The sequence below is a fragment of the Rhizobium sp. 01N48 genome (assembly GCF_056399145.1).
This window is the reverse complement of sequence record NZ_JBFTQT010000003.1, coordinates 1-55,806: the sequence shown is the minus strand read 5'-3', so window position 1 is coordinate 55,806 and position 55,806 is coordinate 1. Positions and strand designations below refer to the sequence as shown.

Annotated in this window: 53 protein-coding genes and 1 pseudogene (1 of these 54 only partly in view); 31 read left to right on the top strand and 23 right to left on the bottom strand. The window is 62.6% G+C overall.

Translation table 11 applies throughout. The features are described 5' to 3' along the window. On the bottom strand, window positions 1-5 hold the beginning of the coding sequence (locus AC1DOG_RS06610; protein ID WP_018898627.1) for a polyprenyl synthetase family protein. It extends 1,012 nt beyond the left edge of the window; 5 of the gene's 1,017 nt are visible here — the first part of the coding sequence; it begins with the start codon at window positions 3-5; its stop codon lies off the left edge, out of view. 109 nt (window positions 6-114) lie between these two features. Between AC1DOG_RS06610 and AC1DOG_RS06605 the strand changes: the two genes are divergently transcribed. Further along, the gene (locus tag AC1DOG_RS06605; protein ID WP_047508065.1) at window positions 115-342 is read left to right on the top strand and encodes a putative signal transducing protein; all 228 of its coding nucleotides are present in this window, start codon (window positions 115-117) and stop codon (window positions 340-342) included. Further along, the gene (locus tag AC1DOG_RS06600) at window positions 339-1,145 is read left to right on the top strand and encodes a tRNA1(Val) (adenine(37)-N6)-methyltransferase (RefSeq protein ID WP_477927125.1); all 807 of its coding nucleotides are present in this window, start codon (window positions 339-341) and stop codon (window positions 1,143-1,145) included. The genes AC1DOG_RS06605 and AC1DOG_RS06600 overlap by 4 nt, the downstream gene beginning before the upstream one ends. Here AC1DOG_RS06600 and AC1DOG_RS06595 read toward each other — a convergent pair. Further along, window positions 1,142-2,482 carry an Nramp family divalent metal transporter gene (locus AC1DOG_RS06595; protein ID WP_477927124.1) on the bottom strand — a complete coding sequence of 447 codons (1,341 nt, stop codon included), beginning with the start codon at window positions 2,480-2,482 and terminating at the stop codon, window positions 1,142-1,144. The genes AC1DOG_RS06600 and AC1DOG_RS06595 overlap by 4 nt on opposite strands. 173 nt (window positions 2,483-2,655) lie before the next feature. Between AC1DOG_RS06595 and AC1DOG_RS06590 the strand changes: the two genes are divergently transcribed. Both AC1DOG_RS06590 and AC1DOG_RS06585 read left to right on the top strand, forming a co-directional pair. After that, on the top strand, window positions 2,656-3,513 hold the full coding sequence (locus tag AC1DOG_RS06590; RefSeq protein WP_477927123.1) for a S49 family peptidase: 858 nt from the start codon (window positions 2,656-2,658) through the stop codon (window positions 3,511-3,513). Between the two features lie 40 nt (window positions 3,514-3,553). Beyond that, entirely contained in the window at window positions 3,554-3,745 is a 192-nt protein-coding gene (locus AC1DOG_RS06585; protein WP_477927122.1) for an NfeD family protein, read from the top strand. Between the two features lie 15 nt (window positions 3,746-3,760). Here AC1DOG_RS06585 and AC1DOG_RS06580 read toward each other — a convergent pair whose 3' ends face one another. Both AC1DOG_RS06580 and AC1DOG_RS06575 read right to left on the bottom strand, forming a co-directional pair. After that, entirely contained in the window at window positions 3,761-4,075 is a 315-nt protein-coding gene (locus AC1DOG_RS06580) for a type II toxin-antitoxin system RelE/ParE family toxin (RefSeq protein ID WP_477927121.1), read from the bottom strand. Further along, the gene (locus tag AC1DOG_RS06575; RefSeq protein WP_477927120.1) at window positions 4,017-4,358 is read right to left on the bottom strand and encodes a ribbon-helix-helix domain-containing protein; all 342 of its coding nucleotides are present in this window, start codon (window positions 4,356-4,358) and stop codon (window positions 4,017-4,019) included. Before AC1DOG_RS06575 ends, AC1DOG_RS06580 begins: the two co-directional genes overlap by 59 nt. 160 nt (window positions 4,359-4,518) lie before the next feature. On the opposite strand from AC1DOG_RS06575, the gene AC1DOG_RS06570 reads away from it, so the two are divergent. The 7 genes from AC1DOG_RS06570 (at window position 4,519) to AC1DOG_RS06540 (ending at window position 13,802) form a co-directional block, all read left to right on the top strand. Further along, the gene (locus tag AC1DOG_RS06570) at window positions 4,519-5,481 is read left to right on the top strand and encodes a glycine--tRNA ligase subunit alpha (RefSeq protein WP_477927119.1); all 963 of its coding nucleotides are present in this window, start codon (window positions 4,519-4,521) and stop codon (window positions 5,479-5,481) included. Window positions 5,482-5,793: 312 nt separating this feature from the next. After that, on the top strand, window positions 5,794-6,345 hold the full coding sequence (locus AC1DOG_RS06565) for a LemA family protein (protein WP_111561839.1): 552 nt from the start codon (window positions 5,794-5,796) through the stop codon (window positions 6,343-6,345). 112 nt (window positions 6,346-6,457) lie between these two features. Next, window positions 6,458-7,714, top strand: a complete 1,257-nt coding sequence (locus AC1DOG_RS06560; protein ID WP_477927118.1) for a 3-phosphoshikimate 1-carboxyvinyltransferase — start codon at window positions 6,458-6,460, stop codon at window positions 7,712-7,714. Between the two features lie 68 nt (window positions 7,715-7,782). Beyond that, on the top strand, window positions 7,783-9,738 hold the full coding sequence (locus AC1DOG_RS06555; protein WP_477927117.1) for a DUF2207 domain-containing protein: 1,956 nt from the start codon (window positions 7,783-7,785) through the stop codon (window positions 9,736-9,738). A 65-nt stretch (window positions 9,739-9,803) separates the two neighbouring features. Then, window positions 9,804-11,075 carry a phosphoribosylamine--glycine ligase gene (gene purD / locus AC1DOG_RS06550; protein WP_477927116.1) on the top strand — a complete coding sequence of 424 codons (1,272 nt, stop codon included), beginning with the start codon at window positions 9,804-9,806 and terminating at the stop codon, window positions 11,073-11,075. A gap of 106 nt (window positions 11,076-11,181) precedes the next feature. Beyond that, the gene (locus AC1DOG_RS06545; RefSeq protein WP_477927115.1) at window positions 11,182-11,655 is read left to right on the top strand and encodes a plant virulence effector HPE1-like domain-containing protein; all 474 of its coding nucleotides are present in this window, start codon (window positions 11,182-11,184) and stop codon (window positions 11,653-11,655) included. A 326-nt stretch (window positions 11,656-11,981) separates the two neighbouring features. Further along, window positions 11,982-13,802: a methyl-accepting chemotaxis protein gene (locus AC1DOG_RS06540; protein WP_477927114.1), complete on the top strand. Its 1,821-nt coding sequence runs from the start codon at window positions 11,982-11,984 to the stop codon at window positions 13,800-13,802. A 64-nt stretch (window positions 13,803-13,866) separates the two neighbouring features. On the opposite strand, the gene AC1DOG_RS06535 is transcribed toward AC1DOG_RS06540, so the two are convergent. Next, the gene (locus AC1DOG_RS06535; RefSeq protein WP_477927113.1) at window positions 13,867-14,130 is read right to left on the bottom strand and encodes a hypothetical protein; all 264 of its coding nucleotides are present in this window, start codon (window positions 14,128-14,130) and stop codon (window positions 13,867-13,869) included. Further along, a complete protein-coding gene (locus AC1DOG_RS06530; protein WP_477927112.1) occupies window positions 14,127-14,576 on the bottom strand; it encodes a putative toxin-antitoxin system toxin component, PIN family in 450 nt (149 codons plus the stop codon). Before AC1DOG_RS06530 ends, AC1DOG_RS06535 begins: the two co-directional genes overlap by 4 nt. Window positions 14,577-14,719: 143 nt before the next feature. On the opposite strand from AC1DOG_RS06530, the gene AC1DOG_RS06525 reads away from it, so the two are divergent. Continuing rightward, window positions 14,720-15,160: a YqaA family protein gene (locus tag AC1DOG_RS06525; RefSeq protein WP_477927111.1), complete on the top strand. Its 441-nt coding sequence runs from the start codon at window positions 14,720-14,722 to the stop codon at window positions 15,158-15,160. Here AC1DOG_RS06525 and glyS read toward each other — a convergent pair whose 3' ends face one another. After that, on the bottom strand, window positions 15,161-17,338 hold the full coding sequence (gene glyS / locus AC1DOG_RS06520; RefSeq protein WP_477927110.1) for a glycine--tRNA ligase subunit beta: 2,178 nt from the start codon (window positions 17,336-17,338) through the stop codon (window positions 15,161-15,163). It abuts the gene before it with no gap. Window positions 17,339-17,698: 360 nt separating this feature from the next. On the opposite strand from glyS, the gene AC1DOG_RS06515 reads away from it, so the two are divergent. The 5 genes from AC1DOG_RS06515 to ubiA all read left to right on the top strand — a co-directional run bounded on the left by AC1DOG_RS06515 (window position 17,699) and on the right by ubiA (window position 24,017). Beyond that, window positions 17,699-18,238 carry a hypothetical protein gene (locus tag AC1DOG_RS06515; protein WP_112982242.1) on the top strand — a complete coding sequence of 180 codons (540 nt, stop codon included), beginning with the start codon at window positions 17,699-17,701 and terminating at the stop codon, window positions 18,236-18,238. Between the two features lie 179 nt (window positions 18,239-18,417). Continuing rightward, complete coding sequence (locus tag AC1DOG_RS06510) at window positions 18,418-20,727, top strand: Tex family protein (protein ID WP_477927109.1); 2,310 nt, start codon at window positions 18,418-18,420, stop codon at window positions 20,725-20,727. A 135-nt stretch (window positions 20,728-20,862) separates the two neighbouring features. Next, entirely contained in the window at window positions 20,863-22,122 is a 1,260-nt protein-coding gene (locus tag AC1DOG_RS06505; protein WP_477927108.1) for a class I SAM-dependent methyltransferase, read from the top strand. A 70-nt stretch (window positions 22,123-22,192) separates the two neighbouring features. After that, a complete protein-coding gene (locus AC1DOG_RS06500) occupies window positions 22,193-22,771 on the top strand; it encodes a histidine phosphatase family protein (protein WP_477927107.1) in 579 nt (192 codons plus the stop codon). 286 nt (window positions 22,772-23,057) lie between these two features. Next, window positions 23,058-24,017 carry a 4-hydroxybenzoate octaprenyltransferase gene (gene ubiA / locus AC1DOG_RS06495; protein ID WP_477927106.1) on the top strand — a complete coding sequence of 320 codons (960 nt, stop codon included), beginning with the start codon at window positions 23,058-23,060 and terminating at the stop codon, window positions 24,015-24,017. Between the two features lie 9 nt (window positions 24,018-24,026). Here the strand turns inward: ubiA and AC1DOG_RS06490 are convergent, their stop codons facing one another. Next, the gene (locus AC1DOG_RS06490; RefSeq protein ID WP_477927105.1) at window positions 24,027-24,896 is read right to left on the bottom strand and encodes an amino acid ABC transporter substrate-binding protein; all 870 of its coding nucleotides are present in this window, start codon (window positions 24,894-24,896) and stop codon (window positions 24,027-24,029) included. A 163-nt stretch (window positions 24,897-25,059) separates the two neighbouring features. Then, a complete protein-coding gene (locus AC1DOG_RS06485) occupies window positions 25,060-25,626 on the bottom strand; it encodes a DUF6101 family protein (protein WP_112944656.1) in 567 nt (188 codons plus the stop codon). 299 nt (window positions 25,627-25,925) lie between these two features. On the opposite strand from AC1DOG_RS06485, the gene AC1DOG_RS06480 reads away from it, so the two are divergent. Next, window positions 25,926-28,673 (top strand): DUF1217 domain-containing protein, encoded by a 2,748-nt coding sequence (locus AC1DOG_RS06480; RefSeq protein WP_477927104.1) that lies wholly within the window; start codon window positions 25,926-25,928, stop codon window positions 28,671-28,673. Between the two features lie 50 nt (window positions 28,674-28,723). Here the strand turns inward: AC1DOG_RS06480 and AC1DOG_RS06475 are convergent, their stop codons facing one another. The 4 genes from AC1DOG_RS06475 to AC1DOG_RS06460 all read right to left on the bottom strand — a co-directional run bounded on the left by AC1DOG_RS06475 (window position 28,724) and on the right by AC1DOG_RS06460 (window position 32,071). Then, window positions 28,724-30,151 carry an FAD-binding oxidoreductase gene (locus tag AC1DOG_RS06475; protein ID WP_477927103.1) on the bottom strand — a complete coding sequence of 476 codons (1,428 nt, stop codon included), beginning with the start codon at window positions 30,149-30,151 and terminating at the stop codon, window positions 28,724-28,726. A 16-nt stretch (window positions 30,152-30,167) separates the two neighbouring features. After that, a complete protein-coding gene (locus tag AC1DOG_RS06470) occupies window positions 30,168-31,142 on the bottom strand; it encodes an L-threonylcarbamoyladenylate synthase (RefSeq protein ID WP_477927102.1) in 975 nt (324 codons plus the stop codon). Window positions 31,143-31,200: 58 nt separating this feature from the next. Further along, window positions 31,201-31,806, bottom strand: coding sequence for a DUF6656 family protein (locus AC1DOG_RS06465; RefSeq protein ID WP_477927101.1), 606 nt, complete (start codon window positions 31,804-31,806; stop codon window positions 31,201-31,203). Window positions 31,807-31,897: 91 nt separating this feature from the next. Further along, entirely contained in the window at window positions 31,898-32,071 is a 174-nt protein-coding gene (locus AC1DOG_RS06460; RefSeq protein WP_477927100.1) for a hypothetical protein, read from the bottom strand. A gap of 153 nt (window positions 32,072-32,224) precedes the next feature. On the opposite strand from AC1DOG_RS06460, the gene AC1DOG_RS06455 reads away from it, so the two are divergent. Continuing rightward, window positions 32,225-33,469 (top strand): aromatic ring-hydroxylating oxygenase subunit alpha, encoded by a 1,245-nt coding sequence (locus tag AC1DOG_RS06455; protein ID WP_018902086.1) that lies wholly within the window; start codon window positions 32,225-32,227, stop codon window positions 33,467-33,469. 328 nt (window positions 33,470-33,797) lie between these two features. Here AC1DOG_RS06455 and AC1DOG_RS06450 read toward each other — a convergent pair whose 3' ends face one another. Next, window positions 33,798-34,865 (bottom strand): glycoside hydrolase family 25 protein, encoded by a 1,068-nt coding sequence (locus tag AC1DOG_RS06450; RefSeq protein WP_477927099.1) that lies wholly within the window; start codon window positions 34,863-34,865, stop codon window positions 33,798-33,800. A gap of 157 nt (window positions 34,866-35,022) precedes the next feature. On the opposite strand from AC1DOG_RS06450, the gene AC1DOG_RS06445 reads away from it, so the two are divergent. Next, the gene (locus tag AC1DOG_RS06445; protein ID WP_477927098.1) at window positions 35,023-35,529 is read left to right on the top strand and encodes a BA14K family protein; all 507 of its coding nucleotides are present in this window, start codon (window positions 35,023-35,025) and stop codon (window positions 35,527-35,529) included. A 197-nt stretch (window positions 35,530-35,726) separates the two neighbouring features. On the opposite strand, the gene AC1DOG_RS06440 is transcribed toward AC1DOG_RS06445, so the two are convergent. After that, window positions 35,727-36,722 (bottom strand): transporter, encoded by a 996-nt coding sequence (locus AC1DOG_RS06440; protein ID WP_477927097.1) that lies wholly within the window; start codon window positions 36,720-36,722, stop codon window positions 35,727-35,729. 319 nt (window positions 36,723-37,041) lie between these two features. Here AC1DOG_RS06440 and AC1DOG_RS06435 point away from each other — a divergent pair, with 319 nt between their 5' ends. From AC1DOG_RS06435 to AC1DOG_RS06415, 5 genes and pseudogenes are all read left to right on the top strand, one after another. Then, window positions 37,042-38,832, top strand: coding sequence for an acyl-CoA dehydrogenase (locus AC1DOG_RS06435; RefSeq protein ID WP_477927096.1), 1,791 nt, complete (start codon window positions 37,042-37,044; stop codon window positions 38,830-38,832). Window positions 38,833-38,842: 10 nt separating this feature from the next. Next, entirely contained in the window at window positions 38,843-39,595 is a 753-nt protein-coding gene (locus tag AC1DOG_RS06430; protein ID WP_477927095.1) for a crotonase/enoyl-CoA hydratase family protein, read from the top strand. A gap of 182 nt (window positions 39,596-39,777) precedes the next feature. Further along, window positions 39,778-40,089 (top strand): annotated as a pseudogene (locus AC1DOG_RS06425) (PAS domain-containing protein); the annotation flags it as partial. A gap of 24 nt (window positions 40,090-40,113) precedes the next feature. Then, window positions 40,114-41,106, top strand: a complete 993-nt coding sequence (locus AC1DOG_RS06420) for a methyl-accepting chemotaxis protein (RefSeq protein WP_477927444.1) — start codon at window positions 40,114-40,116, stop codon at window positions 41,104-41,106. Between the two features lie 275 nt (window positions 41,107-41,381). Further along, entirely contained in the window at window positions 41,382-43,202 is a 1,821-nt protein-coding gene (locus tag AC1DOG_RS06415) for a methyl-accepting chemotaxis protein (protein ID WP_477927094.1), read from the top strand. Window positions 43,203-43,283: 81 nt separating this feature from the next. Here the strand turns inward: AC1DOG_RS06415 and AC1DOG_RS06410 are convergent, their stop codons facing one another. Next, window positions 43,284-43,499, bottom strand: a complete 216-nt coding sequence (locus tag AC1DOG_RS06410; protein WP_018902078.1) for a hypothetical protein — start codon at window positions 43,497-43,499, stop codon at window positions 43,284-43,286. A 158-nt stretch (window positions 43,500-43,657) separates the two neighbouring features. Next, window positions 43,658-44,056, bottom strand: coding sequence for a RidA family protein (locus AC1DOG_RS06405; protein WP_477927093.1), 399 nt, complete (start codon window positions 44,054-44,056; stop codon window positions 43,658-43,660). A gap of 195 nt (window positions 44,057-44,251) precedes the next feature. Between AC1DOG_RS06405 and AC1DOG_RS06400 the strand changes: the two genes are divergently transcribed. Further along, the gene (locus AC1DOG_RS06400) at window positions 44,252-44,854 is read left to right on the top strand and encodes a TetR/AcrR family transcriptional regulator (protein ID WP_477927442.1); all 603 of its coding nucleotides are present in this window, start codon (window positions 44,252-44,254) and stop codon (window positions 44,852-44,854) included. A gap of 28 nt (window positions 44,855-44,882) precedes the next feature. On the opposite strand, the gene AC1DOG_RS06395 is transcribed toward AC1DOG_RS06400, so the two are convergent. Together AC1DOG_RS06395 and AC1DOG_RS06390 are read right to left on the bottom strand one after the other, a co-directional pair. After that, window positions 44,883-46,133: a class I SAM-dependent RNA methyltransferase gene (locus AC1DOG_RS06395; protein WP_477927092.1), complete on the bottom strand. Its 1,251-nt coding sequence runs from the start codon at window positions 46,131-46,133 to the stop codon at window positions 44,883-44,885. After that, complete coding sequence (locus AC1DOG_RS06390) at window positions 46,130-46,876, bottom strand: TlyA family RNA methyltransferase (protein ID WP_477927091.1); 747 nt, start codon at window positions 46,874-46,876, stop codon at window positions 46,130-46,132. Before AC1DOG_RS06390 ends, AC1DOG_RS06395 begins: the two co-directional genes overlap by 4 nt. A 445-nt stretch (window positions 46,877-47,321) precedes the next feature. Between AC1DOG_RS06390 and AC1DOG_RS06385 the strand changes: the two genes are divergently transcribed. Then, the gene (locus AC1DOG_RS06385; RefSeq protein ID WP_477927090.1) at window positions 47,322-49,256 is read left to right on the top strand and encodes a methyl-accepting chemotaxis protein; all 1,935 of its coding nucleotides are present in this window, start codon (window positions 47,322-47,324) and stop codon (window positions 49,254-49,256) included. An 86-nt stretch (window positions 49,257-49,342) separates the two neighbouring features. On the opposite strand, the gene AC1DOG_RS06380 is transcribed toward AC1DOG_RS06385, so the two are convergent. Next, window positions 49,343-50,233 carry a LysR family transcriptional regulator gene (locus AC1DOG_RS06380; protein WP_477927089.1) on the bottom strand — a complete coding sequence of 297 codons (891 nt, stop codon included), beginning with the start codon at window positions 50,231-50,233 and terminating at the stop codon, window positions 49,343-49,345. 174 nt (window positions 50,234-50,407) lie between these two features. Here AC1DOG_RS06380 and AC1DOG_RS06375 point away from each other — a divergent pair, with 174 nt between their 5' ends. Beyond that, window positions 50,408-51,304 carry a DMT family transporter gene (locus AC1DOG_RS06375; RefSeq protein ID WP_477927088.1) on the top strand — a complete coding sequence of 299 codons (897 nt, stop codon included), beginning with the start codon at window positions 50,408-50,410 and terminating at the stop codon, window positions 51,302-51,304. Window positions 51,305-51,308: 4 nt separating this feature from the next. On the opposite strand, the gene AC1DOG_RS06370 is transcribed toward AC1DOG_RS06375, so the two are convergent. Both AC1DOG_RS06370 and AC1DOG_RS06365 read right to left on the bottom strand, forming a co-directional pair. Continuing rightward, a complete protein-coding gene (locus AC1DOG_RS06370; RefSeq protein WP_477927087.1) occupies window positions 51,309-51,734 on the bottom strand; it encodes a potassium channel family protein in 426 nt (141 codons plus the stop codon). A gap of 90 nt (window positions 51,735-51,824) precedes the next feature. Continuing rightward, window positions 51,825-52,061 carry a hypothetical protein gene (locus AC1DOG_RS06365; RefSeq protein WP_477927086.1) on the bottom strand — a complete coding sequence of 79 codons (237 nt, stop codon included), beginning with the start codon at window positions 52,059-52,061 and terminating at the stop codon, window positions 51,825-51,827. Between the two features lie 255 nt (window positions 52,062-52,316). On the opposite strand from AC1DOG_RS06365, the gene cax reads away from it, so the two are divergent. Next, window positions 52,317-53,393: a calcium/proton exchanger gene (gene cax / locus AC1DOG_RS06360; RefSeq protein ID WP_477927441.1), complete on the top strand. Its 1,077-nt coding sequence runs from the start codon at window positions 52,317-52,319 to the stop codon at window positions 53,391-53,393. On the opposite strand, the gene AC1DOG_RS06355 is transcribed toward cax, so the two are convergent. Continuing rightward, window positions 53,390-54,277, bottom strand: a complete 888-nt coding sequence (locus AC1DOG_RS06355; RefSeq protein ID WP_477927085.1) for an AraC family transcriptional regulator N-terminal domain-containing protein — start codon at window positions 54,275-54,277, stop codon at window positions 53,390-53,392. The genes cax and AC1DOG_RS06355 overlap by 4 nt on opposite strands. A gap of 150 nt (window positions 54,278-54,427) precedes the next feature. Between AC1DOG_RS06355 and AC1DOG_RS06350 the strand changes: the two genes are divergently transcribed. Further along, the gene (locus AC1DOG_RS06350) at window positions 54,428-55,165 is read left to right on the top strand and encodes an SDR family oxidoreductase (RefSeq protein WP_477927084.1); all 738 of its coding nucleotides are present in this window, start codon (window positions 54,428-54,430) and stop codon (window positions 55,163-55,165) included. Between the two features lie 2 nt (window positions 55,166-55,167). Continuing rightward, window positions 55,168-55,509, top strand: coding sequence for an Atu4866 domain-containing protein (locus AC1DOG_RS06345; RefSeq protein ID WP_477927083.1), 342 nt, complete (start codon window positions 55,168-55,170; stop codon window positions 55,507-55,509). Window positions 55,510-55,806: the final 297 nt, after the last annotated feature.

The following is a 55,806-nucleotide window of genomic DNA, read 5'->3' as shown; positions in this document are numbered from 1 at the left end:
CCCAACGACCCGGACTCCTGTTCACTCATTGGATTTGACAATAGAAAGGGGCGGCTTGAGCGGCAAGAGGCGAAATTGCCACGTCGCGGAAAATTGAAAGGGATTTCACGGTAAATGCATGAACTTATCCGCGCCAACGATCCCGTGCTGCTCTCCTTCGCGCAAAGCCTGATGAAGGATGCCGGCATCCATTGCTTTATCGCCGATCAGGGCATGAGCATATTGGAAGGCTCGCTCGGCATGCTGCCGCGCCGTCTGCTGGTCGAGGACGACCAGGCCGACCGCGCCCGTCGCATCCTCATCGACGCCGGTCTCGGCGACGAATTGCGCGAGCAGAAGTGAGCGACGCCGTGACCAGCGAGCCCACGCCCGATCAGCCCGTAACCGAGACCATAGACGCCTTCCATCGCGGCGCCTTTCATATTCTCCAGCCGAAGGGCAGGGGGCATCGCTCCGGCATGGACGCCATGCTGCTTGCCGCATTGGTGGATGATGAGAAAGCGGTGAGGGTCGCCGATCTCGGCGCCGGTGCCGGCGCGGCCGGTCTCGCTGTCGCCTCGCGGCTGCCAAAGGCCGAGGTCGTGCTCTTCGAGCGCTCCGCCGAGATGGCCGATTACGCCCGCCGCAGCCTGGATCTTGCGGAAAACGCCCACATGCTGGGCCGCGTCACCATCATCGAGGCGGATGTGACGCTGAAGGCCAAGGCGCGCAATGACGCCGGCCTCGTCGACGAGAGCTTCCACCACGTCATCCTCAATCCGCCCTTCAACGATCCCGGCGACCGCAAGACGCCGGATGCGCTGAAGGCGGAGGCGCATGCGATGACGGAGGACCTGTTCGAAAGCTGGCTGCGCACGGCCGGCGCCATCATGATCCCCGGCGGCCAGCTGTCGTTGATCGCCCGCCCGGAATCGATCGCCGAAATCATCGACGCCTGCGGCCGTCGCTTCGGCGGCATCGAGATCACGGCCATCCATCCGCGTGAAGGCGAAAACGCCGTGCGCATCCTGGTGACCGCGATCAAGGGCTCGCGCGCCCGGTTGTCGCTACGCGCGCCGCTGATCATGCACGAAGAGGGGAGCCACAAGTTCTCCCCCTTCGTCGACGACCTCAACAACGGCCGCGCGGCTTACTCCAGGCGTTAGCCGATCACGAAATCGAACAGCAGCTTGATGTTCAGCCCGGCGATGATGATGGCGATCGTGTAGGCGATGGCGGACAGCCAGCGCGGTGCCACGAGGTCGCCCATCTTTGCCTTGTTGGCGGTGAACATCACCAGCGGGAAGACCGCGAAGGAAAGCTGCAGGCTGAGCACGACCTGTGTCAGGATCAGTAGTTCTGCGGTACCCGCGTCGCCATACCAGATGGTCACGAAACCTGCTGGTACGATGGCGATGGCGCGGGTGATCAGCCGGCGGATCCAGGGCTGCAGCCTGATCTTCAGGAACCCTTCCATGATGATCTGCCCGGCCATGGTCGCCGTCACCGTCGAGTTCAGGCCGCAGCACAACAGCGCGATACCAAATAGCGTCGGCGCAAGCGCTAACCCGAGCAGCGGTGCGAGCAGCGAGGAGGCTTCGCCGAGTTCCGCGACATCGGTGCGCCCATTGGCATGGAAGGCTGCGGCGGCGAGGATCAGGATCGAGGCATTGATCAGAAGCGCGAAGCAGAGCGCCACGGTGGAATCGATCGTCGCATAGGTCAGCGCCTCGCGCTTTTCCGGCACGCTGTGGCCGTAGTCGCGGGTCTGGACTATGCCGGAATGCAGGTAGAGATTATGCGGCATGACGGTCGCGCCGAGAATGCCGAGCGCCAGATAGAGCATCTCAGGATTGGAGACGATCTCCGTGGTCGGGAAGAAGCCGCGGATCACATCGCCCCACTGCGGATCGGCCATGAAGATCTGCACGCCGAAGCAGACGGTGATGATCCCGAGCAGCGCGATCACGAAGGCCTCGACCCAGCGGAAACCGATCTTCTGCAGATAGAGAATGAGGAAGACGTCGAGCGCGGTGATGAGGACGCCGAGTTCGAGCGGAATGCCGAACAAGAGGTTGAGACCGATCGCCGTGCCGATCACCTCGGCGATATCGGTGGCGATGATGGCGATCTCGGCAAACAGCCAGAGCGGGATCGATACCCAGCGCGGAAAGGCATCGCGACAGGCCTGCGCCAGATCGCGGCCGGAGCCGATGGCAAGGCGCGCGCAGAGCGATTGCAGCACGATCGCCATCAGGTTGGACAAGAGCGCTACCGTCAGCAGCGTATAGCCGAACTTCGAGCCGCCGGCGAGCGAGGTCGACCAGTTGCCGGGGTCCATGTAGCCGACGGCCACCAGATATCCGGGGCCGACGAAAGCGATGGCGCGGCGCCAGCGCGAGGCGTGCTTCTGCGTTCCGATCGAACGGTGGACATCGGCCATCGACGCCTCCTCGCGCTCGTGGCGCCAGCCCGTCTTGGCCTTGGGTGTCATAATGTCCATGCAGCATCCGCCTGTTCTATCAATAAGAGCAATATGGCCGATTAGAATGATAATGCAAGTCATTCGCAACAGGAAACTTTGCGCGCAGTTGTTTTGCGTCTCGCCCATTGCGTTTGCCGTTGTGACGCATACATGGAGGTGACGTTTCACCGAGCATGCACGAAGGAATGGGAATGGCCGGATTTTTGAGAAAGCTGATGCCGAAGCGCTTCCGCAAGGAGGGCATCGTGATCCCGGTCGTCAGGCTCCAGGGGGCGATCATGACCGGCGGCAGCCAGTTCCGCCCGGCGCTGAACCTCGCCTCGACCGCGCAAGTGCTTGAAAAGGCCTTCAGCATCAAGGACGCGCCCGCCGTCGCCATCTCCATCAATTCCCCCGGCGGCTCGCCGGTCCAGTCGCGGCTGATCTTCACCCGTATCCGCGAGCTGGCGCGCGAGAAGCAGAAGAAGGTCATCGTCTTCGTTGAGGACGTAGCGGCTTCCGGCGGCTATATGATCGCGCTCGCCGGCGACGAGATCATCGCCGACCCGACCTCGATTGTCGGCTCGATCGGCGTCGTCTCCGGCGGCTTCGGCTTCCCTGAGCTTCTGAAGAAGATCGGCGTCGAGCGCCGCGTCTACACCGCGGGCGAAAACAAGGTGATCCTCGACCCCTTCCAGCCGGAGAAGGAAAAGGACATCGAATATCTGAAGACGCTGCAGCTGGAGATCCACCAGGTCTTCATCGCGATGGTGCGCGAACGCCGCGCCGGCAAGTTGAGGGATGACGAGACGGTCTTCTCCGGCCTTTTCTGGACCGGCACGCGCGGCCTGGAGCTCGGCCTTATCGACGGTCTCGGCGATATGCGCCAGGAACTGAAGAAGCGCTACGGCTCGAAAACCAAGCTGGAACTCGTGACCGCTGCAAGGGGGCTTTTCGGACGCCGCATTCCCGGCATATCATCATCACTCGAAGGAGCCGCCTCCGGCTTCGCGGCCGGTCTTGTCGAGACGGCCGAAGAAAAGGCATTGTGGAGCCGATACGGGCTCTGACGCAATTGCATTAAAATAACGAGGGGTGAAGACAGACGACATGCCGCAGCTTTTGATTATGGGTGTGCTCGTCCTGGGCGCCTGGCTCCTCTACCGCCGCTTCGTGGCCGAAGCCAAGCGCCTGCAGGAAAAATCCCTCCGCGCCCAGAGGGAGCAGCAGACCGGAGCGATCGGCACGCTGGTGAAGGATCCGGTGACGGGGGAGTATCATTTGAAGAAGGATGATGAGTGAGGGGGAGGGCTTTGATCAGCCTCGTTCCCGCACCCTTGCTTGCCAATCCGCTCGGCCATAGCTGATGCAGAGAACGAAGACAGATTGGGCTTCGTCGTCCACGGTGAAGCAGACGACTGCTTTTTCTGAGGCCGGAATGGCGCGCAGCCCGGGATAAAGGTCGCTTCGGATGGAGCCGATATGAGGGAAATCGGTTAAGCGGTCGATGAACGCTGTTATTTCGTCTATTTTGCTTTGGCCGATCCGCAGCCCGGCGAAGTTCGAAATGACTTCAGCGATCTGAAACAGATCGGCTTCGACGAGCGGATGCTGCGTGATCGTGTACGGCATCCGGCGCCTCTTCCTTGAATTTTCGAGCCAGCCTTTCGTTCAGTCTTTCTGCCATGGCCTTGCCGTCCCAAGGCAGCCTCTGATCCTTGGGTAATTCCGCGCGCCGCCGAATCTCGTCTGCCATTCCGGCCAAAGGGTCGTCTAAAGCTCGCTCAAGCATCCGGACCCGCGTCAGCGCTGCGCTGACCACATCCGGCACGCTCGCATAGCGTCCTTCTTCGACCAGTTCTTCGGCGAAGCGAAGGTCTTGATCCGACAATGTCACGGTGATCTCGACGCTCATAATCGTCTCCAAGCCAAAACCTGCTCTCACTATAAGGCAACCGACACCGCTTGTCCTCCCTGCAAACTGTGGGGAAGAGATCGGGATGCGAAACCCTTGACCCCCATCGCCGCTCGTGGCACCTGTCGCCCACCGATCCAATTGAATGGCGACTAACCTCATGTCTGCACCCAGCATCCCCGACCACATGAACCCGAAGCGCTCGTTTCAGGCGCTGATCCTGACGCTGCACAGCTACTGGGCGGACAAGGGTTGCGCGGTGCTGCAGCCTTACGACATGGAAGTCGGCGCCGGTACGTTCCATCCGGCGACCACGCTGCGCGCGCTTGGTCCCAAGCCCTGGAAGGCCGCCTACGTGCAGCCCTCGCGCCGCCCGTCCGACGGTCGCTATGGCGAAAACCCGAACCGGCTGCAGCATTACTATCAGTACCAGGTGATCCTGAAGCCGAACCCGCCGAACTTGCAGGAACTCTATCTCGGCTCGCTCGCCGCGATCGGCCTTGACCCGCTGCTGCACGATGTCCGCTTTGTCGAGGATGACTGGGAAAGCCCGACGCTCGGCGCCTGGGGTCTCGGCTGGGAGTGCTGGTGCGATGGCATGGAAGTCTCGCAGTTCACCTATTTCCAGCAGGTCTGCGGCCTCGAATGCTCGCCGGTCGCCGGCGAACTGACCTACGGCCTCGAGCGCCTCGCCATGTATGTGCAGGGCGTCGACAACGTCTACGACCTGAACGTCAACGGCCGCGAGGGCGACGAGAAGATCAGCTATGGCGACGTCTTCCTGCAGGCAGAACAGGAATATTCGCGCCACAACTTCGAATTCGCCAACACCGAGATGCTGCATCGCCACTTCATCGATGCTGAGAAGGAATGCCAGGCGCTGCTCGCCGCCGGCGCCCCCGGTGACAGCGATAACCAGAAGCTGCACAAGTGCGTCTTCCCGGCCTACGACCAGTGCATCAAGGCCAGCCACGTGTTCAATCTTTTGGACGCGCGCGGCGTGATCTCGGTCACCGAGCGCCAGAGCTATATCCTGCGCGTGCGCACGCTCGCCAAGGCCTGCGGCGAAGCCTTCCTGTTGACCGACGCCGGTGGCGTCAATCTCGCCAGCAAGGCTGCCTGATCGATCAGCGACGCCTGTTGGCCTTGACCTCGACAGTGCGCGCGGCCGGACGCGGCGCGCCCTTGAGCATGAAGAACGAAGCGATGGCAAGCATGTTGAGCAGGAAGATGGCTGCGCTCATGGCTGATTGATCCTCGTGACGTGGTTTGGATCCCGCCGCCGTCGGCCGATCCATCATCAAGATAGGCCTTCTCCGGCCGCCGTGGTATCGCGAGATCTTGGGATGCGCCAGATTGCAAAGGCGGGAGATGACAAGCGGCGCCAAGCCGCATAGTCTCCCGGCCGACCTTGCGTCATAACGGGGGATTCGCGATGTATATTATTCTTGGCCTCATCGTCCTGATCGCGCTCTATGCGGTCTTTGTCTATAACGGCCTCGTGCGCGCCCGGCAGATGGCCGAGGAGGCCTGGTCCGGCATCGACGTGCAGCTGAAGCGCCGCGCCGATCTGATCCCCAACCTGATCGAAACGGTGAAGGGCTACGCCACCCACGAAAAGACGACCCTCGAAGAGGTCGTCAAGCTTCGCAACCAGGCGCAGACGGTCCCGGCAGGCGATGTCGCTGGCCGTGCGCAGGCGGAAGGTTTGCTGGGTGCAGCACTTGGCCGCGTCATGGCGCTCGCCGAAGCCTATCCCGATCTGAAGGCCAACGAGAACTTCCGTGAGCTGCAGACCTCGCTCGAAACCATGGAAAGCGAGATCCAGATGGCGCGCCGCTACTACAACGGCTCCGCCCGCGATCTCAACGTCAAGGTCGAAAGCTTCCCCTCGAACCTCGTCGCCAACCAGTTCGGTTTCACCAAGCGCGAGTATTTCGAGATCACCAACGAGGCCGATCGCGCCGTCCCGAGTGTAAAGTTCTGATCCCAAAGTTCTGACAACAGCCATTTGCCTTTGCTGAAAAGCTGCTATGAGCAGGGCAAGATCGCGGCCGGATAGGGCCAGCGGATAAGACGTAATGAGTGAAGACAAGCCCATGAGTAAAGACAAGCTCACCATCATCCCGTCGGCCAGGCCGCTGTCCGGTCGCGCTGTGCCTCCTGGCTCGAAGTCGATCACCAACCGCGCGCTGCTTCTGGCCGGTCTCGCCAAGGGCACCAGCCGGCTCACCGGCGCGCTGAAGAGCGACGACACGCGCTATATGGCCGAAGCCCTGCGCGCCATGGGCGTGACGGTGGACGAGCCCGACGCGACCACCTTCGTCGTCACCAGCTCCGGCGAGCTCAAGGCGCCCGCAGCACCGCTTTTCCTCGGCAATGCCGGCACCGCCACCCGCTTCCTCACGGCAGCGTTGGCGCTTGGCCATGGCCGCTACGTGGTCGATGGCGACGAGCATATGCGCAAGCGCCCGATCAAGCCGCTCGTCGATGCGTTGAAGTCGCTCGGCGTGGCGATCGAAGCGCCGACCGGCTGCCCGCCGGTGACGATCGACGCCAACGGCCGTTTTGCGAACAACAAGGTCGTCATCGATGCCGGCCTCTCCAGCCAGTATGTCTCCGCTTTGCAGATGGCGGCCGCTTGCGGCTCCGAGCCGTTCACCATCGAGCTTGCCGGCGCAGATATCGGTGCGCGCGGCTATATCGACCTGACGCTATCAGTTATGCGCGCCTTCGGCGCCAAGGTCAGCCAGCCGACGCCGTCCTCCTGGGTGATCGAGCCGACCGGCTACACCGCAACCGATTTCGTCATAGAGCCGGACGCTTCCGCCGCCACCTATCTCTGGGCCGCCGAAGTGCTGACCAAGGGCGCGATCGACCTCGGCGTCGCCAATGAGGATTTCACCCAGCCGGACGCGAAGGCTTACGACGTCATCAGGCAGTTCCCGCATCTTCCCGCCGAAATCGACGGCTCTCAGATGCAGGATGCGGTGCCGACCATCGCCGTGCTGGCGGCCTTCAACGAAACGCCGGTGCGCTTCGTTGGCATCGCCAATCTGCGCGTCAAGGAATGCGATCGCATCCACGCGGTCTCGACCGGCCTCAACAACATCCGCGCAGGTCTTGCGACCGAGGACGGCGATGACCTGATCGTCTCCTCCGACCCGGCGCTGGCTGGCCAGCACCTGCCGGCCGATATCGACACCTTCGCCGATCACCGCATCGCCATGAGCTTCGCGCTGGCAGGCCTGAAGATCGACGGCATCACCATTCTGGACCCGGATTGCGTCGGCAAGACTTTCCCTGACTATTGGAAGGTGCTGGCCTCGCTCGGCGTCGCGATAAAGGACGAGTAACCGGCAGCCGATCTCGCCGGGCAATCCGAAAAAGACAATTCTGAAAAGACAAGGGGGAGAATGTCTTGATGCGTTGGTTGTCCGGTCTCGTTGCCGCTCTGATGTTTCTGCTGGCGGCATCTCTTGCCGCCGCAAACGAGCGCATCACCTCCTATCATTCGGAAGTGGAGGTCGCCAAGGACGGCGACCTCACCGTGACGGAGACGATCTCGATCGTCGCCGAGGGGTTCAAGGTCAAGCGCGGCATCTTCCGCGACTTCCCGCTCACCATGCTGGATGGCGAGGGACGCACCATCCGCGTCGGCTTCGATCTCCTCTCCGTCACCCGCGATGGCCAGCCCGAGGCCTACAAGACCGAAAGCATCGATGGCGGCATCCGCATCTATGCCGGCTCCAGCGACACCATCGTGCCTGAGGGCGAGCACACCTATGTCTTGACCTACAAGGCCGACCGCATGATCCGCTACTTCCCTGACCACGACGAGGTCTACTGGAATGTCACCGGCACCGGCTGGCAGTTCGCCATCGAGCAGGCCTCGGCGCGCATCACCATGCCATCGGGCGAGGTGACGAGGCTTGCCGCCTACACCGGTCCGTTCGGCTCGCGAGCCACGAATGCCACGTCGCGCATCGAGGGCAATCAGGCAGTCTTCGCTACGACCCGCATGCTCGGGCAGAACGAAGGGCTGACCGTCGTCGCCGGCGTTCCCAAGGGCGTCATCGACCAGCCATCGACAGCTCAGCTTCGCGCCTGGTGGCTGCGTGATCACATGGCCGATGTCATCGCCGTTGCCGGCCTTCTCCTCGTCGCGCTTTATTACGTGTTCTTCTGGGTGAGGGTCGGGCGTGATCCGGCCCGCGGTGTCGTCGTGCCGCGCTGGGATCCGCCCGAGGGTCTGTCGCCGGCGCTGGTCAACTATATCGACAACAAGGGCTTCAACGGCGCCGGCTGGCCGGCCTTCTCGGCCAACGCGCTCGACCTCGCCGTCAAGGGATACGTCACCTTCGACGATATCGGCTCCAGCATCACTGTCACCCGCACCGACAAACCGCTGCCAAAAGCCCTTCCGGCCGGCCAGGCCGCCTTCCTCTCCCTCGTCGGTCGCTCCGGCCAGAGCTTTGCAATCAGCAAGTCGAATGGCGAAAAGGTGCGCGACGCCGGCCAGAAGTTCCGACAGGCGATCGAAGGCGAGCATCGCGGCAAGTATTATCACTCGAACGCGCTCTACACGGTCGGCGGCATCGTCCTCAGCGTCATCTTCATCATCGCCGTTCTGGCCTTCGGCGAAATCGATGCCGATCTCGGCGGCTTCATCGCCGCCACGGTTTTCTCGGCGGTGTTCTTAGGCATTCTATCGTCGCGTCTCGGTCTCAGTTTCCGCAAGGGGGCGTCGCTGCGCAGCAAGATCGGCGGCGTCATCATCGGCGGCTTCTTCGGCTTCACGCTTCTGTCCATCCTCGCCGGCATCGTTACCGCCGCCGTGGAACAGTTGACCGCAGCCGACCACTGGCCCGTCATCGTCGCCGTCGGCGGCATCGTGATGATCAATGTGGTGTTCTTCTTCCTGATGGGCGCGCCGACGCCGCTCGGCAGCCGGTTGATGGACCACATCGACGGCCTGCGCCGCTACCTGACGGTTGCCGAAAAGGACCGCATGAACATGGCCGGCGCACCCGCAATGTCGCCGCAGCATTTCGAAACGCTGCTGCCCTATGCCGTGGCGCTCGGTGTCGAGAAACCCTGGAGCGATGCCTTCCAGACCTGGCTGGCGACGGCTGCAGCAGCCGGAGCGGCGGCGGCCGCCTATTCGCCCATGTGGTATCCGACCCATTCCGGCAGTTTCGGCGACAGCATCGGCGGCTTTTCCTCCTCCATGGCCTCCACCATCGCCTCGACACTCCCCGCACCCGTGACCTCGACCTCGTCGGGCTTCTCCGGCGGCAGCGGTGGCTTCTCGTCGGGCGGCGGGGGAGGTGGGTTCTCCGGCGGTGGCGGCGGTGGTGGCGGCGGCGGCGGCTGGTAGCCTTTAGGCTTGACCTTTCCGCTCCAGCCCCTTAACCGCCACTCACAAACTGGAAAGGGACGGGCATGAAGGTTCTGTTGATCGGATCGGGCGGGCGCGAGCACGCATTGGCCTGGAAGCTGGCGCAATCGCCCGAACTCACCACGCTCTACGCCGCCCCCGGCAATCCAGGGATCGCCGAGCACGCGACCCTCGTCCCCGTCAACACCGAGGACAACGACGCCGTCGTATCCTTCTGCAAGGACAACGCGATCGATTTCGTCGTCGTCGGCCCGGAAGCGCCGCTGGTGGCAGGCGTTGCCGATCGCTTGCGCGCCGAGGGCTTCGCCGTCTTTGGCCCGTCGGCCGCCGCAGCCCAGCTCGAGGGCTCCAAGGGTTTCACCAAGGATATCTGCGCCCGCTACGATATCCCGACCGGCGCCTACCAGCGTTTCAACAATGCCCCCAAGGCCAAGGCCTATATTCGCGAGCAGGGCGCCCCGATCGTCGTCAAGGCTGATGGTCTGGCCGCCGGCAAGGGCGTGACCGTTGCGATGACCGTCGATGAAGCCCTTGCCGCCGTCGACGATTGCTTCGAAGGCGCGTTTGGCGCTGCCGGTGCCGAAGTCGTGGTCGAGGCCTATCTCGATGGCGAAGAGGCAAGCTTCTTCTGCTTGAGCGACGGCAAGCACGCGCTGGCGCTGGCCACCGCCCAGGACCACAAGCGGGTGGGCGAGGGCGATACTGGCCCGAACACCGGCGGCATGGGCGCCTATTCTCCGGCCCCCGTCATGACACCGGAGATGGTCGAGCGCACGATGAAGGAGATCATCGAGCCCACCATGCTAGGGATGGCCGAGAGCGGCTATCCGTTCTCCGGCGTCTTCTTCGCCGGCCTGATGATCACCAGGAAGGGCCCGGAGCTGATCGAATACAACGTCCGCTTCGGCGATCCGGAATGCCAGGTGCTGATGATGCGCCTGAAGAGCGATCTCCTGCCGATCCTTTATGCGACCGCCACCGGCACGCTGGACAAGGTCACGGCCGAATGGAGCGACGATCCGGCGCTGACGGTCGTCATGGCCTCCAAGGGCTATCCCGGCTCCTACGACAAGAACACGCCGATCAAGTCCATCCCCGAAGCGGGCGAGGGCGCGAAGGTGTTTCATGCCGGCACAGCGCTGAAGGATGGCGCGCTGGTCGCCACCGGCGGCCGCGTTCTGAACGTCACTGCGACGGGCAAGACGGTCGGCGAGGCCCAGGCCCGCGCCTATGCGCTGCTCGACAAGGTGGAGTGGGACAATGGCTTCTGCCGCCGCGACATCGGCTGGCAGGCGATCAAGCGCGAAAAAGCGTGATCCGATATCGAAATCGGATCAGTTCTCTAAATTTTTACCCTTTCCCCTGACGGGATGGAAATAAAGCCGCGTTAAACCTGTGTGCAAGGTAAGACGGAGTGTTTCCATGCGTCAGGTTTCTGCGGTTGTTTTTGGTGTCGTTGCTGCGTTGATGGCGGGTTCCGCCATGGCGTCGTCGATCGACGTGGTCGGCGCCAATGCGGCATCGAGCGACAGCAGCATCCTCAAGATGACCTGCACCACATGCCCGCCGCTTCAGGTCGTGGAAGCCAAGAAGGAATATATCGTCCCGACGCTCGCCGAAGGCACGCTCGAGCACTCGCAGATCCGCGACGTCGATGGCGAAAAGAAGCTGTTTCGCACCGAAGGCTGGATGGGCGGCTCGCCCGTCGTGTTCGTGACCAAGGCGCAGGCACCCGTGGCTGTTGCCGCCGCACCCGCCGCCGCCGACGGTGTCGATACGGCGACGACTTCTGCCGTCATCGGCGCTGATACCAAGCCCGTCGTTGCAGGTGCTGCAGGCCAGCCGACGGAACAAACGCGCCCGCTCGACGTTTCCAATTTCAAGCTTAGACCTTGATTTAAAGTTCCCTGCCCCTCCCGTCCAAAGTTTTGGTCATCCGGGGCTCCACCTCAAAAGGGTGGTTAAATGCGCTCCTGAAGAGAAGCAGGGGCGCATTTTCTATTTTTCACTTCGCCGCCGATTCTGACTCCGGGCTCCGACTTCGCGGCTAAGAGATCATATAGTCCGTGGTTAAGTATTTCTTATAAAAAACAGGCCATTTCTAGCCGCGACCGGTAGCCGCATGTGTTTTCGCAGCAGTACCAGCGACGGGCCACGCGCTCTCGCATACGCGGTAGGATACCGCGCCGGACGATGTCACCCGACACCCGTTGCGAGGCACTATGAAGAATCTGAGAATTTCCAGGCAGCTATTTCTGCTCGTCGCCGGCCTGATGGTGGCCTTCTGCGCCGCCTCCTACCTGCAGATCCGCTCTTCGACCAATGCGATCTATCATGAGCGCAACGAGATGCTGCGCACGCAGGTGGAATCCGGCCTGTCCATCATGCAGCAATATTACGACCGCGAGAAATCAGGCGAGCTGACCCGCGAGCAGGCGCAGGCGCTGGCCTACAAGCAGCTTTCGTCGATCCGCTACGAGCCCAACGGCTATTTCATTGGCTACGACTACGACGTCGTCATGCGCATCACCTACGATACACCGAAGCTCGGCAAGAGCAGCAAGGGCGCGCCCGACAGCCGTGGCAAGCCTTACCGCGACGAGATCGTCAAGGTCGGTCGCGCCGGCGGTGGCATCGTCGATTTCTACGGCCCCAAGCCCGGCCAGCCGGCCGATGCGCAGTTCCGCAAGGCTGTCTACACCAAGGCGTTCGAACCCTGGCAGGTGGTGGTCGCCACCGGCGTCTATCTCGACGATCTCGACGCGCAGGTTCGCTCCGACGTGCTGAAGGCGCTGTCGGGCGGCCTCGTCGTGCTGCTCCTGGGCGCCGCCGCAGCCTTCTACGTGGTTCGCAGCATCTCCGGCCCGCTGACGCGCATTCACACCGCCCTTCAGGCTGTCGCCGAAGAAAACGTCACGATCGCCATTCCCCACACCGACATGAACAACGAAGTGGGCATGATGGCCAAGGCGACCAAGTCGCTGCAGGAAAAGGTGCGCGAGCGCCACGCCATGTCGGAGCGCGAAGCCGCCCAGCAGATGGCGCTCGATGATGAGCGCGAGAACAACCAGCGCATGCAGCGTGACGAAACCGCGGTGCAGGCCCATGTGGTCTCCACCATCGGCCAGGCGCTGGAGCAGATCGCGCGCGGCGATCTCACGGTTCGCTGCGCCGATCTCGGCCAGAAATACGCCACTCTGCGCGACAACTTCAACGATGCGCTCGGCCATCTCGAGGCTGCCATGTCCAAGGTCTCGGTCAAGGGCGGCGATATCGCCGTCAGCAAGGAAGAAATCCGCCGCGCTTCCAACGAACTGTCGCAGCGTACCGAGCGCCAGGCCGCAAGCCTGGAAGAGACCTCGGCCGCCCTTGACGAGCTCAGCGTTGCTGTCCGCCACACGGCGGAAGGCGCGCATGAGGCAAGCAAGCGCGTCCAATCGGTGAGCTCCGAGGCCAACCGCAGCGACGCCGTGGTCACCCAGGCGATCGAAGCGATGGGCGGGATCGAGAAATCCTCCGAGGAAATCGGCAAGATCATCGGCGTCATCGACGACATCGCCTTCCAGACCAACCTGCTCGCCTTGAACGCCGGTGTCGAGGCCGCGCGCGCCGGCGAAAGCGGCAAGGGCTTCGCCGTCGTCGCCCAGGAAGTCCGCGAACTGGCCCAGCGCTCGGCCGCCGCCGCCAAGGAGATCAAGGACCAGATCGCCCGCTCCTCGGGCCAGGTCGAACAGGGCGTTCGCTTCGTTGGCGAGGCCGGCGAGGCGCTGAAGCGCATCTCCGACCAGATCAAGGCCGCCAATGACATCGTCTCGAAGATCGCCCACAGCGCCTCCGAGCAGGACACGACGCTGCGCTCGATCACCTCCTCGATCAACCAGCTCGACGCCGCCACCCAGCAAAACGCCGCCATGGCCGAAGAGACCACGGCATCGGCGGAATCGCTCGCCAGCGACACCGACGAACTCCTCAACCTCATCCGCGGCTTCCGGGTGGGCACACAGGCCGAGTACGGTGCAGCGCAGACCCGCCGCGCGGCGTAAGGCTTGCGGCAAGGACAATGGGATGACGACAGCCGCCGGAGCGATCCGGCGGCTGTTTTGTTTTTTACTTGCGGGATGTCTTCTTCGCAGCGACCAATGCGTCGCCTTCATCCGGTTCGCTATCGGGAACGCTGTCGAGGATGGCGAGCGCCGCACTGGCATCGCCCCGTTCCGCGCGCTTCTTCAAGCTCATGATCGCCCGCCGGTGCCCGATGCCATCAGCGATGAAAGCGGAAAGCAGCTGGTTCAACGATACATTGTCCTCCGCCGCCGCGCGCTTGGCTTCTTCCATCACATGATCGGCTATTCTGAGAGGATAGGTGCTCATGTCTCTTGTCTCCTTTGCGCGATGAAATCTCCGGCGGTCATGACTGACATGCCAAAGGCGCTGACTGCGGGATGCCGGAAATGGCGATCGTTGCTGACGATCAAGGTGGCTCCGGCTGCCAGGGCGCACTCGATGTAAATGTCGTCCTTCGGGTCAGCGAGGAACGGCCTGAAGTGAAACCACGGCGAGACAAGCTCGGCCTTGCTGAACACCGCATCGAGCACGATGTCGATCTTGCTCTCGCTGAGCCAGGGAGCCTTGCCGAGAATGCCCGGCCGCTTCAGCACGTCTTCATACTCCAACGCCACTGCCGGCGACAATGCGAAGTCGACGCCACCGGTAAGCATCTCGCGCACAAGCTGATGCGAGGCGCCTCTCGAGGATCGCAAAGCCGAAACCATGACATTTGCATCAACGATGATCATGGCGGTTATATGATATCGCATATGATATCATGTCAAGGCGTGCCGATCTCGCCATTCAACGTCCCCAACGCTTGCGCCCAACCCCGCAACATGATCATGAAAACCCAAACGCACCCGTCGCCATCCGAAAGCCCCACCATGCAGACCACCAAGCCCAGCGCGACATGACCACGCTTGCAGCCTATGCCGGCCTCTTCGCCATCTCGCTGATCGCGGCCACCATCCTGCCCGCGCAGTCGGAAGCCGGGCTCGTCGCGCTCATTCTCTCCGGGCAATATTCCACGCTGCTGCTCGTCGCGGTCGCCAGCGTCGGCAATATTCTCGGTTCGCTGGTCAACTGGCTGCTCGGCATCGGCATCGAGCGTTTTCGCCACAGGCGGTGGTTTCCGGTGGGAGAGGTGGCGCTTAATCGGGCGCAGCGTTGGTATCGGCGGTATGGGAAGTGGTCGCTGCTGGCAAGCTGGTTGCCCATCGTCGGTGACCCCATCACCGTCGTCGCCGGCGTCATGCGTGAGCCGCTGCCGGTCTTTCTGCTTCTGGTGACGGTCGCCAAGACCGCGCGTTACGCGGTCCTGGCGGTGATCACATTGGGCATCGTCGGCTGATCAGCCGGCGATCTTCGAGAAGTCGGCAACGGTGCCGGTGGCTTCGCGGATGAGGCGCAGGAGCGCCAGGCGGTTGGCGCGGATCGCTGCGTCTTCGTCGTTGACGAGCACGTCGGTGAAGAAGCGGTCGACCGGTGCGCGCAGCGTCGAAAGTGCCGCCATCGCCGAGCGGAAATCTTCCTTCTCGATCGCGCCGGATGCCTCCGCCGAAACCGTCTTGATCGCCGCGAAAAGCTCCTTCTCGGCGTCGAGCTTCAGAAGTGCATCCGAGACGCCATCGGCGACCACGGTACCCTTTTTCTCCTCGGCGGCCAGCAGCTGCACGGCGCGCTTGGTGCCCGCAAGCAGGTTCTTGCCATCCTCGGAGCTGACGAAATGCGTCAGCGCCTCGACGCGGCGGGCGACCATGCGGAGATCGTCGGTCTCGGGCGTCAGCACCGCGTCGATCAGATCGTGGCGGGCGCCCTGGTCGCGCAGATAGACCTTCAGGCGGTCGTGGAAGAACGACAAGAGGTCGAGCTGGCGCGACATGTCGTCGGCGGCAACGGTATTGCCGATATCCATGTCGATGCGCGCCATGTGGCTGACGATGCGCGGCAGAAGCGTCAGGTGCACGCCGCGCTCCAGGATGATGCGGATGACGCCAAGTGCTGCACGACGCAGCGCGAAGGGGTCCTTGGAGCCCGTCGGCTTCTCGTCGACGGCCCAGAAGCCGATCAGCGTGTCGAGCTTGTCGGCAAGCGCCACCGTGATGGCCACCTTGTCCTGCGGCAGCTGATCGGATGGGCCCTGCGGCTTGTAGTGTTCCTCGATCGCGGTCGAAACCACGACCTCTTCGCCCTGCAGAGCAGCGTATTTGCGGCCCATCACGCCCTGCAGCTCGGGGAATTCGCCGACGGCCTCGGTGCGCAGATCCGCCTTGGCAAGAACCACGGCGCGGTCGACCAGCTTGTAGTCGGCACCGGCGGGGAAGGCGACCTTGGCGGCCATGGCGCGGATGCGCTCCACCCGCTCGCCCTGCGTGCCGAGCTTGGCATGGAAGGTGACGTTCAGCGCATCGAGCTTGGCCATGCGCTGGTCGAGTGGCTTCTTCAGATCGAGGCTGAACTTCTTGGCCGAAGCCTCCAGCGTCTCCAGATCCGGCAGATCACCCTGGTCGCGTTTCCAGAAGTGCAGCGCGTCGGAAAGACGGGCGCGCACGACCTTGCCGTTGCCGTGAATGATTTCCTTGCCGCCATCTGTCGCTTCGATGTTCGATACGAGGATGAAATTGTTCGAAAGCGTCTCTTCACCCGGTTTGCGGGTGACGAAGCATTTCTGGTTGGTCTTGATCGTCAGCCGGATGATCTCGGACGGGATCGAGAGATAGGCTTCCTCGAAGCTGCCCATCAGCACTTGCGGCCATTCGACGAGGCCCGAGACCTCTTCCAGCAGGCCCTCGTCCTCGACCAGTTCGAGGCCGTTGGCGAATGCGACGTCGCGGGCGTCGTGCAGGATGATGTCCTTGCGGCGCTCGGCGTCGAGAATGACCTTGGCCTTTTCCAGGCTCGCGACATAATCGTCGAAGCGCTTGACGGTGATCGCCTCGGGCGCATGGAAGCGGTGGCCGTAGGTGATGTTAGAAGCGACGATGCCGGAGATTTCGAACGGAATGACCGTCGTTTCCTCATGCTCGGTGCCGAAAAGGCAGACGATCGACTGCAGCGGTCGCACCCAGCGCAGCGAGCCCGGCTGCGACGAGGCCTTGCCCCAGCGCATCGGCTTCGGCCAGGGGAAGTCGCGAATGATCGAAGGCATCACCTCAGCGATGATCTCCTCGGCGCTGCGGCCGGTCTTGGAGATGATCGCGACGTAGAAATCGCCCTTCTTCGGGTCGCTCTGCACCTGCGCCTCGGAAATCGAGGACAGCCCGGCTGCGCGTAGAAAACCTTCGATCGCCTTTTCGTTGGCGTCGGTGCGCGGACCCTTGCGTTCCTCGCGCACATCGGCGGAGCGGGCGGTCAGCCCGCGAATGTCGAGCGTCAGCCGGCGCGGCGTCCAGTATTCCCTGGCACCCTCATAGGAAAGTCCCGCCTCGACGAGCGCGTCGGTCACAAGCTTCCTCAGATCGCCGGCAGCCTTGCGCTGCAGGCGGGCCGGGATCTCTTCGGAGCGGAGTTCTAACAGCAGATCGGGCATGTCACTTTCCTTGCCTCCACGGGGAAGGCGCTACCTTGCGGGTCTGAAAACGGTCGCCTCTGCTAGCAAAGAATGGCGCAGATATACAAGCTGCAAAAGCAGGGAGGGCATCTCGAGACAATAATTTGCCGAGGTTTTTCCCGCAGTCGCTGGCCATCTTTGTTACCTGCGACGTGCCTGCCTGCGCGCTCATGGCCCGCATTGCATTCAAGCCAAAGTACCTGCGTTGTCCAGTGACCGTCGAGAGGGTTGATTGTTAGCCACCATAGGGTTATGCAAACCGGATTTATAATCGCATTGGTAGAATTGTTTCTCGGGCTGAGCTTCGCCGCAAGCCATGTTTACTTAAAGGAAAAGCTGATGGGTCTCGACATTGCCGCCTACGAAGGTCTTACAAAAAACGATAGCCTGAAATTCGTCGATGGCGACGTTTTCAACCAGCAGCATGAGATCGTGGATATCCCCGATAATGCTCTGATTGCCTTCATCAACCCTGCGTTTCCTGACCGTGCTCGTGATATTGAAGATCGCTGCATCTACAATGCTGTCGACCGCTTCAGCTTTAAAGCAGGGTCTTATAGCGGCTACAACCGATGGCGGGAGATGCTTGCGAAGCTTGCCGGTTATCCGGAAACCCGCCTTCAAATCAACGGCACAGAACAATCTCAGCATGCCTTTGGCGCGTGGATCGCCACGGCCGGCCCGTTTTGGGAGCTAATTAACTTCTCCGATAATGAAGGGATAATCGGGACGTCTGCCAGCAAGAAGCTATCAGCAGATTTCGCGACTTTCGATGACGCGGCAAGGGCTGTCGGTGAGGCCGAATTTTACCAATTGTTTCAACTGTGGCAGAGAGCCTTCGATATGGCCGCACGCGATGGCGCCGTGAATTTTGTTTGAATGCGGCCTCTGGTCATCGGAGCTGACAGCAGCCGTGGCCTCTCGGATGTAATCGAAAAGGAGGGGTGCAATGCGCCCCTCCACCCCCCCCACTTCCGCTGTGGAAACCCATCTCCATCCTTGCCTTGCCGCTTTTCGCCGCTATGGTCCGCCACCTCAATTGAAACGCAGGAACCATCATGGCCGCTGATATCCGCATGCTCTCCGCAGTCATCGCCTCCGAAATCAATGCCCGGCCCGAGCAGGCCAAGGCCGCGATCGAGTTGCTGGATGAGGGCGCGACCGTGCCGTTCATCGCGCGATACCGCAAGGAAGTGACCGGCGGGCTGGATGATACGCAGCTGCGCGATCTCTCCGAACGCCTCGTCTATCTGCGTGAGCTCGAAGCCCGCCGCGATACGATCGTGGAATCGATCACAGGCCAGGGCAAGATGAGCGACGAGCTGATGGCAAAGCTCAAGGGCGCGGCCACCAAGGCCGAGCTCGAGGATCTCTATCTGCCCTACAAGCCGAAGCGCCGCACCCGCGCCGAGATCGCCCGCGAGCGCGGCCTCGGTCCGCTCGCCGAAGCGATCCTGGCTGACCGCTCGAAAGAGCCGGCAACGCTGGCGGAAGCCTACATCACCGCTGACGTCCCCGACGTGAAAACGGCGCTGGAAGGCGCCCGCGATATCGTCGCCGAAGGCATCGCCGAAAATGCCGACCTGCTCGGCAAGCTGCGCGCCCATATGCGCGGTGCCGCGCTTCTCAAGGCCAAGGTGGTCGATGGCAAGCAGGCGGCCGGCGAAAAATTCTCCGACTATTTCGACCATTCCGAACGTTGGGCAACCGCCCCCGGCCACCGCGCGCTCGCCATGCTGCGCGGCTGGAACGAGGAAGTACTGACGCTGACGATCGAGGCCGACGCCGAGACAGCCTCGCCGAACAAGCCGGTCGAGCGGATGATTGCTGCCGCATACGAGATCGGCAACAGCCGCCCGGGTGATCGCTGGCTGATGGAGGTCGCCAGCTGGACATGGCGCGTCAAGCTCTCCATGTCGCTGTCGCTCGACCTGATGCGCGAGCTGCGCGAACGCGCCGAGGAAGAGGCGATCCATGTCTTCGCCCGCAATCTCAAGGACTTGCTGCTCGCAGCCCCCGCCGGATCGCGCCCGACCATGGGCCTTGATCCGGGTATCCGCACCGGCGTCAAGGTCGCCGTCACCGATGCCACCGGCAAGGTGGTCGCGACATCGACCGTCTATCCCTTCCAGCCCCGCAACGACGTGCGCGGCGCCCAGATCGAGCTCGCCTCGCTGATCCGCAAGCACAATGTCGAGCTGATCTCGATCGGCAACGGCACGGGTAGCCGCGAAACCGAAAAGCTGGTGGCCGACATGCTGGCCGATCTGCCAGGCACGAAGCCCACCAAGGTCATCGTCTCGGAAGCCGGCGCCTCGGTCTATTCGGCGTCGGCCACCGCCGCCGCCGAATTCCCCAATCTCGACGTGTCGCTGCGCGGCGCCGTTTCCATCGCGCGCCGCCTGCAGGATCCGCTGGCCGAGCTCGTCAAGATCGAGCCGAAGTCGATCGGCGTCGGCCAGTATCAGCACGATGTCGACCAGCAGAAGCTGTCGCGTTCGCTCGATGCCGTGGTCGAAGACGCGGTGAATGCCGTCGGCGTCGATCTCAACATGGCCTCTGTGCCGCTGCTCGCCCGTGTCTCCGGCCTTGGAACCTCGATTGCGGAAGCCATCGTCAGGCATCGCGACGAGACCGGACGCTTCGAGACCCGCCGTGATCTGCTGAAGGTCGCGCGCCTCGGCCAGCGCACCTTCGAGCAATGCGCCGGCTTCCTGCGCATCCGCGATGGCAAGGAGCCGCTCGATGCCTCCTCCGTCCACCCGGAAGCCTATGGCGTCGCAAAGAAGATCGTCGCCGCCTGCGGCCGCGACCTGCGCACCTTGATGGGCGACAGCGCGGTGCTGAAATCGGTCGATCCGCGCCAGTTCATCGACGACAAGTTCGGCCTGCCGACAGTCAAGGACATCCTATCCGAACTGGAAAAGCCCGGCCGCGACCCGCGCCCGAGCTTCAAGACCGCGACCTTCGCGGAAGGGATCAACGAGATCTCCGACCTGAAGCCGGGCATGACGCTTGAGGGAACGGTAACCAACGTCGCCGCCTTCGGCGCCTTCGTCGATATCGGCGTCCACCAGGACGGTTTGGTGCACGTTTCGCAGCTGGCAGACCGCTTCGTCAAAGATCCTCACGAAGTTGTGAAAGCCGGCGATGTGGTGAAAGTTCGCGTCGTCGAGGTGGATGCGAAGCGCAAACGCATCGCGCTTTCCATGCGCAAGGATGACGGCGCGAGCGCCCCTGCGCCACGCGGCGAAACCCGTTCAAATCCAGCGCCTCGCGGCGGAAACGAGCGGCGCTCGTCGAGCCCCAAGCAGGAGAGCCAGGGGGCGTTCGGCGCAGCACTCGCCGAGGCCATGAAGCGAAAATAAGGGCTTACGGATAAGCCTTGCAGAAATGTCACACTTCGGCGTGGATGTCGCCGAAGTGTCAAATACGGCGCTTGTAAGGCAGGCCAGACGGCCTAAGTTGATTGGATTATCCTGTCACATTGCGAGGCCTTACTTATGGCGTCGAATTTCTTATCGATTGTCCAAAAAATCATCCGCAAGGGTAACCTGAAACTCACACTCGCCAATGGCGAGACACACACCATCGGGGACGGTACCGGAGAACTGGTTGCCGCCCGCGTTGCCGACGAGGAGGCGGAGCGACTGATCCGCCGAGACCCCACCCTCAAGCTCGGCGAAATGTACATGGATGGCCGGTTCATTCTGGAACAGGGCAACATCTACGATTTCCTGGCCCTGGTGAAACAGAACACCACCAACGAAATCTTCGACATCCCGATGGCGGCCCTCCTGATCGGCCGCATCGCCCTGCAGCAGCTGAAGAGCCGTCTGCCCGTCAACCACAACAAGCGCAACGTTGCCCATCATTACGATCTGTCGGAGAAGCTGTTCGAGCTCTTTCTCGATGAGGACTGGCAATATTCCTGCGCTTACTACAATCCGCCCGGCATCAGCCTGGAGGAGGCGCAGGTCGCCAAGAAGCGCCACATCGCCGCCAAGCTCCTGCTTCAGCCCAACCAGCGCGCGCTGGAAATCGGCTCCGGCTGGGGTGGCATGGGCATGTATCTGACGGAGTCCACACCGGGGCTCGATCTCACCGGCATCACGCTCAGCGAAGAGCAGCTGAAGATCTCCCGCGAGCGAGCGCAAAAGCGCGGTCTCACCGACCGGCTGCGCTTCGAGCTGCAGGACTACCGCACGATGAAGGGGCAGAAGTTCGACCGCATCGTCTCCGTCGGCATGTTCGAGCATGTCGGCATCGGCAATTTCGGCAACTTCTTCCGCAAGGTGCACGAGCTGCTGGCCGATGACGGCGTCATGGTGCTGCACTCGATTGCCCGTCCGAAGCCGAGCTTCGGCACCAATGCCTTCATCGAGAAGTACATCTTCCCGCAGGGCTATATCCCCTCGATCGGCGAAACGCTGCCGGCCATCGAAAAGGCGAACCTTCTGGTGCGCGATGTCGAGGTCCTGCCGCTGCACTATGCCTACACGCTGCGCCATTGGCGCGAGCGCTTCGTGGCGCGCAAGGCCGAAGCCGTGGCGCTTTATGACGAACGCTTCTTCCGCATGTGGGAGTTCTATCTGGCGGGCTCCGAAATAGGCTTCCGCTGGGACGAGCTCTTCATCATGCAGATCCAGATTTCCAAGAACCAGTATTCCACCCCCGACAATCGCGACTATATCGCCGCGAACGAGGCGAAGCTGAAGGAATTCGAGGCCACACGTCCGCCGCTCGAAAAGGTCATTCTCTGACTTGACGAAAAGGCGCGGCAAGACCCGCGCCTTTTTCGTTTCCGCTGTTTCAGTCTGAAAGGGTTGCGAGATGAGCAGTGCCTACCCCGAGATCACGCTGGTGCGCCACGGCGAAACCGAATGGAGCCTGTCCGGCCGCCACACCGGCCGCAGCGATATCCCGCTGACCGAAAACGGCGAAGCCGCCGCCAGCCGCCTCGGCCCGCGCCTTGAAGGCCTGACCGTCGCCGAAGTCTGGTCGAGCCCGTCTGAGCGTGCCCGCAACACCTGCCGCCTTGCCGGCTTCGGCGAGCGGATGGTCGTCAAGGACGACCTCGCCGAATGGGACTACGGCGCCTACGAGGGGGTGACGACCAAGGAAATCCTGGCTCAACGCCCCGGCTGGCAACTCTTCCGCGACGGCTGCCCCGATGGCGAGAGCGCCGCCGACGTCGGCACCCGCGCCGACCGCGTCATCGCCGCGGTCCGCGCGGCGAACGCCCCGATCCTGATCTTCTCTAGCTCCCATTTCCTCCGGGTGCTGGCGGCTCGCTGGGTGGGATTGCCAGCGGAAGGCGGGGCGCATTTCGTGCTGGATACGACGAGCGTCAGCGTGGTGGGATATGAGCATGATCTCAGCGAGCCGATGATCCGGCGGTGGAATGGGTAGATTTTTTGAGGGTGTAGCATAGGCTGACCTCAGCGCCCGGAGCCCCTCATCCGCCCTTCGGGCACCTTCTCCCAGCGGGGGAGAAGGGGAGGTTGGCGCGAGCGGCCCACCCCGAGTCCCTTCTCCCCCGCGGGGAGAAGATGCCGGCAGGCAGATGAGGGGGCCACTCCCGCGAACCTCTCCAATATCTAATCAACCACACCCACCAATCTCACCAACCACCAACCTCTCCACCCACACCCACCACGCCCTTGACCCGCCATCCCCCACATCGCTAGATGACCGCATGCAACAGATCGACGGAATCAACGGGCGCGTTGCGGATGCGCCGTCCAACAACTGGGTTTACCGGGTGCTGCCGCCATGGCTCTGGCCATACGCGCAGCTGGCGCGCTGGGATCGTCCGATCGGCTGGCAGCTTCTGCTGTGGCCGTGCTTCTGGTCGGCGGCGATGGCGGCCAATGCGGCTGTCCATGTCGGCCTCTTTTCCGGCGGTCAGCTGATCTGGCATCTGGTGCTCTATTTCATCGGCTCCGTCGCCATGCGCGGCGCCGGCTGCACCTATAACGATCTCGTCGATCACAAGATTGATATGGAAGTCGCGCGCACCCGCTCGCGTCCTCTGCCATCCGGCCGCGTCACCCGCATGCAGGCAAAGATCTTCATTCTCTTGCAGGCGCTGGTCGGTCTAGTCGTCGTCCTCCAGCTCAACTGGTTCTCGGTCATCCTCGGCGTCGCGTCGCTTGGCATCGTCGCGCTCTATCCCTTCGCCAAGCGCTTCACCGATTGGCCGCAATTCTTCCTCGGGCTTGCCTTCTCCTGGGGCGCGCTGATGGGCTGGGCCGCGATCTTTGGCAGCCTCTCGCTGGCGCCGGTGCTGCTCTATATCGGCGCGGTCGTCTGGACGATCGGTTACGACACCATCTACGCCCACCAGGACAAGGAAGACGACGAGCTGATCGGCGTCCGCTCGACCGCGCGCCTCTTCGGCGACAACACCAAGCCATGGCTGGTCGGTCTCTATGGCCTGATGCTGATCCTCACCTTCGCAGCCTTCCTGCTTGCGGGCGTCGGCATCATCGCATATCTCGGCCTATTGATCGCAGCCGGCATGTTCGCCTGGCAGATCGTCACGCTCGATATCAACGATGCGGATCAGTGCCTCGTGCTGTTCAAGTCGAATAACCGCGTCGGCATGATCATCTTCGCGGGCCTGTTCCTGTCGCTGCTGTTCGTGCTGCCTTAAGGCGCCCGTCTACGGAACGTGCTGCATGATGATTTGCGTGTGCAGCATTGGCGCATCGGCGCCGAAATAGGTGTCAAGTACCGTAAGGAAATCGTCGGACAGATAGAAATCCGTCAAGGCGCGATCGGCGAGCAGGCGGAAATCGGCGTCGTTTCGGGGCAGGGCGATCGCATAGGGTTCATGCGTGAACAGCCGATTGCCGACCTCAAGCAAGGATGGATCGCGCGCCCGGGTGGCTAGACTGGTCAGCAACACCTGATCGCCGATATAGGCGTCGATCTTGCGATCCTCCAGCGCCTTCAAGCCCTCTTCATGTGTCTTGAAATCGGCGATCGTGGTCGTCGATGCCTGCCCCTTCATGGCCTCGTGCAGGGCCGCTCCCGTCGTCGAGTTCGCCCGCGCGCCGATAACGCTCGCCGACGCGGCCCGCTGGCTGACGGCGCTCACGGCCGGCTTGTCGAAAAAGAACGATTGCAGGTAGTCGGGCGAATCCTTGCGAAGCAGGGCGCTTGCACCGGTGAGGAAGATCGGCTGCGAGAAGTCGACGATCTCCCGCCGCTCGAGATTGACGGTGATCGCGCCGCACAGCAGATCGAGTTCGCCATCCTTCACCGCATCGAAGCCGTTGGCGAGCGTCTTCTGGACGTATTCGCGTTTCAACTCCGGCACCTGATGTTCGATATCATCGGCGATCTTGTTGCAGAGGTCGATCGCATAACCCGTCGGCTCGGCGCCGGCCTTGGCCGCGGAGAAGGGCGCTTCGTCATCGATATAGCCGATGCGCACAGTCCCGCGCTCGATGATGCCGTCGAGAGTGCCGGCACTTGCCGTCAGGGCTGAAAGGGAAAGGGCGATAATCGCCAGCGGGAGCCATCTCATGCACTTTGTTGCCACCGGCATGACGCTCATCTCCGAAAGACGGTTGCGATCTCAAAGCTGTGCACGCAGCTTATGGTCAGTCGGCCATTTGTCAACCGAGGTCCAAAAACGAAAAACCCGGCACACCGGCCGGGTCTTTCCGTCTGATCTTTCACATCACCCCTTAGCTGCGGGCGATGATTTCCTTGCCTTCGATCTTCATGGCAACGCCGAGCGTGCCGGTCGAGCGGCGCACGAGGAAGCGTGGGCGGCGGTTGGCGAAGTAGGAGTGGCGGCGGCGCGGCTTCAGGTGGCTGGTGCGCAGTTCGCCGAGATGTTCTTCCAGCGGGCGGGCAATGCCGTCGGCCTCGACCATCAGCATGGGAATACGGAAGGCTTCCGACCAGCCGCGCCAGTCGGCGGCGATGTCGGAAAGGTCGTGCGCGACCAGAAGCGGCACGCAGAGATCGGGATCTTCGTGGTGCAGTTCGAGCGTCACGGTGACCTCGCCATTGCCGTGGTCGATGGCGCGGGCGGCGACGCCCTTGAAGGCGCGCTTCGGCAGCGCGATGGAGAGTGGAAGGCCGCTCGAGGGGAGGATCTTGCGCAGGATGGCGCCGCGTTCGTCGATCGTTATGCTGACATCGCTTGTGGAGTCGTGGATGGCGTAGCTTACCTGCTGCGGAAAGCGCGACGGATCAAGACGAAGTGTCGCTCCAGCCCATGCGGGCTTCATAACGGTATTGTTCATGTTCATTCTCACCCTTGTCTTACCTGAGAGCCGGTTTCCGGTCTTCTCCTCGGGACTTTTCGTCCTCTGTGGCTGACAATAGGCGCCGCCTGTTCGAGACAGCTTAAAAATCGCGGTTAAGAAGACCTTGCCTCCCTGGATGGTTATCAAAACCAAACGTGGCAGGGTTTCCGAGTGGTGAACGCAGGGTGTGTCAGGTTGCGACAGGGCGCGGGTAAGTCTCGGGTAAGCTTTTCATAGCAAAATGGAGCGGTGAACCGTCTGTCATTCATCCAAGACTATTGCCGGAATAGAACGCTATGATCTCTGCTTCGTTGGGCTATACGATAATATCGGGCGATTTGCAGAAGAGCCTTGACCGCGTCGCCTCGCAGACGACGGTGAAGCGCGAGGCACAGTACTATGACGAAAACATCAACAAAGTCAAAGATGTAGACGACTTCCTCGGCAACTATAAGCTCTATAGCTATGCGATGAAGGCCTACGGCCTTGAGGATATGACCTACGCCAAGGCCTTCATGAAGAAGGTTCTGGAGAGCGATCTCACGGATGCCAACAGCTTCGCCAACAAGCTGTCGGACAGCCGCTACAAGGAATTTGCATCCGCCTTCAATTTCGGCACGACGGCGACCGACCCGCAAAGCGACAGCCAGGAGACCGACATGCTCGGCCTCTACACGCAGTCCTTCGCCGATGAGGGCGCCAACGCCGCCACGGAATCGACCTATTACAGCACGGCGATCGACAAGGTTCAGAGCGTAACCGGCCTGACGTCAAACGCCCGTCTTCGCACTTATGTGCTCGGCGCTTTCGGGATCGACCCGACCTACGTGTCCAACGACTATCTCAGCAAGGTCCTGACCAGCGACGTCAACGATCCGAACAGCTTCGTCAACACCAGCGGCAACGCCAAATACAAGGCGCTCGCCGCCCAGTTCAGCTTCAATGCGGACGGTACGGTCAACGGCACGGCGCAAACCGCCAATCAAAAGAACGCGGTGATCGAGCAGTACAATCTCACCGTTCCCTCGATCGTCACCCCCAAGGCGGCCGAATACAACAAGGCCTATTTCGATGCCAACATCAGCTCGATCACAAGCGTCGATCAGCTGATTTCGGACAAGCGGCTGACCTCCTATATCAAGGCCGCTTATGGCGCCGGCGAGGATTTCAGCGATGCCGGCCTGAAGCGGGTGCTGACCGATTCCAGCTACGCGGCCATGCTTGGTTTTGACGCCATCAACGCCGCCTTCAATTTCAATGCGGATGGCACCGTCGACGCGACGAAAGCCGGATACGCGGCGCAGACATCGGCCCAGATCGGCGCCACGGCGACGGCCGCCAACAACATGTCGAGCGCCTATTCGACCAAGATCGCCGGTATCAAGACGGTCGATGACTTGATCGCCGATACCAAGATGACATCCTACATCAAGGATGCCTATGGCGTTCCGCAAAGCTTGAGCGACGCGGATCTGAGAAGCGTGCTGACCGATTCCAGCTATGCCGGGCTGCTCGGCCTCCAGGCCGTGCATGATGCCTTCAACTTCCAGGCGGACGGCAGCGTGACGTCGGATGGCGCGCAGACCGCCAGCCAGATCCGTCTCGTCGGCTATAATGCGAGCGACAACCTCAGCTATTACCGCAGCAAGATAAGCGCGCTTTCCAATGTCGACGATCTGATCGCCGACACGAAGCTGACGAGCTTCCTGAAGAGCACATATTCGCTGCCATCAACCATCAGCGATTCAGACCTGAAGAGCATCCTCACCGATGCGAGCTTTGCGGCCTCCAGTGGCTTCAGCAACGTCAATGAGGCATTCAACTTCGCCGCCGACGGCTCCGCCGCGGCAATGTCGGGTCCGCAGAGCACGCAGCAGACGACGAGCGTGGATACGCTATACTCGGCACACTATGCAGATGAGCAGCAAGCCGAGATCGACAGCTCTGTTGCCAACTACAAGACGCGCATGGCCGATGACAAGGTGACCAACGTTGCCGATTTCCTGCGCACCAACCTCACCGCCGACACCGATCGCAGCAACGACAGCCTTCCCGATCTTTACCAGATGGCGCTTCGTTCCTATGGGCTGACGGAGCAGGATGTCTCGCGCACCATGATGCGCAAGCTGCTGCAAAGCGATCCCTACGATCCCAAGGGCTATGTCGCCTCGCTGAAGGACGATCGCATCACCGACATGGTGCGCGCCTTCAATTTCGGCACGGACGGCAAGGCCACATCGGAAGTGCAGGCCGTATCGACGGCCGTGCTGGCGAAATATGGAACGACCTACAAGTCGCTTGCGACGCTGGGCATGAGCGCCGGCCCCGTGCGAGACAAGGCTTCCAAGGATGCGACGACCGAGGTCGACGATTTTGCCAAGAAGATCGTGACGGTGAAATCGCTCGACGACTTCCTCAACGACAGCAAGCTGACCGATTTCGTGCTGAAGGCCAATGGTCTTGATCCGAAGGACTACGACAAGGCGACCTTGAAGAAAATCTTCACCTCGGACCCGACGGACGACAAGAGCTACCTGAACAAGACGGCGCCTTCGAAGTTCAAGGAAATCGTTGCCGACTTCAACTTCGATACATCTGGCAACCTGACCCGCTCGAAGATCGGCGCCATCCAGAACGTCGGTGCCGAGGAACGGACTCAGCAGGGCTATCTGCAGATGACGCTCGAAACGCAACAGGGCGAGAGCAATGACGGCGTACGCCTCGCGCTCTACTTCGCCCGTAAGGCCCCGAGCGTCACCTCGATCTATTCGCTGATCGGCGACCAGGCGCTGTTCCAGGTCATCACCACCGCCTACAGTCTGCCGACCAGCATGTCGAACATGGACGTCGACAAGCAGGCGACCATGCTGAAGAAGTTCGTCGATATCAATGATTTCCAGGACCCGAAGAAGGTCGACAAGCTGATGAACCGGTTCACGGCCATGTATGATCTCAAGAACAACACGACGACGTCGCCGGCGCTGACGATCATGAACTCCTACGCCTCGAACGCAGCGACCATCAACAGCAACAACAAGCGTTAAGCGCTGTCGTTACGGTGAGATGAGAAGCGGCCATCCGGCCGCTTCGTCCTTCAGTCGATGTTGACGACCTTGCCGGGGTTCATGACGCCGGCGGGATCGAAAGCCTTCTTGATGCGGCGCATCAGGTCGATCTCGATCGCAGGACGGATCGCGGCGAGCTCGTCGCGCTTCAGCTGGCCGATGCCGTGTTCCGCCGAAATCGAGCCGCCATGAGACAGCACCAGCCCATGCACGATCACGTTCATCTCGTGCCAGCGCTCAAGGAATGCCTGCTTGTCGGCGCCAACGGGCTGCGAGATGTTGTAGTGGATATTGCCGTCGCCCATGTGGCCGAAGGCGCAGATGCGCGCGCCCGGCATGGCAGCCATCACCGCCTGCTCGGCTTCGTGCATGAACTGCGGCACGGTCGAGACCGGCACCGACACGTCATGCTTGATCGATCCGCCCTCAGGCTTCTGCGCTTCCGACATGCTCTCGCGCATGTGCCAGAGCGCTGTCTGCTGCGCGACGGAGGAGGCGATTGCCGCGTCCTGCACCAGGCCAGCCTCGAAACCCTGCTCCAGCAGCGCCGTCATCATCCGCTCGGCAGTCTCTGCCGAATCCGAAGTGGAGATGTCGATCAGCACGTACCAGGCATGTTCGCTCTCCAGCGGATCGCGCACGCCCTCGATATTGCGGGCGGTGATCTCCACGCCGAAGCGCGGCATCAGTTCGAAACCGGTCAGCGAGGTGCCGCACAGGCTGGAGGCGAGGTTGAAAAGTGACAGTGCGTCCTCGACCGAGTTCAGGCCGGCGAAGGCCACCTGCTTGCCGAGCGGCTGCGGAAAGAGCTTCAGCACCGCGCCGGTGATGACACCCAGCGTGCCCTCGGCGCCGATGAAGAGATCGCGCAGATCGTAGCCGGTATTGTCCTTCTTCAGGCGGCGTAGCCCGTCCCAGATCTCGCCGGTCGGAAGCACGACCTCAAGCCCGAGGCAGAGCTGGCGCATGTTGCCATAGGCAAGCACGGCGGTGCCGCCGGCATTGGTGGAAAGATTGCCGCCGATGCGGCAGGAGCCTTCCGAGCCGAGCGACAGCGGAAACAGCCGGCCATGCGCCTCAGCCGCCTTCTGCACGTCGGCGAGGATCGCGCCCCCATCGGCGACGAGAACGTTGGCGACGGGATCGACGTCGCGGATCTTGTTCATCCGCTCCAGCGACAGGATGATGTCGGATTTCCCCTCGCGCGGCGTCTGTCCGCCGACAAGCCCGGTATTGCCGGTTTGCGGCACCACGGATGTGCCGGTTTCGCTGGCGAGCTTGAGGATGGCGGAGACTTCCTGAACGTTTGCGGGCTTCAGTAGCATCGGCGAGGAGCCGTGGTAGAGGCCGCGGTTCTCGATCAGGTGCGGCGCCAGGTCCGCCTCGCTGCGCAGCGCGTATTTGTCGCCGACGATGGCTGCGAAACGGTCGAGTAGATCAGGTGAAACGCTGCTCATCGGGCTTTATCCTCTGTTATTCCCGTGGGGCCGCGGCGCGCCGCAGCCGGTCGTTGATGGCTTCGCCGAGACCCTCGTCGGGAATGGCGCTAAAGGCGATCGTCGCAGCGCCACTGGCATCGGCGCGCTTCATGTAGTCGAAAAGATTGGTGGCCGCTTCGGCGAGATCGCCGCTCTCGCTGAGATTGAGCACGACCTTGGCCTTATCGGCGTTTGCTATAGGGGAGGGGCCGAAGGCGATCAGCGCCTCGCCATCGCTCACCTCGATGGCATCGAGCCGCACGGCCGCACCCGGCGCATAGTGCGAGGCCATCATGCCCGGCGCTTCGATCGCAGCGGACGCCATCTTCGGGCGCACCAGCTTCACGCCGGCGACGCGTTCGATCTCGTCGGCCGGCAGCCCGCCCGGCCGCAGCAGCCTCAGCTTCCCGTCCTCGACCTTGACGATGGTGGATTCCACGCCGACATCGCTCGCCCCGGCATCGAGGATCAGCTTGATCTTGTCCCCGAGATCGGCCTGCACATGCGCGGCGCTGGTGGCGCTGATCTTGCCCGACGTATTGGCACTAGGCGCCGCCAGCGGATGGCCGAAGGCGCGGATAAGCTCGCCGGCAAATCCCTTCGGCACCCGGATGCCGACCGTGTCGAGCCCGGCCGTCGCCAGCGCATGGATGCCGCTCGTAGCCTTCAGCGGCACGACGATCGTCAACGGCCCCGGCCAGAAGGCCTGCGCCAGCGCCCGTGACAGCGGATCGAAATCGGCATAGGTCTCTGCCATTTCGAGATCCGCCATATGGCAGATCAGCGGATTGAACTGCGGGCGGCCCTTGGTCTCGTAGATGCGGGCGATGGCGGCCGGATTGGTGGCGTCGGCGGCAAGGCCGTAAACCGTCTCGGTCGGAATGGCGATCGGCAAACCTTCGCCCAGCACCTTGCAAGCAGCCGCGATCGCCTGCTGCCTGTTCTCGGTGATGTCGATGATCTCTGCCATATGCCGCCCGGATAGTCTGTCCGGCAGTCCTTATGCCCTTGCGGCCCCGCGATCAATATCAGAGCTGGCGAATGATCTCGCGGAGCTGCTCGTTGCGGGCGCCGAGCAGGAGCACGTTGCGGATCGCGACCTGCGGATCGTGGGTGCGAAACAAAAGGCCGTTGCCGCGGATATTGCGGTCGATCGTCATCTTCTCCGGTGTATGCTCGCCGGGCCGAATGGCGACGGCGAAATACATGCGCGAGTAACGCACGTCGATCTTCTCGAAGACATTGTCGTTGTCGCCGATATCGGCGTAAAAATTGGCGATATAGAAGGCCCAGCTGACGGCTTCGTACTGCGCGAACTTGGTGCGCGCCGCCGTCACGTGGCAGTAGCCGAGATGCGGGCTGTCTTCCAGCGTGCGGTGAAACACCATCTTCGGAAACTGGATGGCGCGGTGAAAGCCGTTGATATGCTGGTGCGTCTTCTCGCCGGCGGTCTGCAGCTTGCGGCCGGTCTTCTCGGCCACTTCGTCGTGGGTGAGATAGCGACGCTCGGCGGCCAGCCAATGCGACTGGTGGCGGGTGATCTTGCCCGTTCGCAGGAATTCGGAATGCGGCGCGACCGGCGCGGTGGGCTGGTCGATGCTCGCTCTGGCGTCGAAGTAACGAAGTTTCGCCATGGTCTCGGATCCGGCTGCCTGTCTCTTTGGCCAAAGGATAGGCAATCATGCTTAATGCGATGTTAAATTGGGCCGACTGCCATTGCGGCTGCTACAAACTGCCACAAGCTGCTGTCGCAAACAGAATATCGCTGGCAAGGCCGCTCTCGCCTCCCTTGATCTCTGGTAATTTCGACAAAGTCGCAAATAATCCTATTTGTTTGAAGCGACGCGGAAATGCGCCTTTTTGGTCGCGGCGCGATCGCCCGAATGCAACTGTCGTCATTTTCGAAGCCGATGTCGCTTTGCAGCCACGCGGGCGGCGTGGGCAGTGGTTAAATGCATCACATAGGCAATATCTCCTTCGGGAGAGGGGGCGAGCGCTTCCCGCGGCTTTCGCCATCCGCTATGTGGCAGCCCGAATAGACGAGGATATGAGATGGATATTCGCAGCAACGTTTTACGGCAGCTCAAGAACCGCCGCGAGGGCTTCAGCCTCGAGCAACCCTTCTATATCGACGAGGATTACTTCAAGCTCGATATGGAGCTGATCTATTATCGCGACTGGCTGTTCATGGGCCATGACTGCGAGCTGCCAAAGGCCGGCGCCTATTTCACGGTGCAGATCGGCGATTACCCAGTCGTCATCGTTCGCGGCCGCGACAACGTCATTCGCGCCTTCCACAACAGCTGTCGCCATCGCGGCTCGCGCGTCTGCACCAAGGATCACGGCTCGTCGGTCCGTCTTGTCTGTCCCTACCACCAGTGGGCCTATGATCTCGACGGCAAGCTCGCCTTCGCCCGCCACATGGGCGACGATTTCGACAAGTCCGGCTTCGGCCTGAAGCCGGTGCATTGCGAAAGCTTCGGCGGCTATATCTTCATCTGCCTCGCCGACAAGGCACCGGACTTCCAGCCGGTCCGCGACATGGTCGCCCCTTACATGATGCCGCATCACCTGAAGGACGCCAAGATCGCCTTCCAGAGCACCATCATCGAGAAGGGCAACTGGAAGCTCGTCTGGGAAAACAACCGCGAGTGCTACCACTGCGCCGCGAACCATCCCGAGCTCTGCCGCACCTATCCCGAGGCACCGAGCGTCACCGGCACTGATGGCGGTGCCGATGATCCGGAGATCGCGGGCCACTGGGCGCGCTGCGAGGCCGCAGGCCTTCCCAGCAAGTTCCAGATCTCGCCGGACGGCCAGTTCCGCGCCGCCCGCATGCCGCTGATCGAGGATGCCGAGAGCTACACCATGTCCGGCAAGCGCGCCGTCGCCCGTCCGCTGTCGGATGACGTGACGATCGACCGGATCGGCACCATGCTGCTCTTCCATTATCCGACGACCTGGAACCACATCCTCGGCGACCACGCGATCTCCTTCCGCGTCCTGCCGCTCAGCGCCAACGAGACGGCCGTGACCACCAAGTGGCTGGTCCACAAGGACGCCGTCGAAGGTGTCGATTACAATCTCGAGGAACTGACGCACGTCTGGACCGAGACCAACGACCAGGACCGCCGCATCGTCGAGGAAAACGCCTTCGGCATCCACTCGCCGGCCTATGAGCCCGGTCCGTACTCGATGCTGCACGAGGGCGGCGTCATGCAGTTCCTCGAATGGTACGCGCTGTTCATGACCAACCGCCTGCAGGGCGATCAGGCCAAACTCTCCGTCGTCGCCTGACGTCGAGTTACGATAGAAGGGAGGGCACCCTTGGTAAGGGTGTGCCCGCCAGACTGACGATAAAGCTTTCCGGGTCAAGAAGCCGYAATCTCCTCATTCCTGTGCTTGTCACAGGAATCCAGCCGCCGCGCATCGGCGCGGCGAAGAGAGTCTTTTGCGATCAAGGACTTGATCGCGCTGGATCCCTGTGACGAGCACAGGGATGAGGGAGGGTGAAGCGCCTATGCTGACCAAAACAAGCGTTGGCATCACTATAACGCGGAGCTCTGTCAGTGAGTTGCTGAGCACACTCCGCAAAGGGTGCGCTCGTTTTGGTTGGCTCTCTTGTTCAGAAATCCTGATAATTCAGCGCGTTGATTTCACGCGGCGGCACCGATGAGGTGACGAGCCCATCCCGCGCGGCCACCGTCACCGCCGTCGCGGCTGCCGGCAGCTGTGTGGCGGCGGGCAATTGCGCGATCGGCGGCAGGCCTGATGTTGCGGCCACTGGTGGCGGCAGCGGCTGGCGCGGTTCCATCTCGATCTTGGCGAGGATCAGCGGCGGATCAGGTTCGCGCGCCGGCAGCAGGTTGCCCTGCGCCCAGATCTTCGCAAGGTCAGCCTTGTTCATGGCGGCGACATTGACGTCGATATCGGTGAGTGTGCCGGGCACACGATAGGGGCAGCGCCGCTTGCTGCAATTGTCGCCGGCCGAGAACTGCCAGAGCAGATAGTTGTCCCAATTGCCCATCGGGAACACGCCTTTGACGTCGGGCTTGTAGCGCGCATACCAGATCGGCAGCCGCGCCAGCACCGGATAGTCGTTGCGATAGGCGGCGATGTAGCGGGCGGTGTCGTGGTTGGTGTAGAGCACCGGATAGCGCCCGGTCCGCGTCTTGATGTGGCCAACGAAGATCTGCGCATCCTCGAGCGACATGAATTTCTGGGGGTCGATGCCCTCGAGATCGAGGATCATCATCTCGTCCGGCTTGGGTGTCGCATAGTCGAGAAAGTGGTTGGCCTGATCGATCGGGTTGCCCGGGCGGGCGAGGTGATAGGCGCCCCACAAAAGCCCGGCAGCGCGCGCCACCAACCGACGCGTCTGGAACAGTTCGCGGCTGACCGCATATTTGCGCCACATCGTCTTGCAGTGCCCCACCGTGTCGCCGGCATGGTCGCCATCGCACGAAAAACTCTCCGGCAGTCCGTCCGACGCCTTGGAGATGAAGCCGGCGATCCGCTTGTCGGAGGTCAGCGCCTCCCAGTCGATCGTGTTCAGTTCGTAGCCATCGACGACCAGCGCATTATCGGTCTTTTTCCAGGGGAGTGTATCGCCGGCCGTGGCGTAATGAGACAGTCCGGCCGCGATCGCCAGAAGCAGAATACGGAGAGTGGCTCTTCCATGCCGTTGCTTCATGTAACGAGAGTGATGAAAACTGGTTAACGAAATGCTTATCAGTCTTTACGAATAAACAAAAAATCGTGAGCGGTCGCGAAAAAAGATGCGCTCAGGAACATCTTCCCCAATCAATGCGTTACATCTCGGGTTCATTTATGGTGAGATTGGAGTGTTCATGCCCAGGTCGTTCAAGCAACTCGTCGTCGCGGCCATTTCCTCATTGATGCTGGTTACAAGCTTCGCGCCGTCGCAGGCCGTGCAGATGCCTGCCGCGCCGCAGGTGGAAAAATCGGCGGATGTTCAAAACGTGCAGTATTGCCGCTATGGCCGTTGCGGACCGCGTCCGGGCTATTATGGTCGGCCGGGTGGCTACTATCCCGGTTATCGCCCCGCTTATCGCCCGGCCTATCGCCCCGGCTGGTACGGCGGCTATCGCGGCTACACCTATGCACGTCCCGGCTATCGCCACTATAACGGCTACTGGTACCCGCTCGCCGCCTTTGGCGCCGGCGCCATCATCGGCGGCGCAATCGCCAGCCAGCCGCGCTATGCACCGGCACCGCGTTACGTCGCCCCAGCTGGATCGAGCCATGTCGCCTGGTGCGAGCAGCGCTACCGCGCCTACGACAATACCTTCCAGCCGTACAACGGCCCCCGCCAGCAGTGCGTTTCGCCTTATTGAGGGTTAGGGGGTATTCGCTAGGCTCAGCGCCAGCGGCCCCCTCATCCGACCCTTCGGGCCACCTTCTCCCCGCTGGGGAGAAGGGAAGAGGGAGCGAGTGGCTCGCCAAAAGTCCCTTCGCCCCATAGGGGAGAAGGTGGCGGCAGCCGGATGAGGGGGCTCCGGGTTCAACGCTAGCCCACACTATCCCACCCACCTCACAAAATATTCACCCGCTTCAACAGCCACCAAGCCAGCGCGATCGAAGCGATGATCATCCCGATCGCGTATTCCGTCCCCGTCGACCCCTGCGTGAACGGCAGGTTGGCCGTGTTCATGCCGAAGAAGCCGGTGACCAGCGTCGGCGGCAGCAGGAAGGCGGTCATGATCGACAGGATGTAGAGGTGCCGGTTGGTCTCCGACGAGAGCTTGGAATCGATTTCCTCGTGCAGCAGCCGTGCCCGATCCTGCAGAGCGTAGATGTCGTGGTCGACCGTCTCCAGCCGCGCCGTCAGCCGCCCGGCCACATCCTCGAAGCCGAAGGGCATCTCGTCGTCATCGGAAGCCGCCGCCCGGCGCATCAGGCCGAGCACGGTCCTCAGGTGCCGGTGGATGCGCACGACGGTGCGCCGGACGGGCGCCAGCCGCCGGCGCTCGTCGCGCGGCGCCGTGTCGTAGACGAAGTCCTCGATGATATTCAGTTCTTCCGTCAGGTCCATCACGATCGAAATCAGCGTGCGCTGGAATTCGGTGACCAGCAGCTCGAACAGATCGACCGGCCGGGTGAACTTCGCCGGGTTCTTCTCGATCAATAGCCGTGCCCGCTCGACGCTACGCAACGGCTGCAGCCGGGTGGTGATGATGAAGCGGTCGGAGATGGCGAAATGCAGCCAGCCGAGATCGGCGGTCTCGTGATCGAACTCGCGCTGGCAATCGACCAGCGTGCCGTAGAGCATCTGCTCGTCGACCGTGATTGCCGAATGCGTGTCATGCGTGGTGAGCGCGGCCTTGGCGTCGTCGGTAAGCCCCGACAGCGCATCGATAAGCGCGGGCACGCGGGCGTCGGCGAGGTTGAGATGCAGCCAGTAGAAGCCGCCATCGGCGGTAAGGTCCGCCGGCAGCGCGTTGTTGGAAAGCCGTATCGGCTTGCCGCCGCCATCGGGGAAGCGATAACCCCAGACGAAACCCGGCATGCTCACAGGCAGTGTATCCATTCTTTGCCGGTCCTCTTGCATTGGCGGTGTGCTCCACGCTGGCGTCTGGGTCTTGGCGACCAGCAGCACCGGATCGGCAGCTCATATGAGAGCATGAGCATGGCGCCGCACCCGATGGCAAGACCCTTTCAAGCGATGCCTCCCTATGACGGCAACCCTACAGTTTCATGACAGTGACCCATATCTCGCCCGCCGGGCGGGCGAGGTGACCCGCCGCAAGTTTGAAATTGACGTTTACGTAAAAATCAATTAGCTCTGCCGTCGGAGGAGCGGGTAGGGGAGAGCTATCCCGCGCCATCAGGCTTACGAGGAGAGCAGCATGTACAAGGCGCCCGTCGAGGAGATCGCATTCACCCTCAAGCATGTGGCCGGTCTCGGCCAGGCGATCGACGACGGCCTGCTTGGCGATCTCGGCGAGGATCTGGTCGATGCGATCCTTCATGAAGCCGGCCGCTTCGCATCCGATGAGATCGCCCCGCTCGCCGAGATCGGCGACCGCCAGGGCGCGCGCATATCGGATGGCAAGGTGACGACGCCGGATGGCTGGCGCGATCTCTACCGCAACTGGATATCAGGCGGCTGGAACGGCCTGACGGCTTCCGAAGACTTCGGCGGCCAGGCGCTGCCGCACATGCTGAATGTCGCGGCACTCGAAATGTGGAACTCCGGCTCCATGGCCTTCGCGCTCTGCCCGACACTGACGATGGGCGCCATCGAGGCTATCGCGACGCACGGCAGCGACACGCTGAAGGCGACCTATCTCCCGAAACTCGTCTCCGGCGAATGGACCGGCACCATGAACCTGACGGAACCGCATGCCGGTTCCGATCTCGGTGTGCTCAAGGCCCGGGCCGAGCGCCGCGACGATGGCAGCTACCGCATCTTTGGCCAGAAGATATTCATCACCTGGGGCGAACACGATGTAGCCGACAACATCATCCACCTGGTGCTCGCCCGCCTGCCGGATGCGCCGGCTGGTACGCGCGGTATCTCGCTGTTTCTCGTACCCAAGTTTCTCGTCAACGACGACGGCTCGCTCGGCGCCCGCAATGATCTCTTCTGTCACGCGCTGGAGCACAAGCTCGGCATCCACGGCTCGCCCACCTGCACGATGATCTATGGCGACGGCCGCTTCGGCGAGGAAAAGGGTGCCATCGGCTGGCTGGTCGGCGAGGAGAACAAGGGCCTCGCCTGCATGTTCACGATGATGAACAACGCCCGCCTCGCGGTCGGCATGCAGGGCGTCGCGATTGCCGAAGCTGCCACGCAGCAGGCCGTCGCCTATGCCCACGAGCGCACCCAGGGCAAGGCGCCCGGCTGGACGGGATCTGGCCAAACGGGGGGCATGAGCCCGATCATCGAACACCCCGATGTCATCAGAATGCTGCTCACCATGAAGGCGTTGACCCAGGGCGCGCGCGCCATCGCCTATAGCTGCGCCCACGCCACAGACATGGCTCACCGCGCTGGCGATGACAAAAAACACTGGCGGGAGCGCGCCGCCCTGCTGACCCCGGTCGCCAAGTCCTTCGCCACCGATGTCGGCGTCGACGTCGCCTCGCTCGGCATCCAGGTGCATGGCGGCATGGGCTTCATCGAGGAAACCGGCGCCGCGCGCTATCTCAGGGACGCCCGCATCGCCCCCATCTACGAAGGCACCAACGGCATCCAGGCGATCGACCTCGTCACCCGCAAGCTGCCGCTATCCGATGGCGGAGAGGTGAAAAGTCTGATCACCGAACTGCAAGAGATCGCCGACCGCGTCGGAGCCTCGAACGCCGAAAACTTCGGCGCCACCGTGAACCGCCTCAACGCCGCCATCACCGACCTCCAGGAAGCGACCGACTGGCTCTTGGCGCAGCTGTCAGCCGGCAACACCGCCGACGCGCTCTCCGGCGCCACGCCCTATCAGCGCCTGTTCGGCCTGACGCTCACCGGCTGCTATCTCGCCAAGGGCGCGCTCGCCGATGCTGATGATGGCAAGGCCGCCGATCGCATCGCGCTCTGCCGCTTCGCCGCCGAAAACCTGCTGGCCGAGACTACGGCGCTGAAGGATACGGTCGTCAACGGCGCCGCAAGCCTCGCCGCAGCCAGATCCATTCTCGCCTGAGGGACCCGATATGACCGACCACATTCTCGTCGAGCACCCCATTGATCATCCCGGCGTCCAGATCATCCGCTTCAACCGTCCGGACAAGAAGAACGCCATCACCCGCGCCATGTATTCCGCCATGACCGAGGCGCTGACCTCGGCGGACAGCAACCCCGACATCCGCGCCACCGCCTTCCTCGGCACCGAGGGCTGCTTTTCCGCTGGCAACGATCTCGGCGACTTCCTTGAAGTTGCGATGGGCGGCGGCATGCCGCGTGAGGTCATCGATTTCCTTTATGCGCTGGTGCGCTCGGCAAAGCCTGTGGTCTCGGGCGTCGATGGCCTGGCGATCGGCATCGGCACCACCATGCATCTGCATTGCGACATGACGGTCGCGTCCGCCCGTAGCCAGTTCCGCACCCCCTTCGTCGATCTCGCTCTTGTGCCCGAAGCCGCTTCCAGCCTGCTTGCCCCGCGCATCATGGGCGCCCAGCGCGCCTTCGCCATGCTCGCCGCCGGCGAAGCCTTCTCCGGCGATGAGGCGAGGGATGCCGGCCTGGTCTTCAAGCTCGTTGAGCCGCATCAGGTCGAGGCGGAAACGCTCAGCCTCGCCGCAAAGCTCGCCTCCAAGCCGCCCGAGGCGCTGCGCCTTTCGCGCGATCTTATTCGCGGTGACCGCGAAGAGATCATTGCCCGCATCGACGAGGAAGCCCGCCACTTCGCCACCCGCCTGCAAAGCGCTGAAGCCCGCGCCGCCTTCGAAGCTTTCATGCGCCGTTGAGGCTGCGGGAGCGTCGTCTCCAATAGTATGAATTTATGCATTTTAGTGGGTGAATTTGCCAAAGTAAAAATTTACTACAATTTAACGTACCGCATCAATTCTCGCGCCAAAACGAGGATAATGCTGTGAAACTATTTAAAAGTGCAGTGTCTTTCAGACAGGAAATCTCTGATTTTATTTTCATGCGCTCGCCGGATGCGTATTACGTACTGGAAGATGAGCATATCGTCGATTGCAACCATGCGATGGAGGTGATGCTCGACTTGCCGCGAGACAAGATGATCGGCATCCACCCGGCCAAGCTTTCACCGGCTGTGCAATCGGACGGCCGCCCGACCAGCGAAGCCGCCGTCGCCATTTTCGCCGAGATCAAGAAAAACGGCATGGCGCGTTTCGAATGGGATCACCAGCGCCTCGATGGCACGCCGCTGCCGGTTCTGGCAACGATCCTCCAGGCCAATATCGCCGGCCGCAACGCGCAGGTCGTCTTCTGGCAGGACATTCGCGACGTGGTGAAGATGCGCCGCCAGGAAGCCGAAGCCCGCAAGCGCGACGAGGCCAAGGCGGCCGAGCAGGCGGAAGTCGTTCGCACCCTTGCGTCGTCTCTGAGAAAGCTCGCCGCCGGCGACCTCGACTGTCTTCTGGATAATCGCTTCCCGAATGAATACGAAGGGCTGCGCCAGGACTTCAACGGCACCGTCGATCAGTTGGCTGGCATCCTCGGAAAGCTCGCCGTAAACGCTGAAACCATCCGCGCCACCACCGCCGAACTCAGCCGCGCCACTGATGATACGGCGCGCCGCACCGAAAATCAGGCCGCCAGCGTCGAGGAAACCGCTGCTGCCCTGAACCAGATGACGGCTGCCGTCGCCAGCACCGCCGAAAGTGCCGCCACCGCCGCCAGTTTCTCTGCCAAGGCCAAGCAGGACGCCGAGGAATCGGAAAAGATCTCCAACCAGACCGTCGCCGCGATCGACGAGATCGCCCAGTCCTCGAAGGCGATCAACCAGATCATCGGCGTCATCGACGAGATCGCGTTTCAGACCAATCTTCTCGCCTTGAACGCCGGTGTCGAGGCGGCGCGCGCGGGCGAGGCCGGTCGCGGTTTCGCCGTCGTTGCCCAGGAAGTGCGCGAACTCGCGCAACGTTCCGCCAAGGCGGCGAAGGAAATCAAGACGCTGATCGTCAATTCGGGCACGCAGGTCGAACGTGGTGTCGCGCTGGTGAGTGATTCCGGAAAGGCGCTGGGCGATATCATCGGCCACCTCTCGCACATCTCGCAGCTGGCAACGACGATCGCCGATTCCGCCCGGGAACAATCGTCAGGCCTCGTGCAGATCAACGCGGCGATCAACCAGATGGATGGCGCCACTCAGCAGAATGCGGCCATTGTCGAGGAAACCGCCGCCGCCGTGCACGGTCTGTCGGAGCAGGCCGGTGTCCTGAACGACCTGGCCTCAACCTTCCGCCAGCGCCGGGATGCGCCCGCGAAGATGCGTGTTGCCGCCTGATATTTCCGGCCGCCGCCGATTCCATCTTCGAGCAAAACGAGAGCCGCCACGCCCAGCGTGAGCGGCTCTTTTATTGTCGGGACGCAGTCAGAATGTTCAAAAAGTATTACTTTTAATCAAATTTTACCAATTCCCTTGTTTAGTGATCGGCAATGCATGACGCAGCACGGGCATGAGCGCCCGGCCCCTTTTCCGGCACAATCAAAGGCGCAGACGCCAGCGGATCGACGCCCGATCGCTGAGGCATGTCGGTCGGCCGCATTCGAGACAATGCTATGTTCAAAATGAAGATCAAGACGCTGCTTCCGGTGCTCTTTCTGTCCCTCGTCGCCATTTCCCTCGTGCAGGGCGCCATCGCCGCCGTCGCGTTGACCAGTCTCGAAGCCAATACGCGCGAGATCGGCGCCCAGAATATTCCGAACACCGAGCGCCTGCATGCCATCGTCACGACGCTGAACGACGTGGGCCGCAGCTATGCCGATTATCTGCTGGCCTCGGGCAAGACCGATTTCCGCAACGCCGAGACCACGCTGAAGACCCGCCGCCAGCGGCTGGCGGGCGCCATCGATGCCTTCGATAAGCAGCAGAAGAGCGACTACATGAGCCAGAACTTCGCGCGGCTGCAGAAGGCGCTCGATAACGACACCGCCGTCGCCGACAAGATCATCGCGCTCGCGCTCGACAACAAGCGCAGCCAGGCCAATTCGCTCTATCGCGGCGAGCTGTCCATGTCGGCCAACAACATCCAGACGCTGGTCGACGGCATGATCGCCAAGGATCGTCAGTCGACCGACGCCGGCCTCGTCTCTGCGGCCGGCAACTATTATGCCGGCACGGTCTCGATCGTCGCCGGTCTTGCCGTGGCGCTCGTTGCTGCCATCGCCGCCGCCTATCTCGCCTGGAAGCGCATCTCGCGGCCGATCACGACGATCGCTTCGCGCATGGCCGGCCTTGCCGATGGCGATATTGAGGCTGCCGTTCCCTACACCAACCGCCATGACGAGATCGGCGACATGGCGGCCGCCGTCTCCGTCTTCCGCGACAACGCTTTCGCCCGCCTCGACCTCGAACGCAGCGCCGAGGACAACCGCGCGCATGCCCGCGACGAGCGCGCCCGCAACGAAGCCGTCAAGGTACGCGAGGCGGCAGAGATCCATCATGCCGTCGAGGCGCTGGCCGGCGCTCTTGGTGCGCTGTCGGAAGGCGATCTCGCCCATCGCATCGAGCAGCCTTTCGCCGATCACCTCGATCGTCTGCGTAGCGACTTCAACGCCTCGGTCGCCAAGCTCAGCGAAGCGCTGGAAGAGGTCGGCCATAATGCGCATGCGATCGATGCCGGCGCCGGCGAAATCCGCAACGCCGCCGATGGCCTTGCGCGGCGCACCGAGCAGCAGGCCGCCTCGATCGAGGAAACGGCTGCGGCACTCGAAGAGATCACCACCACGGTAAAGGACACCGCTCGCCGCGCCGAAGAGGCCGGCAGCCTCGTGTCGCGCACGCGCGGCGGTGCAGAGGAGTCTGGCAACATCGTCCGCAAGGCCGTCTCCGCCATGACCGAGATCGAGCAATCCTCGCAGAAGATCGCCAATATCATCAGCGTCATCGACGACATCGCCTTCCAGACCAATCTCCTGGCGCTCAACGCAGGCGTCGAGGCCGCGCGCGCTGGCGAGGCCGGCAAGGGCTTCGCCGTCGTCGCCCAGGAAGTGCGCGAACTCGCGCAGCGCTCGGCCACCGCCGCCAAGGAAATCGAGACGCTGATCTCGGCTTCCAACGCCCAGGTTCGCTCCGGCGTCAGCCTCGTCGGCGAAACCGGCAAGTCGCTGGAGACGATCGTCGGCCAGGTGCAGGACATCAGCCGCCATGTCGACGCGATCGTCACCGCCACCCGCGAGCAATCGACCGGCCTTGCCGAGATCAACACCGCAGTGAACACCATGGATCAAGGCACCCAGCAGAACGCCGCCMTGGTGGAGGAGCAGACAGCTGCAAGCCACGGTCTCGCCCAGGAGGCCGCCAAGCTGATGCACCTGCTCGGCCAGTTCAACCTGCAGCCCGGCAATCGCGGCACGGCGCGCCGCTACGCCGCCGCCTGATCGATCGGTGATATAAACGACAAAACGCCCGCGCATGTCGCGGGCGTTCTCTTGGGTAATTGGAAAGATCGGGGAAACCCGTTATCCATGCATCCGCTGACGCTCGGGCTGCTCCGCGATGAAACGGTTGTTGCGGGCCGAAAGCGGCTCCACCGGTAGAATATCGATGACATCGGCAGCATCGAATTTGCGCTTCATGCCGCATATCGTGGCAATCACGACGCCCCGATCAATATTGAAGGATGTCGCCAGGAAATTCCGTTCGTCGCCATGATCATCAATGGAAATAACAAACATATTATCCTCCGTGTATTATCCATTGATACACGCAGATTATTTATCATAGATGAATTTATAGATGAATTATATTTTGATGTTCCGGATGATCATTAGGAAATTCTGTTGAATTCCCGCTGCACTCACGCTCCTGGCAGGTGCAGCGGAAGCCAGGAAGATCAGCTCGCCTGCGGGATGCGGGCGATCACCTTGATCTCGAAATCGAAGCCCGCCAGCCAGTTGACGCCGACGGCAGTCCAGTTCGGATAGGGCGCTTCGCCGAAGGCGTTCAAGCGGACTTCGTTGATCGCGGCGAACTGGTTTTCGGGATCGGTGTGAAACGTCGTCACGTCGATGATGTCGTCGAAGTCGGCGCCGGCAGCCTTCAGCACGGCTGCGAGATTGTCGAAGGCGCGTTGCACCTGTTTCGAGAACTCCGGCTCGGGCGATCCATCCTCGCGGCTGCCCACCTGGCCGGAGACGAAGAGAAGATCGCCGGAGCGGATCGCCGCAGAATAGCGGTTGATCTCATAAAGCGCCTGCCGGCCGGCGGGGAAGATTGCGTCGCGTTTGGTCATATCATGCTCCTGTTTCAACAAGGCAAAGTCCAGGCGGCCGCCGTCGCGCCAAGGGCACGACACGTTGTAACGCGTCACCAGGATCTCTGCTCTTCACTCCCGGGTGCGCAAGTGATATACGCCCCGTATGTGAATATATGTTGGCGTACGCCGCGTATGTCAATGCGCATACGTCACGTATGCTAATTTATGGAGATGAGGGTGACGGCGAAAACGCGTGCTCAAATGGTCGAAGAAACCCGGGCAAAGCTCATCGAGGCCGGCCGAAAGGCTTTCGCCACAAAGGGTTACGCCGCCTCGTCGATGGATGATTTCACCGCCGAAGCGGGGCTGACGCGCGGCGCGCTCTATCACAATTTCGGCGACAAGAAGGGGCTGCTGCAGGCCGTCATCGACCAGATCGATGCCGAGATGCTGGTGCGCCAGCGCGCGGCGCAGGCCAAGGGGAAGACACCTTGGGAAGGCTTTATCAACGAAGGCATCGCCTATATCGAGATGGCGCTCGAGCCCGAGATTCAGCGGATCATGCTGCTCGATGGCCCCGCCGTGCTCGGTGATCCCTCGCAATGGCCGAACCAGACCGCCTGCCTGCGCACCAGCACTGAGACCATCGAGGCGCTGATTGCAGACGGCATCGTCAAGCCCGTGGATGCCGAAGCCGCCGCCCGGCTGATCAACGGTGCGGCGCTCAATGCAGCGCTATGGATCGCCGCGGCCGATGATCCGCATGCGGTTCTGGAAAAGGTCGTCGATGCCTTTAAGCATCTGGCTGGCGGCCTGTTGCGGGCCGCCAGCTGAGCTCTATCCGATAGCGGGAACGCCGGGCTTATTTCTCCAGCGTGGCCACCACCTCGACATGCGAGGTCCACAGGAACTGGTCGATCGGCGTCACCGAGGTGATGCGATAGCCGCCCTCGACGAGAATGGCGAGGTCGCGCGCAAGCGTCAGCGGGTTGCAGCTCACGGCGGCGATCTTCTTCACCGTGGAGCGGGCAAGCTCCTTGCATTGGAACTCGGCGCCCGCGCGCGGCGGGTCGAAGACGACGGCATCGTAGACCTTCAGCTCCGAGGTCATCAGCGGCCGGCGAAACAGGTCGCGGCGCTCGACGCTGACGGGCTTGATCCCCTGCGTGTTGCGCGCGGCGTGGTCGAGTGCCGCAAGCGGCTTGTCCTCGCTTTCCACCGCATGCACGCGGCCGATCCGCGCCAGCCTGAGCGAGAAGGTGCCCGTGCCGGCGAAGAGGTCGGCGATGCGCTTGGATTTGCCGACATGGGCAAGCACCAGCTCGGACATCGCTTCTTCCGCCGGCTTCGTCGCCTGCGTGAAGCTTCCCGCCGGTGGCGACACCTGGACGCCGCCGAAATCGAGCATCGGCTTCACCGGCTCGATCAGGATCTCACCATTGACGGAGACGCGCGCGATCCCCCGCATCGAGAGCACGGTCTCGGTCGCCTTGCGCCGCTGTTGGTCCGAAAGCTTCTTCAGGCCATCGGCGGCGATGTCGAGGCCGGTCGCCGTTTCCAGCACGGTGATGCGAAACGCCTCGGCATTGACGGCAAGTGCCGCGCCAATCGCCTTGATCGCCGGCAGCCGCGCGATGAGGCTTGCCGACGAGATGGGACATTCCTCGATATTGACGAGATGGTGGCTTTCGGCCTGGTTGAAGCCGATGAGCATCTCTTTCTCGGTCTTGCGCGCGGCGAATGTCACGCGGCGGCGCTCGCCGGGATGAGCGACCACGAGCTCGCCGACTTCAGGTGTCAGCCCCTTGGACTTCAGCGCGTCGATGACCAGCTGGCGCTTGAAGCTGCGATAGACCGCGTCGCCTGCGTGCTGCAGCGTGCAGCCCCCGCAGGTGCCGTTGACGCCATCGGGGCCGAAGTGCCGACAGTGCGGCTCCTGCCGGTCCGGCGAGGGCGTGGTGATCGACATGACCGTGCCCTGGCTCTTGACGCGCGCGATGGCGACCGTCTCGCCGGGCAGCGTGAAGGGCACGTAGACGGGGCCATCAGTGCCGTTGGCGATGCCGTCGCCCTGTGCGCCGAGCTTCTGGATGGTGACTGTTTCAGTGCTCACGGCTTGGTTCCTGCGAGTAGATATTCCTGGTTTCCGTCCCCGCCCGAGATCGGCGAGGGGATCAGCCCGAGGCCGGTCCAGCCCATGTCCTCGACGAACCAGCGCTCCAGTTCGGCGGCAACGGCGGGTGCGGTCGAAGGGTCCTTCAGCATCCCGCCCTTGCCGATCGCCTCGCGGCCGGCCTCGAACTGCGGCTTGACCAGCAGCACGGCCGTCGCACCCTGCTCAGCGAGATCGAGCGCCGGGGCCAGCGCCAGCTTCAGCGTGATGAAGGAAACGTCGGAAACGATGAAGGTGAGGGGATGGCCGATATCCTCGGCCTCAAGATTGCGCGCGTTCAGCCCCTCGATATTGGTCACATCGGGGTTTTCGGCAAGCCGCGGATGCATCTGGCCATGGCCGACATCGATCGCGGTCACATGCGCGGCGCCGCGTTCGAGCAGCACTTCGGTAAAGCCGCCGGTGGAGGCGCCGACATCGAGACAGTGATGGCCCGTCGGATCGAGCTTGAAGTGATCGAGCGCGGGCGCGAGCTTCAGCGCCGCGCGCGAGACGTATTCCTGCGCGGGATCATCGATCTCGATCGAGACATCCTCGCCGAAGACGGCGCCGGCCTTGGTGACGACCTTGCCGTCGACCTTGACGGTGCCGCGGCTGACCGCGTCGCGGGCGCGCGAACGGCTGGCAAAAAGACCCAAGCTGACGAGGAGCTGGTCGATGCGTTGTGTATTTTGATCGGACATGGCCTGTCCATGCCGGGCAATGCCATCAGTTGCAAGCCTTTTGTTGATTGCCTCCGCTGCGGCAGCCGTCCTCTGATGTCACATGGATCGGCGGTGCCTGCTCATCCGTTGACAGCAATGGGAAAATTAGCAGCCTCTAGCCAAGCGAAAAGAGACCTACAACCTGCGCTATGATGGCGTGTGACGACGAAGCGTCAAACGGGTTGAATCCCCGAGAATTCAGCGGCTGCAGCCAATAAACTGCGACCAGTTGCCGCGCCGACTTAAACAATTTTAAATTTTCCGTGGCTAGTGTCGCCGTCGATTGCAGCGGCCGAAAACCGCGTCCGCCATGATGGCCCGAAATTCCACCGCCGATCATGTTTTCCCTCGTTGATAGTTTCCCCGCACGCGCTGACGCGTGCCCGATTTGCCATGGCGCCAAGCGCCCAGGAAAGACCGACTGATGTTTGCAAGAAACATGTCCCTGAACGGTAAGCTCGCCGCGACCTTCGCGGCTCTCATTCTCATCTTTGTATCCGTCTCCGCCTTCGTCTATTCGAAGGCCGGCGCCGTGGCGGAAGCTGCCATCGAGGAAAAGCGGTCGGAGCTGCTGGTCAACCAGATCGACGACGCGCTGCAGGCCATGCTGGAGCAGGCCGTAAACCTGCGCGGTTTCCTGCTCTTCAAGAGCGACAGCACCTATGGCGATCTCTTCAACAACCGCGACCGCATGCTGAACGCGATTGCCGCCGCCAAGCAGACGGCAGCAGGCAAGACCGAGTTCCTGAGCCAGATCGACGCCATGCAGAAGGCCGCGGATCTCTATTTCAACCAGCTCGCCGTGCCACAGAGCAAGGCGCGCAAGGAAACCGACATGCCGATCGACCAGATCGTCAAGATCGGCGTCAACGAAACCAAGGGCCAGCTCGACGGCTTCCGCCAGGCGTCGGCCAAGATCAAGCAGGCCGCGCGTGATGAATCCGCAGCGCTCTCCGCCATCAAGGCCGACGCCAGTGCAGCGCTCAACATGACGCTGCTCTTCGGCGGCATCTTCGCGGCCTTCGCGGCCGTCGTGCTTGCCTGGATGCTGTCGCGCAGCATCGTTCGCCCGATCGTCGGCATGACGTCTGCCATGGGCCGCCTGGCCGGTGGCCAGAACGATATCGAGGTTCCGGCACTTGATCGCCAGGACGAAGTCGGCCGCATGGCGCAGTCGGTGCTGGTGTTCAAGAACGCGGCGATCGAGAAGCTACGCCTTGCCGGCGAAACCGACCGCATGCGTGGAGATGCCGAGCGCCAGCGCCAGATGGGCGACGAGCAGAAGGCCCGCGAGGAAAGCGAACTGCGCTTCGCCATCGACAATCTCGCCGACGGTCTCTCCGGTCTTGCCAACGGCAATGTCGCGATCCGCATCACCACCGCCTTTGCGCCGCAGTTCGACCGCCTGCGCAACGACTTCAACCATGCCGTCGAAAAGCTGCAGGCAGCCCTGCAGTCGGTCGGCCACAATGCGTCCGCCATCAATGCCGGTGCCGGCGAAATCCGCACTGCAGCCGACGATCTGGCCCGCCGCACCGAGCAGCAGGCCGCAGCCGTCGAGGAAACGGCAGCTGCCCTCGAAGAAGTTACCACGACGGTCCGCGACAGCGCCAAGCGCGCCGAGGATGTCGGCCAGCTCGTCGAGCGCACCCGTCTCGGCGCCGAGCGCTCCGGCGAGGTCGTCCGCAAGGCCGTCACCGCCATGCAGGAAATCGAGAAGTCCTCGGGCGAGATCTCCAACATCATCGGTGTCATCGATGACATCGCCTTCCAGACCAACCTGCTGGCGTTGAATGCCGGCGTCGAGGCAGCACGCGCCGGTGAAGCCGGCAAGGGCTTCGCGGTCGTCGCCCAGGAAGTGCGCGAGCTCGCCCAGCGCTCGGCCAATGCCGCCAAGGAAATCAAGGCGCTGATCAATACGTCTGGCACGCAGGTCAACTCCGGCGTCTCGCTGGTCGGCGAAACCGGCAAGGCTCTGTCCGAAATCGTCGGCGCCGTGCAGGAGATCAACCGCCATGTCGGCGCCATCGTCACTGCCACGCGCGAACAGTCGATCGGCCTGCAGGAGATCAACACCGCCGTCAACAACATGGACCAGGGCACCCAGCAGAACGCTGCCATGGTCGAGGAACAGACAGCCGCCAGCCACTCGCTTGCCCAGGAAGCCATGGCGCTGGACGATCTGCTGCGCCAGTTCAACCTCGGCAACGACCGCGCAGCACCACGCGCCGCAACCGCCACTCCCGCCTCGCGCCCGGTCGCCTCGCCGGCCAATGCGCTGAAGCGTAGCGTTGCCCGCGCCTTCGGTGGCGGTGGCGCCAGTGCCGCGGCCGTCAAGGAAGAATGGTCGGAGTTCTGATCGAGCGCCTGATCATCAATAGGAAAGGAAAGGGGCTGCGCATCGCGCGGCCCCTTTCTCGTTGAGGATCCAACTGGCCGAAAACGTTAGCTGGCCAGCGCCAATCCGCCATACCTGCTGATCTCGCTTTCGATCTCCGCCACCAGCGTATCAAGTGCGGCGTTGCGCACCTTGCGGCCGCGACGGACCACATAGACGAGGTCGGGCGGCACGGGGAAGCGGTCGGTGATGATCTGCATCTCCGGCCTGAGATGCCTCTCGTTGAGCAGTGCCACGCCCATGCCGGAGTTGACGGCGGCAATAATGCCTGCGGCACTGGCGCATTCGAACACCGTCTCCAGCATGATCCCGCCATCCTGCCCGATATCGAGCGCCCAGTGGCGATAGAAGCAATCGTCGTGGAAGGAGAGGAACGGCACGGACGTGCTCTGCGGCAGGAGCAGGCTCGGGTGCTTCACCCAGTGCAGCGTCTCTCGAAACAGGATGACATCGGTCGGACGCACCTCGTGAGCGAAGACCTGGACGATAGCGGCATCGAGCTCGCCCTGCTCGAGCATCGCCCGCAGTACCAGGCTCATCCGCACCTGCGTACGCACGGAAACATCGGGATGCAGCCGGCGGAAGCGGCCGAGAATATGGGCGAGCGCCGAGCAGGTCGTATCTTCCGTGAGCCCTAGCGCGATCCGCCCGGCAAGCGTCGTCTTCGACAGGCTGAGCAGCGCCTCGTCGTGCAGGCCGAGAATGCGGCCGGCATAATCCAGCAGCTCCTCGCCCTCGGTGGTAAAGGCGGTGGCACCGGCCTTGCGGTTCAGGAGCTCGCAGCCGAGGCTCGTTTCCAGCCGCTTGATCTTGTGGCTGACGGCCGATTGCGACAGCCCAAGCGCTTCCGCCGCCCGCGTGATGCCGCCGTGATGGCGGATCGCCCAGATGGCGCGCAAGGCATCGATCTCAAGCCGCCGGTTGTTCAGGTCGCTCATTTCGCTTCGCTCTCTTCGTTGCCTGCCGATCAGAGCATGCAACGTGGCGTCAGCATTTGCAAACTTCCATGACTGGATTCGCTTGAAAGTCATGCCATGATCGAAATTTGTCATGTGCTCGCTCGCAATCAATGGCTTAAGCGATCGATTGCAGACGCATGACAGGGATGACCGATGACGGACCACGCATTGACCGCCACGACCAAGCAGCAGCATCGCCTTCTATGGCCGCTGATGGCCACGTTGCTCATCATCGGCTGGAGTTCCGGCTTCGTCGGCATCCGCTATGCCAGCGAGGAGGCGAGCGTCGTGCTCGTGCTCTTCTGGCGCACGCTGCTGTCCGGCCTTATCCTGCTGCCCTTCGCGCTCGCCATCGGCCCGCGCATGCAGTGGAAGGCGATCGTCGGGCAGATGTGGTTCGGCGTCATGTCGGTCTTCCTCTATCTCGGCGGCTTCGCGCTGGCGATCGAGCAGCGCGTGCCCACCGGCCTCGTGGCGCTGATCTCGGATCTGCTGCCGCTCGCCATCGCCACCCTGTCGCAGCCGGTGCTCGGCGAACGCCTGAGCGGCCGACAGTGGCTGGGCACGGCGATCGCCGTCGCGGGCGTGCTGATCGTCTCGCTCGATAGCCTGAGCTTCGGATCGGCGCCGCTTTGGGCTTACGGATTGACCGTCGGCTCGATGCTGATCTTCGCGCTCGCCTCGGTGCTCCACAAGCGCCGGCGCGTCGGCCACATGCCGGTGCACCAGAGCCTCTGCATCCACACGCTGACCGGCTCGGTGCTCTTCGGCACTTGCGCCCTGATCCAGGGCGACATCGCGCCGCCGATGACCCAGAACTTTGCCATCGGCATGGTCTGGCTGGTGCTGATCGCCACCTTCGCCGCCTATTCGGTCTATTACACCAGCCTGCGGCTCTTCCCGGTCGCCAAGGTCAGTGCCGCGATCTATCTGAGCCCGCCGGTCACCATGCTCTGGGCCTGGGCACTGTTTTCCGAGCCGCTGACGCTGACGATGTTCGTCGGTCTCGGCGTGACGCTAGTCGGCGTCTTCATGACCTCGCGCGCCTGATACCTCACATGTCGTTCGCCTTGCCGTCCCGGAAATACAGGCGCTGGATGACGGCCATGATCAGCGCCGTCGCCCAGCCGAAGATGATCCAGCCGTTGACCGCCTCGAAAGCCGAAATCTGCCGCCACTCCTTGCCAAGCACGACATCGCCATAGCCGACCGTCGTGAAGGTGGCGGTGGAAAAATAGATGGCGTCGTCAAGCGATGGCAGCGCGCCGATCAGATAGTAGAGAAGCGCCCAGAGGCAGATATCGAGACCGATCGGGATCAGCAGATAGCTCACCCAGGCGACCGTCGCGATCGTGGCATGGCGCCCGAGATATCCCGGCTCCGCGTGCCGGATGGCGCGAAGCCCGATCTCCATGAAGACGGCCTGTATGGCGACTGTGGCCGCGATCAGCGCGGTGGCGAGAAGAAAATTGACGGGCACCGGACCTCCAGCGGATGTGGGTCAATATCAATACTGCGCGACAATCTCGGCTTCGTTGGGCCCACGCGCGAGCCGGCAGAGCGGCACGCTTCAAGCGGCGCGCGATGAACGCTCGCTAGCGTCGTCGCTTTCGGCACGCGCGCGACTGCCCTCGGCATGCCCGCGAATGCCTTCGGCATGCGCCCGACACAGCAGCCACCGCACAAGTTCCCTCGCTTCGCGCGGCTCAAGCAGCACAGCCGTCACCCCGGCCTCGACAGGCAGACCCGTCGCCCGGTCGATGACGTCGACGAGACCAAGGCGGCCCGGAACAACCACGTACCGCACTCCGATCGCCGCTCCTGACTGCATTCCAACCACACCCCTCGCTTTCATCCCGGCCAAACTAGCAGGCACACCACGTTCCGCATTGCGCAGGATCAATCCTTCGCGGCAAAGGCAGCGATATCGGCGCAGCGTTGATCACACGCAATGCAGGCCGACGGCCAAGCCCCTATGCTCATCCGCGCGAAAATCCGGATGGAGCCCGCCGTGCAGAACGTTCAGCGCAAACATGGGACTTCGGGGCTGGTCGGGGCAACAATGGCCGAGCTTCGCGCCACGCCGCTTCTGGCGCTGCTCGTCTTCGTGCCCATCGTCATCCTGACGGACATCGCCGCACCCGAGTCCCACACGCTGCTCTTCATCCTCTCCGTGCTGGCGATCATCCCGCTCGCGGCTTTGCTCAGCCGCGCGACCGAAGCCGTCTCCGCCCGCACCGGTGACGCCGTCGGCGGCCTGTTGAACGCCACGCTCGGCAACCTCACCGAGCTCGTCATATCCCTTGCCGCCCTGCAGGCCGGGCAGTATCTGTTGGTCAAGGCCTCGATCGCCGGCGCCATCGTCACCAACACGCTCTTCATGCTCGGCGGCTCCTTCCTGCTCGGCGGCCTCAAGCATCACCTGCAGGAGTTCAATCGCGTCAGCGCCCGCTTTCAGGCGTCGCTGCTCTTTCTCGCCACCGTCGCGCTGTTCGTGCCGTCGCTGGTGAGCCGCGCCGATCAGGGCCCGGAGATGGTGCAGGCGCTCAGCCTCGGTCTCGCCGTGATCCTGATCGCCGTCTATGCCATGGGCATGCTGTTTTCGCTGAAGACCCACCGCGAGCTCTTCGCCAGCGTCGGCGAGGCCGAGGAGCACCATGGGGACTGGGGGCTTTCGACCAGCATCATCATCCTCGTCGTGGTCACACTCTTCGTGGCGCTGATCAGCGAAGTCTTCGTCGGCTCGGTGCAGGCGGCGGCCGAGAAGATGGGCATGACGCCCGCCTTTGTCGGCTTCATCGTCGTGGCGCTCGTCGGTGCGGCAGCGGAAATGACCGCGGCCTTCTCGGCCGCCCGCGCCAACCGGCTCGATCTAAGCGTCGGCATCGCGCTGGGCAGCGCCTCGCAGATCGCGCTCTTCGTCGCTCCCGTTCTCGTCATTGTCAGCTATTTCATCGGCCCCGAGCCCATGTCGCTGCAGTTCTGGCCGGGTGCGGTCGCCATGATGTTCCTCGCCATGATGGCGGCCGCGCTGCTCTCCAATGGCGGGCGCGGCGCCTGGTATGTCGGCGTGCTGGCGCTCGCCGTCTACGCCATATTCGGCCTGACGCTGTTCCTGCTGCCGCCCGCCGCTTCCTAGTATCCAGAAAGGCTTTGTGGCGTGCGCATCCGCGCCACATCCCGCTTCGGCGTCTCCTTGTGCACGCGCACATAATCGCGATTGAACTGCGATGGGCTGTCATATCCGACGCGAAACCCCGCCTCGGCCGCCGTCATCCCCTCGACGATCATCAGCCGCCGCGCCTCCTGCAGGCGGATCTGGGTGCGAAACTGCAGCGGGCTCATGGCCATCGCCGCGCGAAAATGCTCGTAGAAGGATGACGAGCTCATGCCGGCGATATCCGCCAGTTCCTCGATCGCGAACGGGCTTTCGAAATTGCGGCAGACATAATCCACCGCCCGGCCGATCTGGTTCAGCCGGCTCTCGCCGCTGGCGATCTGCCGGATCAGCCCGCCCTGCGGTCCCGATATCAGCCGGTGCAAAATCTCCCGCTCGACAAGCGGCGCCAGCATCGGCGCATCCTCGGGCGTATCGAGAAGACCAAGCAGACGCGCTGCCGCATCGACCAGCCGTGGCGTCGTCTCGCTCACCCGCGCCGCCGCCGGGTTCTCGTCGCGTGTAGGTGATCCCGCGATCATCTCGTTCAGAAGCGTTCGGTCGAACTCCAGCCGCAGGCAGAGATAGGGCGCGTCAGGACTGGCCTCGATCACCGCGCCGATAACGGGCAGGTCGACGCCAACCACGAGATAATGCGCGGCATCGTAGATATAGCTGGTATCGCCGATCGTCGCCCGCTTGCGCCCCTGCGCCACGATGCAGCAGGAGGGCTTGTAGAGCGTATGCAGCGGCTCTGTGGTCGCCGAGGATCGTATAACGCCGACGCGCGGCAGCACTGTGTCGAAGTTTCCATCCATGCCGGCATGGCGATCGATCAGGGCGGCGAGATCGGTGATTGTTTCCATGATGCCAGCATCGGCCGTCGCGCGCGCTTTGCCAAGGGGGCAACATTCCATTTCGGAGGATCGTGCAAGAATTCCGGAAAAGCCGTCTACCGCAACAGGTGCCGGTCGCGCGATCCTGTGTCGGTCAACAGATCGCTTGAGGAGCAAGACATGACCGATATGAACAATAAGGTAGTGCTGATCACTGGCGCCAGCAGCGGCATCGGCGCCGCCACGGCCCGCGAATTGGGCCTCGCCGGCGCAAAGCTGGTCATCGGCGCGCGCCGAACCGACCGTTTGGACGCTTTGAGCGAAGAAATCCGCACCAGTGGCGGTGTCGTGATCTCGAAGGCGCTCGACGTCACCGACCGCGCCGACATGCAGGCCTTCGTCGACGCCGCTATTGCTGAGTTCGGCCGCGTCGACGTCCTCGTCAACAATGCCGGCGTCATGCCGCTGTCGCTGATGTCCTCGTTGAAGGTCGAGGAATGGGATCGGATGATCGATGTCAACATCAAGGGCGTGCTCTATGGCATCGCCGCCGTGCTGCCCGTCATGAACGCCCAGCAATCCGGCCAGATCATCAACGTCTCCTCCGTCGGCGGCCTCGCCGTCTCGCCGACAGCGGCGGTCTATTGCGCCACCAAATACGCGGTGCGGGCGATCTCCGATGGTCTGCGTCAGGAAAACAAGATCCTGCGCGTCACCTGCGTCTATCCTGGCGTGGTCGAATCCGAACTCGCCGACACCATCACCGAACCCTTCGCCGCCGAAGCCATGGTCGCCTACCGCGCCGTGGCGCTGAAACCCGACGCCATCGCCTGCGCCATCCTCTACGCCATCGACCAGCCCGCCGACGTTGACGTCAACGACATCGTCGTGCGCCCGACGGCCAATGCGGGGTTGTGATCATGGTCATCCGCCAATCCCTCGCGGCGGCGCTGATCATTCTTGCCGCCGCCAACGCTTTCGCCAAGGATATCAACGTGCAAACACCTCCCGACGCGTCCCACCCCTATGTCGGCATGTGGATCACCGCCGACGGTCGCATCAGACAGGAACTGCTGCCCAACGGCCGCTATGACGAAGCGCGCGGCACGGTCAAGAGTGCCTATCAGGGGCGCTACGAGGTGAGGGGACGCAACATCGACTACTGGGATGACGCCGGCTTTACCGCCGACGGCGAGTTCATCGACGACGTGCTCCATCATGGCGGGATGGTGTTTTATCGCGATGGGGTGCGGAAGGATTGATGGGGTGACGGTTGGTGTGAGCCATGGTTGCTGCTGAGCCCGTGACACCCCCCTCTGCCCTGCCGGGCATCTCCCCCACAAGGAGGGAGATTGGCTGGGGGCAGCCGCTCGCTCCACGATCATTGTTTGGCGTAAACCTCACCACGAGTCGATCTCCCCCCTTGTGGGGGAGATGCCCGGCAGGGCAGAGCGACTGTCTTGCCGGTCAAGCGTTTTGCCATGGTTTGTTGTCCCTGATGATGGCGTTGAGAATGGTGAGCAGCTTGCGCATGGCGGCAACTATGGCCGCCTTCTTGG

Coding starts and splice junctions, on each gene's coding strand:
- AC1DOG_RS06435 (WP_477927096.1), top strand. CDS start 37,042: ATGTACAAGGCGCCCGTCGAGGAGATCGCATTCACCCTCAAGCATGTG.
- AC1DOG_RS06450 (WP_477927099.1), bottom strand. CDS start 34,865: ATGAAGCAACGGCATGGAAGAGCCACTCTCCGTATTCTGCTTCTGGCG.
- AC1DOG_RS06565 (WP_111561839.1), top strand. CDS start 5,794: ATGTATATTATTCTTGGCCTCATCGTCCTGATCGCGCTCTATGCGGTC.
- AC1DOG_RS06440 (WP_477927097.1), bottom strand. CDS start 36,722: ATGGATACACTGCCTGTGAGCATGCCGGGTTTCGTCTGGGGTTATCGC.
- AC1DOG_RS06355 (WP_477927085.1), bottom strand. CDS start 54,277: ATGGAAACAATCACCGATCTCGCCGCCCTGATCGATCGCCATGCCGGC.
- AC1DOG_RS06485 (WP_112944656.1), bottom strand. CDS start 25,626: ATGAACAATACCGTTATGAAGCCCGCATGGGCTGGAGCGACACTTCGT.
- AC1DOG_RS06380 (WP_477927089.1), bottom strand. CDS start 50,233: ATGAGCGACCTGAACAACCGGCGGCTTGAGATCGATGCCTTGCGCGCC.
- AC1DOG_RS06605 (WP_047508065.1), top strand. CDS start 115: ATGCATGAACTTATCCGCGCCAACGATCCCGTGCTGCTCTCCTTCGCG.
- AC1DOG_RS06475 (WP_477927103.1), bottom strand. CDS start 30,151: ATGAGCAGCGTTTCACCTGATCTACTCGACCGTTTCGCAGCCATCGTC.
- cax (WP_477927441.1), top strand. CDS start 52,317: ATGGCCGAGCTTCGCGCCACGCCGCTTCTGGCGCTGCTCGTCTTCGTG.
- AC1DOG_RS06530 (WP_477927112.1), bottom strand. CDS start 14,576: ATGCGATATCATATAACCGCCATGATCATCGTTGATGCAAATGTCATG.
- AC1DOG_RS06345 (WP_477927083.1), top strand. CDS start 55,168: ATGGTCATCCGCCAATCCCTCGCGGCGGCGCTGATCATTCTTGCCGCC.
- AC1DOG_RS06535 (WP_477927113.1), bottom strand. CDS start 14,130: ATGAGCACCTATCCTCTCAGAATAGCCGATCATGTGATGGAAGAAGCC.
- AC1DOG_RS06590 (WP_477927123.1), top strand. CDS start 2,656: ATGGCCGGATTTTTGAGAAAGCTGATGCCGAAGCGCTTCCGCAAGGAG.
- purD (WP_477927116.1), top strand. CDS start 9,804: ATGAAGGTTCTGTTGATCGGATCGGGCGGGCGCGAGCACGCATTGGCC.
- AC1DOG_RS06375 (WP_477927088.1), top strand. CDS start 50,408: ATGACGGACCACGCATTGACCGCCACGACCAAGCAGCAGCATCGCCTT.
- AC1DOG_RS06505 (WP_477927108.1), top strand. CDS start 20,863: ATGGCGTCGAATTTCTTATCGATTGTCCAAAAAATCATCCGCAAGGGT.
- AC1DOG_RS06575 (WP_477927120.1), bottom strand. CDS start 4,358: ATGAGCGTCGAGATCACCGTGACATTGTCGGATCAAGACCTTCGCTTC.
- AC1DOG_RS06540 (WP_477927114.1), top strand. CDS start 11,982: ATGAAGAATCTGAGAATTTCCAGGCAGCTATTTCTGCTCGTCGCCGGC.
- AC1DOG_RS06430 (WP_477927095.1), top strand. CDS start 38,843: ATGACCGACCACATTCTCGTCGAGCACCCCATTGATCATCCCGGCGTC.
- glyS (WP_477927110.1), bottom strand. CDS start 17,338: ATGCCCGATCTGCTGTTAGAACTCCGCTCCGAAGAGATCCCGGCCCGC.
- AC1DOG_RS06480 (WP_477927104.1), top strand. CDS start 25,926: ATGATCTCTGCTTCGTTGGGCTATACGATAATATCGGGCGATTTGCAG.
- AC1DOG_RS06350 (WP_477927084.1), top strand. CDS start 54,428: ATGACCGATATGAACAATAAGGTAGTGCTGATCACTGGCGCCAGCAGC.
- AC1DOG_RS06585 (WP_477927122.1), top strand. CDS start 3,554: ATGCCGCAGCTTTTGATTATGGGTGTGCTCGTCCTGGGCGCCTGGCTC.
- AC1DOG_RS06525 (WP_477927111.1), top strand. CDS start 14,720: ATGACCACGCTTGCAGCCTATGCCGGCCTCTTCGCCATCTCGCTGATC.
- ubiA (WP_477927106.1), top strand. CDS start 23,058: ATGCAACAGATCGACGGAATCAACGGGCGCGTTGCGGATGCGCCGTCC.
- AC1DOG_RS06500 (WP_477927107.1), top strand. CDS start 22,193: ATGAGCAGTGCCTACCCCGAGATCACGCTGGTGCGCCACGGCGAAACC.
- AC1DOG_RS06555 (WP_477927117.1), top strand. CDS start 7,783: ATGCGTTGGTTGTCCGGTCTCGTTGCCGCTCTGATGTTTCTGCTGGCG.
- AC1DOG_RS06445 (WP_477927098.1), top strand. CDS start 35,023: ATGCCCAGGTCGTTCAAGCAACTCGTCGTCGCGGCCATTTCCTCATTG.
- AC1DOG_RS06405 (WP_477927093.1), bottom strand. CDS start 44,056: ATGACCAAACGCGACGCAATCTTCCCCGCCGGCCGGCAGGCGCTTTAT.
- AC1DOG_RS06595 (WP_477927124.1), bottom strand. CDS start 2,482: ATGGACATTATGACACCCAAGGCCAAGACGGGCTGGCGCCACGAGCGC.
- AC1DOG_RS06390 (WP_477927091.1), bottom strand. CDS start 46,876: ATGTCCGATCAAAATACACAACGCATCGACCAGCTCCTCGTCAGCTTG.
- AC1DOG_RS06560 (WP_477927118.1), top strand. CDS start 6,458: ATGAGTAAAGACAAGCTCACCATCATCCCGTCGGCCAGGCCGCTGTCC.
- AC1DOG_RS06515 (WP_112982242.1), top strand. CDS start 17,699: ATGGGTCTCGACATTGCCGCCTACGAAGGTCTTACAAAAAACGATAGC.
- AC1DOG_RS06460 (WP_477927100.1), bottom strand. CDS start 32,071: ATGACGACAGTTGCATTCGGGCGATCGCGCCGCGACCAAAAAGGCGCA.
- AC1DOG_RS06465 (WP_477927101.1), bottom strand. CDS start 31,806: ATGGCGAAACTTCGTTACTTCGACGCCAGAGCGAGCATCGACCAGCCC.
- AC1DOG_RS06580 (WP_477927121.1), bottom strand. CDS start 4,075: ATGCCGTACACGATCACGCAGCATCCGCTCGTCGAAGCCGATCTGTTT.
- AC1DOG_RS06470 (WP_477927102.1), bottom strand. CDS start 31,142: ATGGCAGAGATCATCGACATCACCGAGAACAGGCAGCAGGCGATCGCG.
- AC1DOG_RS06490 (WP_477927105.1), bottom strand. CDS start 24,896: ATGAGATGGCTCCCGCTGGCGATTATCGCCCTTTCCCTTTCAGCCCTG.
- AC1DOG_RS06545 (WP_477927115.1), top strand. CDS start 11,182: ATGCGTCAGGTTTCTGCGGTTGTTTTTGGTGTCGTTGCTGCGTTGATG.
- AC1DOG_RS06510 (WP_477927109.1), top strand. CDS start 18,418: ATGGCCGCTGATATCCGCATGCTCTCCGCAGTCATCGCCTCCGAAATC.
- AC1DOG_RS06570 (WP_477927119.1), top strand. CDS start 4,519: ATGTCTGCACCCAGCATCCCCGACCACATGAACCCGAAGCGCTCGTTT.
- AC1DOG_RS06455 (WP_018902086.1), top strand. CDS start 32,225: ATGGATATTCGCAGCAACGTTTTACGGCAGCTCAAGAACCGCCGCGAG.
- AC1DOG_RS06410 (WP_018902078.1), bottom strand. CDS start 43,499: ATGTTTGTTATTTCCATTGATGATCATGGCGACGAACGGAATTTCCTG.
- AC1DOG_RS06420 (WP_477927444.1), top strand. CDS start 40,114: ATGCGCCGCCAGGAAGCCGAAGCCCGCAAGCGCGACGAGGCCAAGGCG.
- AC1DOG_RS06400 (WP_477927442.1), top strand. CDS start 44,252: ATGAGGGTGACGGCGAAAACGCGTGCTCAAATGGTCGAAGAAACCCGG.
- AC1DOG_RS06385 (WP_477927090.1), top strand. CDS start 47,322: ATGTTTGCAAGAAACATGTCCCTGAACGGTAAGCTCGCCGCGACCTTC.